The organism is Paraburkholderia sp. A3BS-1L, assembly GCF_051125215.1.
GTDB lineage: Bacteria > Pseudomonadota > Gammaproteobacteria > Burkholderiales > Burkholderiaceae > Paraburkholderia.
Map to the genome: position 1 here is coordinate 1940674 of NZ_CP120443.1, position 55712 is coordinate 1996385.

Below are 55712 nucleotides of genomic sequence, written 5' to 3' on the forward strand. Positions count from 1 at the left end.
GCGAGCAGCCCCTCGGCCTGCTCCGGCCCCAGCGGCTCCAGCCGGAGCTGGCTGCTGTCCCACGCCGGCTGGTACTCCGGCCGGTAGTTCACGAGCAGCAGGACACGGGTGCCCGGCACGCGCTCGACCAGGTATGCGAGGAACGCCTCGGTCTCCCGGTCCAGCCATTGCAGGTCCTCGAAGAGCAGCTCGATCGGCTGGCTTTGGCTCTCGCGCGTCAGAATCTGCGTGATCGCGTCGAAGGTCCGGTCGCGCCGAACCTTTGGATCCATGTCCGCGAGCGCGGAAGCGGATTCACCCGTGCCAAGCAGATAGAGCAGATAAGGCACCAGATCCTCGAAGCTGCGCTCGAGCGTCAACACCTTGCCGACGACTTTCTCGCGGCGGCGTCGCTCATCGTCTTGCGCGTTGATCTGAAAATAGCTCTTCATGAGCTCGATCAGCGGCAAATTGGCAAACGCCTTGCCGTGTGAAACAGAAAACGTTTCCAGCACCAGACACCCTCGCCGCGAACGTTCCTTGAATTCATGGAAAAGGCGCGACTTCCCGACGCCCGCCTCGCCGACCACGGCGACGACCTGTCCACGCCCTGCCCGCGCCATTGCCAGCGCCCGGTCGAGATGGGCCATTTCAGCCTCGCGCCCGACGAAGCGCGCGAGACCGCGATGGGCCGCCAGTTGCAAGCGCGTGCGCAGCGCACCCGGACCCAGCACCTCGTACACGGGCAGCGGCTCGGGAATGCCTTTGACCTGGGCTGCGCCCAGCGGCTTGAACTCGAAATAGCCCTCGGCCAGTTTGTGGGTCGACTCGCTCACGAGGATCGACGTGGGCGTGGCGATGCCCTCCATGCGCGAGGCGATGTGGATCGTGTGGCCGACCGGATCGTAATCGGTGTGCAGATCGTCGGTGCGGATCGAGCGCACGACGACCTCGCCGGTGTGAATACCCACGCGAATCTGCAGCGGAATGCCTTTCTCCAGACGAATGCGATCGCCATGCCAGCGCATTGCCTGCTGCATGCGCAGCGCGGCGAACAGCGCGCGTTGCGGATGGTCTTCGTGGGCGATCGGCGCGCCAAACAGCGCGAGGATGCCGTCGCCCAGGGACTTCGCGACGTAGCCCTCGTAATAGTGGACGGCCTCCATCATCAGCGCCACGACGGGTTCGATCAGGTGATGGGCTTCTTCCGGGTCGAGACCATGAATCAAGGCCGTGGAGCCGGCCATGTCCGCGAACAGCGCGGTGATCGTCTTGCGTTCGCCTGAGGTCTCGTTTCTTGCTTCCATGGCGACGTGCTCAGCACGAATACGCTCAGCAAGATGATGCGGCGTGTAATGAATCGGCGCGGGCGGCGACTCCTGTGCCGGTGGCGCCAGCTCCGGCGCCTCAGTGAGTTGCGTGAGCTGTGTGAGCTGCGCCCCGCATTCACTGCAGAATCGGGCGGCCGCCGCGGCCACGTACCCGCAACGGGGGCACGCGCGCGCGAGCAGCGTCCCGCACGCTTCGCAGAATCTCGCCTTGGCGGGATTCTCGAATCCGCAGTTTGTGCAGCGCATACGACCTCGTCGCAACCGGGAATCATCATGGGCCAATTATGCGCTGCATTCCCAGACGGAACAGCCCCAATCGATGAGCCGGAAAACGGCGGCCGGCCGCCGCCCCCTTCAGAGCACCACGTTGCATCGGCGGGCGGCTCGCCCGACAGCACGCCGAAGCCAATGCCGCTGATCCACCCTTCGTCGAGCGCGCGCACAAGCGCATCCTCATCGACGAGCCCACCGCGCGCCGTATTGATGATGAGCGGCTTGCGCTTCATCGCGCGAAACTCGGGCAGCGCGAGCATGCCGCGCGTCTGCGGCGTCAACGGGCTGTGTATCGTGATGACGTCGCTGCTTGCCAGCATTTCGTCCCACGGTGTGTAAAGCGGCCCGAGCCCTTCGCGGCCCTTGTGCGCCGCGAAGAGCACACGCATGCCGAAGGCCTTCGCAATCTCGGCCACGCGCTGCCCCAGCACGCCCTCGCCGATAATGCCCAGCGTCATGCCGCCCAGGTCGCGTATCGCGTGGTTGAAGAAACAGAACGGGCCGGACTTCTGCCATTCGCCGTTGAGCACGTCGTCGCGGTAAGCAATCAGATTGCGCCGCAATGCCAGCATCAACGCGAAGGTATGCTCAGGCACCGTGTTCACCGCGTAGCCGCGAATATTCGACACGCGAATGCCCTGCCGCTCGCAGGCGGCCTTGTCGATGCAGTCGGTGCCGGTCGCCGCAACGGCGATCAGCTTCAACGATGGCAGCTGCGCGAGCACTGCGGCCGTCAGCGGCACCTTGTTGGTGATCGCGATAGTCGCACCCGCCAGGCGCGCGGCGACCTGCCCGGCTGAAGTATGGTCGTACTCGATGAATAATTGGGGAACTTGGGGGAAAAGCGCCGCGTCCTGGGCAAGACGCGGCGCGGTGCGTCAATGCAGGAAGCCGTTGGAAATCCAGGGTACGGCGGCCACGACGATCAAGCCGATCACGAGCGCGACCATATAGCCGATGATCGGCTTCATGCCTTCGTCGGGATGGATGCGGCTCACGGCGCACGCCGAGTAGTAGCCGACCCCGAACGGCGGCGCGAACAGGCCCCCTATACCCTCAACCTGCTGAAATCGCGCGCGGATCTGCCGAAGCTCAAGCGCTTTCAGGACTGGCTGTTCGACGAACTCGGGGCGGGCTGAAGTCGCCTTTGCAAACACCATTGGGAGATCGGGTGCTTGGCGTCAGGCTCGTCCAATGGAATTTGACATTCCGGCTTTTCGCTTCGTATATCCACTCAACCGGCGCCGCGCCGTCAAATCAGAACGGGATGACCGCCTTCGCCCATACGGCCTCTCCAGCCGGCCGGTTGTGCACGAAGAATTCCTTCACGACGCGCGCTTCCAGGCTGATCTTGCTGAACTGATAGCGAACCCCCGGCCCGATCGCAAACGTCTGTCCGCGAAAGCCGTCGCCGTTGACCGGCTGCCCGTTCTGCATGTCGTTCGTCGTCTGCTCGACGAAGTAGCCCGATAACCCGACGCGCACCTTCGGCGTGACCGCATAACTCGCCGAATAGTCGAAGTGAAATAGATTGCCCGAGTGGTAATGCGTGTCGTCGTTCGGGGAATTGAAGCTATATGTGAACTTCGCAGACACCTCGACCTTGTCGTTCGGCAACCATGAGGCGGCAAACACTGGCCGCGCGGTGTAGTAGTTCTTGCCCGTGTTCAGCGCCGCATGCGGGTCGTACTGGCCGGTCGGAAACACGAATTCGATCGCGGCCACCGTGCGCAGCGCGCCCGAGCCCCACGCGATCAGCGCGGGGCTGACGATCAGGTCGCCGAGGTTGGTACGGTCGAACGACGCGCCGCCCGCGTCCAGCGCCAGATGCTCCATCGGCAGCACCGCATACGCGCCGTAGCGTCCGCCAAGCACCGACAGGTTCGACATCCAGACGACGCGCGGAATCAGCACGTCCGCATCGAGCTTGAAACCCGGCACCGAGTTGTTGCCCTGCGAATCGTTGAAACGCGACGCATGGTAATGCGTGTAATAAAGCAGGCCGTACAGCCCGGCCGGCGGCAGCGCGCCCGCGAAGAACGCTTCGGCGCCCTCGCCGATCGTATCACTGCCGCCCTCCGTCGCCGATGCGCCGGTGCTCAACATGATGCCCGCGCAGGCCGCGAGCGAGATCAATCCGAATGCCGCCTTCCGATTCATCCTTGTCTCCATGATTCGTTATGCTTACTGTTTTTCTTATGTTGGTTCAGGCTAACCTTCCCGCGCTGCCGCCACGCATCGTGTCTTCCGATACCTGGCGGCAATGCGTCCTGCCGATGCACTACTCGTTGAAATGGTCAACGACGAGACGGTTGAAACGCGCCGCGTGCTCGATCTGCGTCCAGTGCCCGCACTGGCCGAACACGTGCAGTTGCGCATTCGGCAGCAATTCGAGCAGCTTCAGCGAGCTTGCTAGCGGAATGACGCGGTCCTCGCGCCCGTGCACGATCAGCGTGTCGTGCGTCAATGCACGCAGCTTCGCTTCGTCGCTCGCGAGCGCATCGACCCAGCGCTGCCGCGGCGCCGGAAACATGTTCGCGAACGCCTCCTGGTAGCCGGGCCGCACGCTGGCTTCGTAGCGCAGCTTCGCGAGCTCGTCGTTCACGAGCGCGCGGTCATACGCGAACACGTCGAGCAGCGCGCGCATGTTCGCGATCGACGGCGTATAGCCCCACACCGCGTCGAGCCCTTCGGTCAGTGTGAAGCGCGTGCCCGCCGCGCCCATCAGCACGAGCCGGCCTACGCGCGCCGGCGCGCGGATGGCGAGCGCGAGCGCCAGTGCGCCGCCGAACGAATTGCCGATCACGTGCGCACGCTCGACGCCGAGCGCATCGAGCAGGCCGAGCGCATGGTCGACCCAGTTGTCCATCGAATACTGGTAGCCGGCCGGGCGTTCGGTCTCGCCGAAACCCGCCATGTCCGGCGCGATCACGCGGAACTGCTGCGCGAGCGCGGGCATCGTGAGGCGCCAGTTCGCCCAGGCCGTCACGCCTGGCCCCGATCCATGGATCAGCAGCACGGGCGGACCGTCGCCAACGTCGTGATAGTTCGTGTCGATGCCGCCGGCGACGATCCGGCGGCCAAATTCAGGATTGCTTGACATGACGTTCCCCAATCGATTGTCGGATGCGGCGCGCATCAGCGCCCGCGCTGTTTCGCGCTCTGCCCGCCGATCCCGAAATGCCCCTTCGGCATCTCGGTGATGATCACGCGCACCGATTCGACCGGTGCATCGAGCGAGCGATGAATGGCCTGCGTGACCTCGGCGATCAGGCGTTCCTTCTTGTCGTCGTCGCGGCCTTCGAGGATGTAGAGATGCGCTACCGGCACGATGGCCTCCTTGTTTCGTTCAGATGAAGCGCAGGCCGATCGAGCCGATGTCCTGCACGCGCAGCGTCACGCTGTCGCCAGCCGCGACAGCCACCGCCTCGGTGATGCCGCCCGACAAAATCAGGCTGCCGGCCGGAATCGATTCGCCACGCGCGCCGAGATGGTTCGCGAGCATCGCGATCGCGGCGGCCGGATGCCCGAGCACCGCCGCGCCCGCGCCGAACGCGACCGGCAGCCCGTTCTTCTCGAGCACGACGCCGAGCGTGCGCAGATCCACGCCGCCCACGGCGAGCGGCCGGCCGCCCGCGACGAAGCGCGCGGCGGAGGTGTTGTCGGCCACCACGCTTTTCAGGTCGAACTTGAAGTCGCGGTAGCGGCTGTCGATCACCTCGATGCCGGCCACGACGAAGTCGGTCGCGGCCAGCACCGCGCCGATATGGCAGCCCGGCCCCTTGAGCTCGGCCTTCGTGACGAATGCGATCTCCGGCTCCACCTTCGGGTGGATCAGCGCGGACGTATCGCACTCGCCGCCTTCGGGCAGGTCGTAGATATCGGTCAGGAATCCGAACACCGGCGTGCTCACGCCCATCTGGCGCATCTTCGCGTGCGACGTCAGGCCGGCCTTGTAGCCGACGATCCGCGCGCCGCGCCCGAGCTGCCGGCGGCGGATCGCATCCTGCACCGCATACGCGTCGTCCCAGTCCATTTCCGGATGACGGTCGGTGATCTTCGTGGTGTCGCGCGCTTCGCGCATGCAGTCGTCGAGATGCGCGGCGAGCGATTCGACGATATCGGTCGACAGGTTCATGCGGCCTCCCGCTTTGCTTGCGCCGCGCGCGCCTTCGCGAGCGTCAGCGCGGTGTCCTCGATCATGTCCTCCTGGCCGCCGACCATGCCGCGCCGCCCCAGCTCGACGAGGATGTCGCGTGCCGGAATGCCGTACTTGTCGCCGGCGCGCTTCGCGAACAGCAGGAACGATCCGTACACGCCCGCATAGCCGAGCGTGAGCGCGTCGCGATCGATGCGGATCGGGAAGTCCATCATCGGCACGACGAGATCCTCGGCGACGTCCTGGATCTTCCAGACGTCGACGCCGGTCTCGATGCCCATGCGCTCGCATACCGCGACGAACACTTCGAGCGGCGTATTGCCCGCGCCCGCGCCGAGCCCCGCCGATGCGCCGTCGATCCGGTTGGCGCCGGCCTCGATCGCGGCGATCGAGTTCGCGACGCCCATCGCGAGGTTGTGGTGGCCGTGAAAGCCCAGCTCGGTCTCAGGCTGCAGCGCGTCGCGCACCGCGCCCAGCCGCGCCTTCACGTCGTCGGGCAGCATGTAGCCCGCGGAATCGGTGATGTAGATGCAGTTCGCGCCGTAGGCCTCCATCAGCTTCGCCTGCTTCACGAGCCCTTCCGGACTGTTCATGTGGCTCATCATCAGGAAGCCGACGGTATCCATGTCGAGCTTGCGCGCCATCGCGATGTGCTGCTCCGACACGTCGGCCTCGGTGCAGTGGGTCGCGACGCGGATCGTGTGCACGCCAAGCGCGTGCGCCTCCTTCAGATGATCGACGGTGCCGATGCCCGGCAGCAGCAGCGCCGACACCTTCGCGCGCTTGAGCAGCGGGATCACGGCGCCGAGGTATTGCGCGTCGGTGTGCGCGGGAAAGCCATAGTTGACCGACGAGCCGCCGAGGCCGTCGCCGTGCGTGACCTCGATCAGCGGCACGCCCGCTTCGTCGAGCCCGGTCGCGATCGAGCGCATCTGTTCGAGCGTCATCTGGTGACGCTTCGGGTGCATGCCGTCACGCAGCGTCATGTCGTGGACGGTGATTCGCTTGCCTTTGAGATTCATTGCCGTTCCTTGTTCGTCCGTTGATTCGTCATGCGCGGGTGCGCCATGGCGCGCATCACGCGGTTTCCGGCGCGGCCGGCGCGAGTGGCGCGAGCGCGAGACGGCCTGCCAGCAACTCCTCGGCGAACATTTCGGCGGTGCGCGCGGCGGCGGCCGTCATGATGTCGAGGTTGCCCGCGTATTTCGGCAGGTAGTCGCCGAGGCCTTCGACCTCGAGATACACCGACACGCGCTTGCCGTCGAACACCGGCCCGTTCACGAGCCGGTAGCCCGGCACGTAGCGCTGCACGTCGGCGATCATCGCGTGCACCGATTCGACGATGCGCGCCTCGTCGGGCGTGTCCTCGGTCAGGCAGTGCACGGTGTCGCGCATGATCAGCGGCGGCTCGGCGGGGTTGATCACGATGATCGCCTTGCCGTCCTTCGCGCCGCCGACCTGCGCGACGGCCGCCGCCGTGGTGCGCGTGAATTCGTCGATATTCTTGCGCGTGCCGGGTCCGACCGAGCGCGACGAGACGGTCGCGACGATCTCGCCGTATGCGACCGGCTGCACGCGCGAGACCGCGCGCACCATCGGGATCGTCGCCTGGCCGCCGCACGTGACCATGTTCACGTTCATCTCGCCCGAGCCGATGTGGTCCTTCAGGTTCACGGGCGGCACGCAGTACGGGCCGATTGCGGCCGGCGTCAGGTCGATCATCAGCACGCCGAGCGCGTTGAGCTTGCGGCTGTTTTCCGCGTGCACGTAGGCGCTTGTCGCGTCGAATGCGATCTGCACGCCGTCGGCCTGCACGTGCGGCAGCAGGCCGTCGACGCCATCGGCGGTGGTCTTCAGGCCGAGTTCGCGCGCGCGCTTCAGGCCATCGGAGTCGGGATCGATGCCGACCATCCAGACGGGTTCGAGCACGGGGCTGCGCATGAGCTTGGCGAGCAGGTCGGTGCCGATATTGCCGGGGCCGATCAGCGCGCAACGGATTTTCCGGGTCATGAGGAATCCTTGTTTTGCAATAAATGAGCAGTGAATGAGAACCGCGCCGCTCACGCGAAGCGCACCGAACACGCACCGATCCCACCGATCGACACGCGGAAGTTGTCGCCCGGGCTGACCGGCGCCATCGCGGCGAGCGCGCCGGACAGGATCACTTCGCCAGCCTTCAGCGCAATGCCGTGGCGGCCGAGCGTGTTGGCAAGCCAGGCGACGGCGTTGACCGGCGAGCCGAGCGCGGCCGCGCCCGCGCCGGTGCCGATCACGTCGCCGTTCTTCTCGAGCACCATCCCGCAGGTCGCGAGATCGACGCTGCGCGTGCTCACCGCCTTGTCGCCGAGCACGAACACGCCGCACGATGCGTTGTCCGCGACCGTGTCGCCGATGCGGATCTTCCAGTCGCGGATCCGCGAATCGACGATCTCGAAGCACGGCATCACGCATTCGGTCGCGGCCAGCACCATCGCGTTCGTCACGCCGGGGCCGAGCAGGTCGCGCTTGAGCACGAAGGCGATCTCGCCTTCGGCCTTCGGCTGGATCAGCGTGTCGAGCGCGATGCATTCGCCCTCGCCGTACACCATCCCCGACAGCAGGTAGCCGAAATCGGGCTGGTACACGCCGAGCATGTCCATCACCGCCTTCGACGTAACGCCGATCTTCTTGCCGATGACGCTCTCGCCCGCATCCAGGCGGCGCTGCACGAAGCGCTGCTGGATCCGGTAGGCGTCGTCGACCGACAGGTCCTCGTGCTGCGAGCTAAGCGGCGCGATGGGCATGCGCGAGGTCATCGCGTCGTACAGCCGGTCGCCCAGCGTGGAGATCAATGTGGAATCCATATGAATCGTCCAGTCAGTAGGTCAGTAGAAACGGCATCAGAGCTTGATGCAGACGTTGCGCAGTTCCGTGTAGAACTCGAGCGAATGCACGCCGCCTTCGCGGCCGATGCCCGATTGCTTCGCACCGCCGAACGCGGTGCGCAGGTCGCGCAGGAACCACGAATTGACCCACGCAATGCCGACGTCGATCGACGCCGCCACGCGATGCGCGCGCGACAGGTTGGTGGTCCAGATCGCGGTCGCCAGCCCGTACACGTTCGCATTCGCGCGGCCGATCACCTCGGCCTCGGAGTCGAACGGCATCACGAGCGCGCACGGCCCGAAGATCTCCTCGCGCCCGATCGGCGAATCGTCGCCCAGGCCCGTCCAGATCGTCGGCTGCACCCATGCGCCGTCACGCAGTTCGTCCGGCATGTCGGGCACGCCGCCGCCCGTGACGATCGTCGCGCCGAGCTCGGCCGCCTTGCGGTAGTACGACAGCACCTTGTTGCGGTGTTCCTGGCTGATGAGCGGCCCGATGCCGGTCGTGTCCGCTTCCGGCCGGCCCGGCTGCAGCCGCTCGGCGCCGGCCTTCAGCGCGGCGACGAAGCGCTCGAACAGCGGCCGCTCGACATACACGCGCTCGGTGCCGAGGCAGACCTGCCCCGCGTTCGAGAAGCACGAGCGCAACGTGCCCTCGACGGCCGCGTCGAAGTCGCAGTCCGCGAACACGATCGCCGCGTTCTTGCCGCCCATCTCGAGGCTGACGGGCCGCGCGCCGTCGGCCGCCGCCTTCATGATCGCCGCGCCGGTGCGCGTCTCGCCGGTGAAGGTGATCGCGTTCACGCCCGGATGGGTCGTCAGGAATTCGCCGGCCGAATCGGGCCCGAAGCCGTGCACGACGTTGTAGACGCCGCGCGGCACGCCCGCCGCGTTCATCACCTCGCCGAGCAGCGCCGCGGTCTGCGGCGTTTCTTCGGATGGCTTGACAACGACCGTGTTGCCGCATGCGAGCGCGGGGCCGACCTTCCACGTCATCAGCAGCAGCGGCAGGTTCCACGGGCAGATCACGCCGACCACGCCGACCGGCCGGCGGATCGCGTAGTTGAGCGCGCCCGCGCCATCGGGCGTCGCCATTTCGAAAGTTTCGCCGGGCACGTTCTTCACGACGTCGGCGAATACCTTGAAGTTCGCCGCGCCGCGCGGGATGTCGATATGGCTCGCGAGACTCACCGGCTTGCCGGTGTCGGCCACTTCGGCTTCGAGAAAATCGTCGAAGCGGCGCGTGATGCCGTCGGCGACCGCGTACAGTATTTCGACGCGCTGTGCGACGGTGAGACCGCCCCACGGCCCCGCCAGCGCCGCGCGCGCCGCCTGCACTGCCGCGTCGACATCGGCGCGGCTCGCTTCGGCGACGCGCGCGATCAGCGCGTTGTCGAGCGGCGAGCGCTTGTCGAACCAGCGTTCGCCCGCACGATAGTCGCCGTCGATGAAGTTGCGGACCAGCCGCGGTTCCGGCTGCCCGCCGGCGGGGCCGCGTGTCGCGGCTTTGGGTTCCGTGTCGTACATGATGTGTGTGCCGATAGTCGTGAATCCGTGAGCGGATTCGTTCCTTAAATAATGTGCGCGTGGCGGCCCGTCGCCCGTCACGCGCCGCCGAGGCCGACCGCGTCGAGGCCGACCGCGTCGAAGCCGACCGCGTCGAGGCCCGCGCGCGCGCAGCTTTCGTCCTGCGCCTCGCTGCCGCCCGACACGCCGATGCCGCCAATCAGCACGCCGTCCTCGACGATCGGCAGCCCGCCGCCGAACGCGACGAAGCGCGCACGCAGCACGAGCCCCTGCCGCACGGCCTCCGAATGCGCGGCCAGCGCGTCGTGCCACGCACCGGTCGGCAAGCCGAAGCTCGCGGCCGTGTACGCCTTGTCGATCGCGATGTCGATCGAATGCAGCGGCGCGCCTGGCATCCGCACGAATGCCGCGAGCAAGCCGCCCGCATCGACGACGGCGACGTTCACGCGCACGCCGAGCCGCTCGGCGGCCTGCGCCGCCGCCTGCGCGGCGCGCGACGCGGCGGGCCAGTCGATCACGCGCGTGCCGACGCTGTGGGTCGAATCATTGCGAGCCATGACGCTGTGCTCCTGTGAAGGTGGTCAGGTGTAGACGGTCGTGAACGCTTCGTTCAGCTCGCCGGAGTGGAAGAAGATCCCGCGCCCGAGTTCGTCCTCGGTCCACGTCGTGACCGGGCGATCGGGCTGCGCGAGATAGCCCAGGCCCGCGAAGGTCTCGTTGCGGTTGCCGCTCGGATCGAAGAAGTAGATGGTGGTGCCGCGCGTGATCCCGTGGCGCGTCGGCGCGACGTCGATCTTCACCTTGTTCTTCGCCATCACGTCCGCCGACTTCAGCACGTCGGCCCAGTCGTCGAGGAAGAACGCGATGTGATGCAGCCCATTACTTGGGCCGCCGACGAACGCGATGTCGTGCGGCGTCGTGCTGCGGAACATCCACGTCGCGGCCTGGATCGTGTTGCCGGGGCCGACCATCACTTGCTCGGCGAGGTGGAAGTCGAGGCATTCGGCCATGAAGCGCGTGTTCTCCTCGACGCGGTTCACGCCGGCCTCCGGGTTCATCTCGCACATCAGCAGGCAGTGGTCGAGCCAGTGCACGGCGGAGCCCGGAATGTCGTCGGGCCACGGATCGGGGTTCAGCGAACCGACCGCGGTGCCAACGAATTCTTTCTTCGCGAACAGGCGCAGCTCGTGCCCACTCGGCAGCAGGAAGCGCAACTGGCGGCCCACGCCCGGCAGCGCGCCTTCCGGCAGCATCTCGGTCGCGATTCCGTATGCTTCGATGCGCTGCTCGAGCGCGTCGAGGTCCGCGTCATGCTCGACCTTGTACGCGGCATGCTTGAGCCCCGCCTGGTCCGACGGCGAGAGGATCAGCGAATACTTGTCCCATTCGTCCCAGCATTTCAGATAGACGTTGCCGGCCGCGTCGCGCATCGTCTCCTGCATGCCGAGCACGCGTATGTAATGCCGCAGCGCCGCTTCCATGTCCATCACCTTCAGATTGACATGACCAATACGCATCACACCCATGATGTGTCTCCTCCAGATTACTTTTTGATAACCGGCGCCCCGGCACAGGCCGAGCCGCAAAAGAAAGGCTTCTTCAACCGGCCGGCCACTTCCAGCTCCACGTCGCCGTCCGGCGCCACGCGGCACGCGAGCGCATAACCGTCGTCCTCCTCCTCGGCGCTCACGTGCGCGCGGCTGATCGGCCCGAGCTTGCGCACCGCGCCGCGCAGCACGCGCACCTTGCACACGCCGCAGCCGCCGTTCAGGCAGCCGACCGGAATGCCGCGCCGGCCGAGCTTCGCCATGCCGGCGAGCAGCGATTCGCCGCTCGCGCATGCGTAGCGCTCGTCGGTCTGCGCGATCGTCACCGTCCCGCACACACGGCTCGCGTCCATGTCACACCCGGCGGAACAGCGGGCTGCGCGTCTGCTGCGCGTCGGCCGCCGAGATGAACTTCTCGTGATAGATGTCGCGCTCGAACAGGCGCCCCTGCATCAGCGCGGTGATGCATGCGTCGATCATCGCGGGCGGGCCGCACAGATACGCCTGGTGGCCCGAGAAGTCGCCGTCGAAGTGCGCCTTCGCGACGTCGTGCACGAACCCTTGCGCGACGCCATCGCCGGCATCCGCCGCGCCTTCGGACAGCGCCGGCACGTAGGTGAAGTTCGGGTAACGTTCGGCGAGCGCGCGGAACTCGTCGTGGTAGTAGAGCTCCTTCGCGTTGCGCTGCCCGTAGACCAGCGTGATCGGCGCGGTCACGCCGCTGGCGAGCAAATCGGCGATCATCGAGCGCGGACTCGACAAGCCCGAGCCGCCAGCCATGAAGATCATCGGCAGTGCAGCCGAGCGGCGCACGAAGAAGCGGCCATATGGGCCGGACAGGCGCACGCGCTCGCCGGTCGCGAGCTTTTCGTGCAGGTAGCCCGTGCCGAGACCGCCCGGCACCTGCCGCACGTTCAGCTCGATCTCGCCGGTCGCCTCGACGTCGGCGGGTGCATTCGCGATCGAGAACGCGCGGCTCTGCCCAAGGCCGGGAATCTCGAGCTGCACGTACTGGCCCGCCTGAAAATGGATCGGCTGCGAGAGCTTCAGCCGGATCGACTTGATGGTCGGCGTCAACTGCTCGATGCGCGTGACGTCGGCGGCGAAGTCCTTGACCGGGATGATTTCCGCGTCCGGGTCCTCATCGACGTCGGCCTCGATCACGGTATCGGCCTGCAGCGTCGCGCAGCATGCGAGCGCCTTGCCCTCCTCGCGCTCGAAGTCCATCAGCGCGAACGGGTTCGCGTCGCCGAGATCGGTTTCGCCGTCCAGCACCGCGACCTTGCAAGTGCCGCACAGCCCGTGACAGCACGCGTGCGGAATGTAGATGCCCTGGCGCAGCGCGGCGTCGAGCATCGTCTGTCCTTCCTCGACCTCGATCGTGACGCCCAGCGGCTCGATGGTAAGTTGATGGCTCATGATGGTTCGCCCGTCTACGTGACGATCAGAAACTCGCGCCGGCGAGGCCATCGAGGCCCGGCGTGCGGAAGCTGATCAGATCCTTGTGCCCGAGGCCGTTGCCGGCCAGGCTCTTCGACGCGTCCGGCGTCCACGGCTTGCCGGAGCGGAACCACTCCACGCGGTCCCAGTCGATCTTCGCGAAGTCCGGGTGGTAGCCGTAGACGGGCGGCAGCACATCGCTGGCCAGCGCGCCGAACGGCAGGTCCGGCGGCAGCGGCAGGCAGAATGGCGCCGGGAACATCAGGTGGTCTTCCCAGCACACGTACAAGAGCGGCGCCGGAAACTTACCGACCGCGTCCTTGATCGGGAAGTCGTAGGGTTTGAGCGCGATGACGGTCATGCTTGTCTCCTGTCGGCCGGCGTTCGCGCGTGCGCGCGTGCGCCGGTCTCGTTCGAGGTTGCGTATTGGCTACGCTTTGATTGCGTATCGGTTGGGTATCGGTTAGGTATTGGTTGCGTATCGATCAGTTGCTGGTGGCCTGGCCGCGCCATGCCGCGAAGTTCTTCTGATCTTCCGAGCCTTCGAAATCGAGGTTGTCGCGGCCCATGCCCACCTCGTAGTAATCGAGCACCGCGGCGAGCGGATCGAAGCCTTCGGCACCCGGATCCGCATCGGGCGGGAAGCAGTTGCCCTGGTAGATCTGGTGCACGGGCAGCCACGCCTGCACGTATTTCTGCGGCTCGTGGTCGAAGATTTCCTTGCAGTGGTCGCTGCAGAAATGGAACTTGTTGCCGAGGTAGTCCGATTCGCGCGCGCCGATCTTCGTCGGGTTGCCGGGCTCGGTGAACAGCATCGGGATCTGGCAGGTCTGGCACAGCATCGGCAGCGTTTTCATGTAGAAGCGCTTGCCTTCCTTCGCCTGCTCGCCCCAGTATTCGAAACGCGGCCGGTAATAGCGGTCGAACGAGTCCGGATACTTCGCCGACAGCCATGCCATCTCGTCTTCGGTCGGCACCCAGGTGTGGAATGCGGAAGCCGCGTTGAACCCGTAGAACGTCGACCATGCCTGGTGGCTGATGTGGTCCTTGCCTTCGCACGCGTCCTGCCAGCCCTTCGGCTCGCGAATGCCGTAGCGCGCGAGATCCTTGAACAGCGCGCCGCCGTTCTGCTCCGCGTACATCTCCCACGATTCGCGCCAGCTCATCACGCGCTTGGGCTGCATGTAGTCCATCATCATCGCGACGAGCGTGAGCAGCCGGTAGCCGCGCCAGAACCACTTGTCGATCCAGCGCTGCACGATCGGCACGTTGCCCGGGTCCTGTTCGAGCATGAACTTGATGCACTCGATGCCGAGCGTCATGTGGCGCGACTCGTCCGACTGCGCGGAGAAGCCGAACGTCACGGTCGACATGTCGCCGTTGTACGCGGCGCCCGACATGAACGGCACGAACAGCAGGTTCGTCAGCACGTACTCGAACGAGAAGCTGACTGCGGTGAGGAACTCGAACGGTCCGGCCGAGTACGCATCCTCGAAGAACGACTTCGGCACCGACAGGTACCACACGCGATCGAACCAGTGGTTCGAGTGATGGAAGCCGTTGAAGAACTTGTTGTAGGTCGACATCGCGTGCGTTTCGGTCTGGTAGTGCCGCAACTCGTCGATCGACTGCATCTGGCACGCGATGCGCGCGCCCTCGCCCGTAAAGTGCCGGCCGACGTGCGCGAAGCCGCGGTGGGCGAGATATTCGAGCGGCGTCACGCCCTGGATGAACAGCTTCAGCGCGTTGATGTAGCGCGCGTCGGTCACGCCGAGGAACGCGTTGTTCTGCGTGAACGCGTCGATTACCGCGTAGAGCTTCTTTTCCTTCTCGCCCTGATATTTCCAGTACGCGTCCATCGTCAGGCGGAACGGATCGACCCACTTGTCCCAATCGTGAATCTTGATGCCCTCGTAGCGGTCGTACGGAAAGACCTTGTCCATCGGCTGGTAGGTCGTCTCCCAGCCGAGGCCGCGCGTCATCGCCGCGTAACGGTCTTTCAGGCCGAGCTTTTTCTTGAGCGTTGGCGTGTCCATTCGTGTCTCCGGTGTTATCGGCGCGCGTGGCGCGCTGTTCGTTTCAGTGCGACCAGCTCAACGTGAACTGGTCGTCGTCTTCGTCGATGTGGCCCGACAGCGTGATCAGGTTCACCTGGATCTGCTGCAGGTCGAAGCGCGCGCCGGTCAGTTCCTCGATCGTGTCGCGGCGGATCGTCAAGCGGTCCGGCGAATCGATCTTCACCATGCCGGGCGATTCGACGACGACCGCGCTCGGGTTATCCGCGACGATCGCCTCGACGATTGATCTGGATTCCTCATTAGCCTGAAAGGCGATGAATACGTTTGACATGCGTGTTTCCTCAAGTGAAGTCGTGGCGCCGGGTCAGTGCGCGATGCCGAGTTTCCCGATGCGGGCGCGGAACTGCTCGCCCGCCTCTTCGAGCGCCGCGCCGCCTGCGTCGCGCAGCGCCCGCTGCGCCACCGGCGCCAGCGCCTCGGTCGCCCGCGCGGCCCAGTCGCGCGTCCAGCGCGCGAGCAAGGCACGGTTGTCGTCGGATTCGGCCGCCATCGTCTTCACAACCGCATCGACCCAGCGGTTCGATTCCGTGTGCCATTCGGGCATGAACGCGGTCAGCATCGCGACCGCGGAGCCGCCGGCGAGCGCGATCCGTTCATCGACGAAACGGTCATAGACGAGCGGATACAGCAGGCCGTCGAGCGCAAGGTTCTGAGCGATGAACAGCTCGACCGGGTCGGCGACGACGAACGTGTCCTCGACATAGCGGCGCAGCGGCTGCCATGCGGCATCCGTCTGCCAGGCGGCCTTCGCCGCGTCGAGCGCATCGGGCCCGTCCATCGACAGCGCGAGGCGCGTCAGGTACTGCGCGACGCCCAGGTTGTCCATCGCATGAAACATCGCAGCCGCGGTGAACACGGTGCCGTAGCCGAGCGCGCAGATCTGCGCGTTGTTCATGTTCGCGCCCCACGCCGCATGGCGCAGCGGCACGAGAATGTCGAGCGCTTGCGCGGCAACCTCGTCGGGCATCAGGTCGATCATCCGGCGCGACTCGACGAACTCGAAGTTCGATTCCATCGTGTCCTGCTGGCGCGCGCGCGCGGTCGCCCACGATGCGTAGTAGAACTGGCGGGGATCCTTCAGCGCATACCAGTTCTCCATGCGGATCGCGGTGCGCGACGCATCGAAGATCTCGTGATCGGGATCCCAGGTCGGGCGGTAATGGAAGTTCGCCTGGGGCTGCGCGCCCATCATTCCTTCCTGGTAGCGCGTCGCCGTCTTGTCGCCGCCGATATGCCGCGCCACGTGCGCGAAGGTGTGGCGAAGCGGCTTGATGTCGACTGTCTTCAGCTCGATGGTCACTTCCTGCTCCTCAAGGTCTTGGGTTCGCTTCGTGGTCCAGCCGCGTCACGTGCTGCTCGGCGCAGAACGCGTCGAACGCGGCAGGAGGCAACGTCAGCTCGACGACGAGCTCCGGTGCGCCGCCAATCGAAAGCTCGAATTCGACGAAGCCGCGGCTGTTGGTGCCGGTCACCCGGACGTACTTGCAGCCCGGGTCGAACGGGGGTTGATCGGTTGTCGTTGGATCCATGATCGGTGTCGCCTCCATGCCGCACTTCAATGCAGCATCCGTGCCACCTTCGTCCGTCCCCGCAAAAAATCTCGATAATTCAGGGAAAGCCCTGAAACAAAATTCGTATTCGCGAAGCACAATGCCGGTTAACCAGAATGGAAATCTGCTTCGGGCCGCCGCCCCAAACCCCAACAAAACGGCCATTCTCATCATTTGAGCAACCCGGAAAGACACGTTTGCTCAAATGATCAAATCCGCACCGGGTGGTGCGAGCGGCAGCGAAATTCCAGAAAATCACGAGATATTTAGACGGAGACGACATGACGCGGTCCAGCCTGCCCCCTTTGCCGCCCGACGCCGACCTGCGCAAGCTGATCCACTTTTCAGCAAGCGACGGCCGCATCTGGCTCGCCGGCCAGCGCATGGTGCTGCTGCATACCGGCGCGCTGGCCACGCTGCGGCAGGAACTGATGGAAAGCGTCGGGCCGGCGCAAACGCGGCGCTTCTTCACGCGCGTGGGCTTCGCGGCCGGCGAGCGCGACGCGGCGCTCGCGCGCGAGATCCGCAGCGGCGCGTCGCTGTTCGACACGTTCCACGTCGGCCCGCAGCTGCACATGCTCGAAGGCGCGGTGCAGGTCACGCCGGTGCGCTTCGACGCCGATCCGGCGACAGGCACGTTCCACTTCGAATACCGCTGGGAACATTCGTGGGAAGCGGACGTGCACCGCCGCACGTTCGGCCCGCAGCCCGAACCCGTGTGCTGGATGCTGATCGGCTATGCCACGGGGTACACGAGTGCGTTCTTCGGCCGCCAGATCCTGTTCAAGGAAACGGCCTGCGTCGGCATGCACGCGCCGCATTGCGCGATCGTCGGCAAGCCGGCCGAGGCGTGGCCGGATGCGGAGGAAATCTCGTCCTGGTTCAAGGCCGACTCGCTGATCAAGACGATCCGCGACCTGCAAACCGAAGTCGAATCGCTGCGCCTCGAGATCGCGCCCGACGACGACCGGACCCGGCTCGTCGGCCGCTCCGAAGCATTCCGCGCGGCCTACGCGCTGCTGGAAACGGCCGCGCCGACCAAGGTCGCCGTGCTGCTGACGGGCGAAACGGGCGTCGGCAAGGAGCGCTTCGCGCGCGCGCTGCACGGCCTCAGCCCGCGGGCCGCGAAGCCGTTCGTCGCGATCAACTGCGCGGCGATCCCGCATGCGCTGATCGAATCCGAGCTGTTCGGCGCGGAGAACGGCGCGTTTACCGGCTCGCAGGCCGCGCGTGCCGGACGCTTCGAACGCGCGGACGGCGGCACGCTATTCCTGGACGAGATCGGCGAACTGCCGCTCGACGTGCAGGCAAAACTGTTGCGCGTGCTGCAGGAAGGCGAGGTCGAACGGCTCGGCGCGACGCAAAGCCGGAAGGTCGACGTGCGGGTCGTCGCGGCGACCAACCGCGATCTCGAACAGGCGGTGCGCGACGGGAGCTTCCGCGCCGATCTCTACTACCGGATCAACGTCTACCCGGTGCTGATCCCGCCGCTGCGCGAGCGCCAGGACGACATCGCGCTGCTCGCGGATGCGATGCTCGCGCGCTTCGCGTCGCTGCACGGCAAGCCGGCGCCGACGCTGACCGACTACGCGTATCACGCGCTGTGCGGCTATCGCTGGCCGGGCAACGTGCGCGAGCTGGAGAACCTGATCGAGCGCGCGGTGATCCTGTCGCGGCCCAACCTCGCGGTCGACGCAAAGGACCTGTTCCCGGGCATCGGCCTGCCGGGCGGCGCCACTGTCGACCACGCGGGGCAGATCCGGCCGCCGTCCGCGATGACGATCGATTGCGCGGGCCTGCTCGACCAGTTGCAAGGCGGCGGCCTCGAAGGACTCGAACGGGCGCTGCTGCATGAAGCGGTCGACCGCGCGAAGGGCAACCTGTCGGCCGCCGCGCGCCTGCTTGGGCTGACGCGCGCGCAACTCAGCTATCGCCTCAACCGCAATCAGGACCAGGAGGACGTGTGACATGAACACCATCCTGCCCCCGCATGCGTCAGTCGCCCCGTTGAGCGGCGACGCGCTGCCCGCGACCGACCCGGCCGCCGACGATGCGATCGAACCGCATGCACGCACCCTCAGCGAGCACGCCTACCACCAGCTTCGGCAACACATCATCGAAGGGCACTACCCGCCGGGCGCGAAACTGCGCGTCGAGCATCTGAAGACGGTGTACGGCGTGGGAGCCGCCACGTTGCGCGAGGCCCTGACGCGGCTCGTCAGCGATGCGCTCGTGGTCGCCGAAGGACAGCGGGGATTTCGCGTCACGCCGATGTCGGTCGCGGATCTGGAGGCGATCACGCGGCTGCGCATTCACATCGAAGTCGACGCGCTGCGCGAATCCGTGCGATATGGGGACGCCGCGTGGGAGCAGCGCGTGCGACAAAGCTTCGAGATGCTCTCGGCGTGGGAGCAACCGGTGTCGATCGAGCACCGGGCGGCGTGGGAAGCCTGTAACCGGCGCTTTCACGAAGCACTGATCTCGGCGGCCGCGTCGTCGTGGACCTATCTGATCTTGCGCATGCTGTCGCAGCAGAGCGAGCGCTACCGGCGCGTGTGCATCGGGCTCGGTGATTCGAAGCGCGACGTGCATGCGGAGCACACGTGCCTGTTCGAGGCCGCGATGCGGCGCGCGGATGCGCGCGCCGCACTCGCGCTCGAAGACCATATCGGCACGACGCTCACGGTGGTGCGCAATGCGCCGCCAGGCGCCTTGCCGTTTTAGGACAACGCCGTGATCACGCCACGGGCGCCGGGCGATAGCCGTTCGAATCCTGGCCTCGGAACCGCGCCAGTAGCTTCATAAAGATTCGGGTAACGAACTTTCCTCCGGCCGCCAGCATCAGGGCGAGTCCGCTGCGTGGGGCGGCACGCATGCGTAAGCGACAATCTCGACCGGCACTTCCTCGCGCGCGAGCCCGGCAACGACGAAGGACGCGCGATTCGGAAATGGCGGCAGGCGACTCTAGATGAGTCAATAAATATTGCTACAACTCGACTTAGCGAGTTAATATACAAGCTCAATATGAGTCTAAATCGAGCCCAAAGGGAGGTTGCGCCGTGAGCAAACAGGACGCGTCAAGTCGTCGGTATAGAAGCGGTGAAGCGGCGAAGTTGGCTCGCATGCCCGCCGCGACGTTGCGCATCTGGGAGCAGCGCTACGGCGTCATCTGCCCGCCCACGAGCGAATCCGGCCAGCGGCTCTATTCCGATGACGATGTGCACCGGCTGCGCCTGCTCAAGGCGCTGGTTGGCCGCGGCCATGCGATCGGGTCAATCGCACGTCTGGAAGGTAGCGCGCTTGAAGCGTTGGCCACCAGCAAGGCGAAAGACAAACCTCTTGCGGCGCACGGGTCCTCCGCTGCTGCCATAACGATCATTGCGGTCGGCCTGGGCGAGCTGGAGCCCAACGAGTGCATTTCGGCAAGCTTTGGGTCGCTCGACGCGTTGCTGCGGAGCAGCGCCGCCACGCGCGCGAGCGGCCTGATCGCGCGCGTGGCGGCGCTCCACCCGGAGACAGTCGACCAGCTTGCCGAAGCGGCGACGCGCATCGGTGCGAGCGAGGTAACCGTGGTGTTCCCGTTCGGTACTCAGGAGGCCATACAACTCGCGGCACTGCAGGGCATGACGCTCAGAAAGCGCCCGGACGGCCTGCTACGCGCGGACGAGCTGCTCGCTGAGTTCACGACTGCTCTGCGGCAGCGCAATCCGGGCGAATCCTCCGGTCGGGGCCTGTGGCTGCGTTCGGCGCGACGCTTCGACGATGCCACGCTCGCGCGACTGGTCCGTCTGTCTACCACGATTGCCTGCGAATGCCCGAAGCATCTGGCGGAACTCATCATGCAGCTGTCCGCGTTCGAGGGCTACAGCGACCAATGTCTGTCACGCTCGCCGGCTGACGCGCTGCTGCACCGGCACCTGGGCGACACCGCCAACCGGGCGGTCCGCATGTTCGAGGACGCGCTCGCTGAAGTCGCGCAGCAGGAAGGCTGGGACGTGATGGAACCGCCCTCGCTGGCCACCTGAGCGGCAAACCGATCATCTCTAACACCCCTCCAACAGGAAGACACAATGGGTGCCGTCATCGACTCACAGGCCGTCATGGACAGCAAGACCGTTGAAGGCGCGCCTCTGTCACAAATCATCCGTCAACGTCTGCGCCGGGCGGGCCAACGTTTTCACGCCAACGACAACATCGCCGCCCATTTGCGCGAAGGCGAACTGGATGTCCTGCAGCAGGAAGTCGCTGGCCACCTCGAAAATGCGCTGCGCGCGCTCGTGATCGACGTCGACGCAGACCACAACACCCGCGATACGGCAAAGCGAGTGGCAAAGATGTTCGTACAGGAGGTGTTCTCGGGCCGTTATGAGGCGCCGCCGCCAATCACCGAATTTCCGAATATCGGGCAACTGAACGAGCTCATGGTGGTCGGGCCGCTGCGTGTGCGCAGCGCCTGCTCGCACCACCTTTGCCCGATCATGGGACACGCCTGGATCGGGGTGCTGCCCAATGCGCAGTCGAATCTCCCGGGACTATCCAAGTACTCGCGCCTCCTGAACTGGGTCATGGCACGGCCGCAGATCCAGGAAGAGGCTGTCAAGCAGATCGCCGATCTGCTCGAGCGCCGCATCGGGCCCGACGGGCTGGCGGTCGTTATCGAAGCCGATCACTACTGCATGCACTGGCGCGGCACCAAGGACGATGGCGCAAAGATGACCAGCAGCGTCATGCGCGGACGCTTCCTCGACGACGCCGCCTTGCGCCGCGAGTTCCTGTGCCTGCTGGCCACAAAGGGAAAATGATAGGGCCATCCGCGGCCGCGCCCGGCTTTGCAGATAACGGGCTCGCTCAACCCAGAGTCTGGCCGGCGCCTTGATCGCGGTGTCATGCCGTGACGCATGCACCCGCAGTCACCGTTGCTGCGCAGTGCGGTGAAGCAGCGACGTATCGTAACCGAGCGCGGCGGCCCGTTCGTAGAGCATGTCGCTCAGCGCTGCGCAAGGACGCGCTTCGCGCGTCAAGATCCAGAGAAAGCGGCCCGATGGTTCGCCGACGATGGACCACGAGTAGTCTTCGGCGTGATCGAGAACCCAGTAATCGCCGACGAAAAACGGGCCCCAGAACGAGACCTTCAGCTTCGCACCACCACTTTGCGACACGACCTTGGCCCGGCCCAGCGACTCGCGTGCGTGCCCATCCGGTCTGCCTTCCCGGCAGGTGTTCCGAACGCCGATGTAGCCATCATCGCGCCTCCAGTACTCGGCCGTCACGCCTTCGCAGCCACGCTCGAAGCGGTTGTCGTAACGGGCGAGCTCGTACCAGCGTCCAAGATAGCGATCAAGCTCGACCTCTTTGGCGGGCGCGGGCACATGCCCGTTGCCTTCAGGTCCGCCGGTGATCGCAGCGCATGCCGCCAATGCCGCGACCGCGGCGATCAGCATGGCCCAGGTCACGGAGGAGCGAAGCAATCCTGTTTGCATTGTTTGCCCAATTTGAGGTTTTCGAATTCGTCATCGCTGGCTGGTCCGCCCCGGCACCTGAAGCCACTGCATCGATCAATGCCGATCGTGCGCGAGAGCCGCCAGCATCGCCGTGCCCAGGGCCCGGCCGCTCAGCCACGCGCCTTCCACGCGCCCTGAGCTGCACCAGTCACCGCACAGACCCACGCGCTCGGACGCCCGCCAGACATAGCCGCGTGATGCCGGGCTGGACTCGATCACCGCCTCGGCATCGCGCCACAGACACGCTGCCGCGGCGTCGGGTAATCCGGCGCCGAACGCAGCGAACGCAGGCATCAATGCCTCTGCAATCGCTTCGGGATGCAAAACCAGATGCCGGGCGCTCCACTCGGGGCTTGCGTGCAGAACCCAGACAGCAGCGCCGCAACGACCGGGCTTCGCGCTGTCGTTCGCCATCCAGCGTAGCGGGCCGCCATGCACGAACGCCGCGTCGAAGCCCAAGGCCGGAGGCGTCTGATAGCGCAGCATCAACGCCCAGCATGGGCGCATGCGTGCCCGGTTGGCCACGACCGAGAGCGCGGGTGATGCCCGGTGCAGCAAGCCGAAAGCGTCGGCCGGCGGCACAGCCAGCACGACCGCGTCGAACAGATCGCGAAAGCGGCCGATTTCTCGCGTCGTCAGCTCCCATTTGCCGTCGGCTTTCACGAGCGCGCACACCGTCTGCCCGGTTTCGACACACTGACTCGCAGCCGCCGTTGAAAGCACCGTGTCCATATAGGGAGTGCAGACATAACGTCCAGCGTCGTCGATGCGTTGGGCGACGCCGGCGGCGTCGAACGACACAAACCGACCCCGCCACTGCGCAGCCATCCCGGCCTCGCACCAGCCCTGCACCGTTCGCGCGAAATCCGCGTCTCGCACCGTGAAGAATTGCGCACCGTGGTCGCACTGCCACCCTTCACCGTGCCAGGTGCACATGCGCCCGCCCACGACCGCATTGCGCTCGAGGATCACGACGTCATGCCCGGCATCTGCCAGGACCTGGGCGCACGTCACACCGGCCATGCCCGCCCCGACTACGGCCACACGAGAAGTCATGCGCGCTCCTGCAAGCCTGGCGAATCGCTCTTCAACGCGGCCGTCGCCGTCCTTATCCAGTCTGAACATTGATTCATTTAGAGTCACCATGCAGACTCAATATCGTTATGATAGCCTAAAAAAATGGCGCTGCCCCCCTCAACAGACAGTTATCGAATGCAATTTTTGACTCATGGAGAACGGAGACGCTCCCAAACGTCGCCGCGCGGCACGACGGCCTTCCCCTGTACAAAAGGAGTGGTTCGAATGAGCGGGACAAACGGCTTCAAGGGCAACAAGGCCGGTCTGCTTTGCAAGACCTGCGCCGTGTGCGGCCGGCCAATGACGTGGCGGCGGGCGTGGGCGAGGAACTGGGCCGACGTGCGCTACTGTTCGAACGGCTGCCGCCGGCGCCGGACTCAGGTGCGCGCATGACACGCCGCCTCGTTCTTGCGCTGGGCGCTCAGCTCGATCCTGACGCGAGCGCGTTCGACGGCTTCGAACCGGCCCGGGACGCAGTCCGGATGGCTGAAGTGGCACGTTCGAGCTCACGCCGCAGGCTGCGATGGCGTGCTTGCGGGCCATCCGTTCCGCGCACTGCGCCGATGACCTTGCCTGAACCCACGGGTTCCCATGGAGCAGCAGTCATGCCCATCACCGTTCTCATCACCGGCGCCACGGGCTTCATCGGCCGGAACCTGGTCGCCTCCCTGTCGGCCGACGGCTGTCGTGTCATTGCGCTTTCGCGACGCGCCCGGGACGCGCGCGCCATGCTTGGCCCACATGTGCGAGTCATTGGAGACCTCAGGGAGGTGACGAACGACGAAGCCATTGATGCCTGCGTGCACCTGGCCGGTGCCCGCGTGCTGGGTCTGCCGTGGAGCGCGACACGACGACAGACGCTGATCAACAGTCGCACCCGCATCACAGACGCGTTGCTTGGGTTGATAAGTCGACTCGCGCGGCCCCCTCGCGTATTGGTCAGTGCTTCTGCAGTGGGCTGGTATGGCCGCGCGGACGGCGACCTTGCGATGCCTTGCGACGAATCCTCGGCGTGCCAGCCGGGTCAGTTCCAGTCCAATCTGTGTACCGTTGTCGAGCGCACCGCCATGCATGCCGAAGCGCTTGGCACGCGCGTGGCGCGCATGCGGTTTGGCATCGTGCTCGGTATAGACGGCGGTGCCTGGCCGATGCAGGCTGCGACGGCACGCCTGGGCCTTGCAACCATTCTCGGTTCCGGTCACCAATACTTTCCGTGGGTTCACATCGCAGACGCAGTGGGACTTGTCCGTTTTGCAATCGCCAATGAACTGATCGGCGGACCGGTCAACGTTGTTGCGCCCGAAGTCAGCACGCAGGCGGAATTTGCGGAAGAGCTGGCAAGGTCCTTCGGACAACGCGTGCGGCTTCGACTACCCGAGGCACCTGTCAGGCTATGTCTCGGAGAAATGGCGGACCTGCTTCTCGACGGCCGTCCCGTCGTTCCGCGCGTTGCGTTGACATACGGGTACGAGTTCGCATGGCCGAGGCTGCATCGCGCGCTGGCCGATCTGGCCGATCTGGCCGATCTGGCCGATCTGGCCGGGCGCCACGCTCGCTGACCTTGAACCTGGTTCCGATGCTGCACCTTCTGAGCACCGCCCCTTCCTCGATTTCAACCGGAAACGGAAAACGATGTGCCGCAGCTTCCGCTACGTCCTGCCATCAAGTTTGCGGGCAGCCCCCAGCCGGATGACGCGGACCGCCTGCATCCGCAACCCAATTTCTAGCGTATCTGGGACATAAGAGGAGCGATCGTTTCGTGACGCACCTTACCGGCCTTACTACCGCCTACTTCACTTTACTGTCATGCTATATTCCGGGCCACATCCCTTGCAAAGCACAAGCTACCCCACGCCCGGCATGCAAGACACGCCCGACATGAGCACGAGCCACGATGCCGATGAGGTCCGCCGCGCTCATCTCAATCTCGTATTGCGCCGCGTCTGTGAAGGAGACCAGCAAGCTTTTACGGACTTCTACAAGCTCACCTCCTCACGTGTTTTTGCGATTGTCGTCCGGATGATCCACGATCGCGGCGAAGCCGAAGACGTGCTCCAGAACGTCTACACGAATGTGTGGCGCCGCGCGGACACGTTCGACCCGGAGCGCGGCAGCGCCATGACGTGGCTCGTTACGCTCGCGCGCAATGCCACGATCGACCGCATGCGCCAGCATCGCGAAGCCACGCTTGATGAGGAACAGGCGGCCGAAATCGCCGACGACGCTCCCAGGCCCGAGGATGTCGCCCAGTTCACCGAGGAACGGCGCCGGCTCGAACGCTGTCTCGGCGCGCTCGAGCCCACGCAGCGCAGCGCTGTGCGCGAGGCGTTCTTCAGCGGCTCGACCTATAGCGAACTGGCGCAACGTCTGCACGTGCCGCTCGGCACCATGAAGAGCTGGATCCGGCGCAGCCTGATCCAGTTGAAGCTGTGTCTCGAACGATGAATACGCCTGCCCCCTCCGACGACGAACTGCGTTGCGCCGAATATGCGCTCGGCGTGCTTGACAGCGACTCGCGCCGCGCGCTCGAGCGCGAGGTGCTGCGCAATGCGGCGCTGCGTGCGAGGCTGGATACCTGGCTCACGCGTTTCGCGCCGCTTGCAGCAGATCTGCCCGTCATCGATCCGCCGCCCCGTGTCTGGACCCGCATCCAGCGCGATCTGGGCTTCCTGCCCATTTCGACCACGCCTCGCGCGCGCGGCGGATGGTGGAACGACGTCGGCTTGTGGCGTTGGCTCGGCATCGGGGCGAGTGCCGCCGCGCTCGTGCTGCTCGCCGTCAACCTCGTGACGCTGCGTGAGGTGCAGCGTCCTGCTGCCGTGGTGGCGCAGAACGGCTACATGGTGGCGACGATCGCACGCAGCGACGGCGTCGCGCACTGGACTGCGACAGTCGACGTGCGGCGAGCCCGCATGGTGATCGTGCCCGCTGTCCATCCGCAGGTCGCCTCCGGCCGCTCCACCGAGCTGTGGCTGATACCGCCCGGCGAGAAGCCCATTGCGCTCGGCATTTTCCCGAGCGACGCACCGGCGTCGATGCCGTTGCCTGCACATATCCTCGCGCAAATGAGCACGCGCGCGGTGCTTGCCGTTTCCGTCGAACCACAGGGCGGATCGCCTACAGGGCAACCGACTGGACCGGTGATCGCGACCGGCGCGATGCATATCGCTTGAGCGGCGCACATCGTCGCAATCCGCACCGAACGCTCGGGCCGCCATTGGCGGCCTTTTTTTTGCTCTCCCGGCTTGCCAATCCCGTTGTGGATGCATCCATTCCGCCGCCCGGTACGTATAAGCGGATGGAATCCACAACCGGAGATCCTCGCCGATGCTCCCGATCGCCATCATTTCCGCAGCCGCAGCTGGACTGGCGCTGGCGTTTTCCATCGTCTGGCTATGGCAATTGCGCACCAACAACGCCGGCATGATCGACCCGGTATGGGCCGGCGCGCTTGGCGCCGTCGCCGTGCTCGCGGGCGTCGCCAGCAACGGCGCGACATTGAACCGGGTGCTCGTCGCGGCGGGTGGCGGCGCCTGGGGCATGCGGCTCGCACTCCACTTGTGGCGTCGCAACCATGGCAAGCCCGAGGATGCGCGTTATCGCCAGTTCCGTGAGCAGTGGGCGAGCGCTGCGCCGCGCAACTTCTTCTGGTTCTTTCAGTTGCAGGCGCTGGTCGCCCTGCTGCTTGCCGTCGCTTTCTTCGTGCCCGCCACGAGCCCCCAGACCGTGCCGATCGCAAGCGCGGCTGCCGCAGTCGCTGTCTGGCTGGTCTCCGTATCCGGCGAGGCGCTCGCCGACCGGCAGCTCGAGCGCTTCATCTCCGACGAGCGGCACCGCAACCAGGTCTGTCGCGCGGGTCTTTGGCGCTACTCACGCCATCCGAACTATTTCTTCGAGTGCCTTCATTGGCTTGCCTACACGGTGTTGTCGATCCGGCTGCCCTGGGGTTGGCTGACCATCGCGCCGCCGCTGCTGATGGCGTGGCTGCTGATGAAGGTGTCGGGCGTCCCGCTGCTCGAAGCGCGCCTCGCCAGGACGCGGGCGGGGTACGACGAATACATCCGGACCACCAGCGCCCTGATTCCCTGGCCGCCCGCGCGGGATCGCCATCCGCAGCCATGACGCCGACCCCATCCACACACCGACGAGGAGCCGCACGATGAGCACGACCCTGACCCACTCACGCGACGACAAGGCCATCGACGATCACTGGATCATCCGCTGCTGCGAGCGAGGCTGGCTTCCCGATGCGCTGGTTCGCTCAGGCATGCGGCGCCTGCTTGGAGCGCGCCTGCGCGACGAGGGCGCTCGCGACAGCGAGCGCAGCGCCGAAGCCCTCCAGCGCCTGCTTGCCGAGCTGCGCAGCAGCCCCATCGCCATCGAGGCGCCGGCCGCGAACGCACAGCATTATGAAGTGCCGGCTGCATTCTTCGAAGCGCATCTCGGCCCGCGCATGAAGTACTCGTGCGGCTACTATCCGCGCGGCGACGAAACCCTTGCGCAAGCCGAAGAGGCGATGCTCGCCTGCTACCTCGAACGTGCCGGGCTTGCCGACGGGCAGCGCATCCTCGATCTCGGATGCGGCTGGGGATCGCTCTCGCTTTGGCTCGCGCCGCGTCTTGTGCATGCGGACATCGTTGCGCTGTCGAACTCGCACGGGCAGCGCCGATTCATCGAGGCGCAGGCAACCCGCCTGCGCCTGCACAACCTGCGGGTCGTGACCGGCAATATCGCCGACTTCGAATTCCCCGCCAGCGAGCCCGGATTCGACCGCATCGTCTCGGTCGAGATGTTCGAGCACATGAAAAACTACGGACTCCTGCTCGCAAAAATCGCGCGCTGGCTGCGCGACGATGGCCGCCTCTTCGTGCATCTCTTCGCGCACCGCACGCTCGCTTATCAGTTTGCCTCGCGCGATACCGCAGACTGGATGTCGCGCCACTTTTTCACAGGCGGCACGATGCCCTCCGCGGCACTGCTGCTCAACTTCCAGGACGATCTTCGCGTCACACGGCAATGGTGGCTGGACGGCCGCCACTACGCCCGCACGGCACAGCACTGGCTCGAGGCACTCGACAGCGCGCGCGACCGCGTCCTTGCGATTTTCGCCGACGTCTACGGCGAGGACGCCGCACTCTGGCTGCAGCGCTGGCGCATGTTCTATATGGCGGTCGCGGAGTTGTTCGGGTATGCGCAGGGTAGCGAATGGGGCGTCGCGCACTACCTGCTCGAGAAACGCGAAGCGCAGGCGCACGCATGATGCTCGCGAGGACATCGAGCGTCGCCTGGGTGCGCCTGCTCGCGGCAGCGCTTTTCGCCTCTGGCGCATTGGCACCCTTGTCGGGTTGCACCGGCGAACGCTCCAACCCGAACCCGCGCGCCGCGCTGCCGCTGCACACCGTGGCGGTAGACCTGCCGCGCTATATGGGGCGCTGGTACGTGATCGCCAACATCCCGTACTTTGCCGAACGCGGCTTCGTTGCGAGCCGCGCCGAATGGACTCTTCGTCCCGATGGCCGCATTGACGACGCTTTCATTGGCCGCAAGGGCGGATTCGATCGGCCCGAGCGCCGTTATCAGTTCCTCGATACGGTGAAGCCCGGCAGCGGCGGCGGCGAGTGGAGCGTGCGCCTCTTCTGGCCGGTCTATGTGACGCAGCTGACCCTGTATGTCGACCCGGACTATCGCTACACCATCGTCGGGTACCCGGGCAAGACGCTCGGCTGGATCTTCGCGCGGCAGCCGCAGATCAGCGAGGACGCGTATCGCGCGCTGCTGGCGCGGCTCGACGCGATGGGCTACGACACCTCGCGGTTCAGGCGCGTGCCCCAGTTGCCCGGCCCGGCTGGCCAGCCGGGCTTCGCAAAACCGGACGACGGCTGAGCGGCCCTGCATCCGACTCTTTGCCTCGTCCGTACCTACGCCGGAACAACCCATGCCATGCGAAGCGGAGATTGACCTCCATGCATCCAGTACCGACTCAGGCCCGGCCCAATCAGCGCATCGCCGTCGTGGGCGCCGGCATTGCCGGCCTCGCCAGCGCTTACCTGCTCTCGCGCCGCCACCGCGTCACGCTTTTCGAGGCTGCGGACTATCTGGGTGGCCACACACACACAGTCGACGTCGAACTCGACGGCCTGTGCTGCCCTGTCGATACCGGTTTCCTCGTCTTCAACGATCGCACCTATCCGAACCTCGTTGCACTCTTCGACGAACTCGGCGTGCGAGCCCATCGTACCGACATGTCGTTTTCAGTGTCGCTGGACAATGGCCGCCTCGAGTGGGCCGGAACCAACCTCAACACGGTCTTCGCGCAGCGGCGCAACCTGTTCTCTCCCAGCTTCCTCGGCATGCTGCGCGACATCCTGCGCTTCAACGCGTCGGCCGAGCAGCATCTCGCCAGCGCGAGCCGCAATCGCTGTTCAGTTGGCGAACTGCTTCTCGAGGGCCGCTACGGAGCGCCATTCCAGCGTCAATACCTGCTGCCCATGGCCGCCGCTATCTGGTCCAGTGCGGCAAATGACATCCTGCGCTTTCCCGCCGCCACCTTCCTGCGCTTCTGTCTGAACCACGCCCTGCTGCAGGTGAACAGCCGGCCGCCCTGGAAGACGGTGGCCGGGGGCGGCCGCGAGTACGTGCGGCGCATCGCCGCCGTGCTCGACGACGTGCGCACCAACACGCCCGTGCGAGCAGTCCGGCGCGATGCCAGCAGCGTCACGGTCGTCACCGACGATGCCGGGCACGAGCGCTTCGACGCTATCGTGCTGGCAAGCCACGCGCCGACGAGCCTGCGACTGCTCGCCGACGCCGACGAGGCCGAACGCGGCGTGCTCGGCGCCGTGCGCTACCAGCGCAACGTCGCGACGCTGCACACCGACACGCGACTGTTGCCGCGCCGCCGCCGCGTGTGGTCCGCCTGGAACTACCTCGGCGGCCGCGCGCTGCATGAGCGAGACAACGGCCAGCCCACCTGCGTGAGTTATCTGCTCAACCAGTTGCAGCATCTGCCCTTGCGCACGCCGGTGGTCGTGACGCTGAACCCGGTTACGGAGCCCGCTCCCGGGCACGAGATCGGCCGCTACCGCTACGAACATCCGCTGCTCGATCTGGCCTGTGTCGACGCCCAGCAGCGCCTGCCCGCCTTGCAGGGACGCCGCCGCACATGGTACGCAGGCGCGTGGACCGGTTACGGCTTTCACGAGGACGGCCTGAAGTCGGCGCTGCGCGTCGCGCGTGCATTCGACTCGATGCCGGCGTGGGCGGTACTGTGAAAGTGAAAGCGCATCCGGACACCTGCCACGCTCATGCGGCCAGCCTGCTCACCGGTCGCGTGACGCATGCACGCCTGCGCCCCGCCACGCATCGCTTTGCCTACTCCGTGTTCTACGTGCGCTGTGATCTGGGACGGCTCGCGCAGGTCGAGCGCTGGTGGTTGCGCATAGACCGCTGGGCGCCGCTGGGCCTTGCTACGCGCGACTATGGTCCGCGCGACGGCCGCCCGCTCGAAGCATGGATGCGCGAACGACTGGCCGAAGCAGACATTCCCGCCGATGGCCCGATCTGGCTGCAGACCATGCCACGCTTATTCGGCTACGCATTCAACCCCGTGAGCTTCTGGTTCTGTCATGACCGTACCGGAGCATTGCGCGCGCTTTATGCCGACGTGCGCAATACGTTTGGCGGACACCACGGCTATCTGCTGAGCGCACCCGGCCACGGCCCCATCGGCGACGACACCTTGCTCATATGCCGCAAGACATTCCATGTTTCGCCGTTCTGCGACGTCAAGGGCAGGTACGAGTTTCGGGTGCGCCAGGGCGGCGAGCGCATCGCGATCGACTACGCCGATGCCGACGGACCGCTCTTGCGCACTGCCCTCAGGCTACGCGCAAAGCCGCTCACAGGCGTAGGCGTGTTGAGCGCGCTAATCCGTCTACCGCTAGCCATCGTTGCCGTCATCCCGCGAATCCACTGGCAAGCACTGCGGCTGTGGCTCAAGTGCGTGCCGTTTTACGGCTCGCGGCCGCCCTCGTGCGAGTCGGGCACTTCCACTTCTCACTCCATCACGCATTCCCCGCGTCACGATGAGGACACCTGCTCATGACCCTGCTGCATTCGCTCTCCACTCCGGTCGCACTGCCGTTTCATGCGCGGCTTTTTCTCGGCGTGCTGCGACGCATCCGTGTCGGCCATCTTGAGCTTTCGACACCGGGGGGCGCCCATTATGTCTTCGGCGACCCGCATCAGCAGCCGGGCGCGGTGCTGCGCGTGCTCGACTGGCGAGCCTGCCGCGCCATCCTGCGCGCAGGCGACATCGGTCTCGCCGACGCGTACCGTGCCCAATGGATCGATTCCCCCGATTTCCCCGCCCTGCTGCGACTCGCGATCCGCAACGAAGCGGCGGTCGCGCGCACGGTACACGGCGGCCGGATTCCCCAGTTCTGGTACAACCTGCGCCACCGGCTTCGCATGAACACGCGTGCGGGCAGCCGGCGCAACATTCACGCTCATTACGACATCGGCAACGCGTTCTACGCACAGTGGCTCGACCAAACATGGACCTACTCCAGCGCGTGGTTCGACGGCGACATGTCGCGCACGCTCGAGGCAGCCCAGAGCGCGAAGTATCAGCGCATCGTCGATACGCTCGGCCTGCGGCCCGGCATGCGCGTACTGGAGATCGGTTGCGGCTGGGGCGGCTTCGCGCGGCATGCCGCGCGCCTTGGGATCGCCGTGCACGGCGTGACGATCTCTGCGAGCCAGCACGCGTTCGCCGTCGAACGCATTCGCAACGAGGGACTCGAGCGCCACGCCCATATCGAACTGCGCGACTACCGCGACGTGCGCGGCCAATACGACGCGGTCGTGTCGATCGAAATGTTCGAAGCCGTCGGCGAAACCTGGTGGTCCACATGGTTCCGCACATTGCGCGAGTGCCTCGCACCCCGTGCGTGTGCGCTTGTGCAGACCATCACGATCGACGAAACCCGCTTCGCGGCCTATCGCGCGGCCAGCGACTTCATCCGCGAATTCGTTTTCCCGGGCGGTATGTTGCCCAGCCCCCAGCGATTCGCGCGCGCCGCCGCGAAAGCGGGACTTGTCGCACAGCCATCGCTTTCGTTCGGGCTCGATTACGCGCATACGTTGAATCTCTGGCGGCATGCGTTTGAATCGCGCCTCGATGCCATCTGCGCACTCGGCCTGGACGAGACCTTTGTGCGCACCTGGCGCCTCTACCTCGCGTACTGCGAAGCAGCCTTTGCCGAGCGCCGCACTGACGTGATGCAGTTCGTTGTGACGAAGGGACACTGACATGCAATCGAGACTGGCCCGTGTGGGCCAACTCTGGGAGGAACACCCGCTGGGCGGATTCGACGAGCCGTTTGCTCTCCTTATCACCTACCGCAGAACCATAAAGGCGCAACACGCGACCCTACTCGCGAGCGCATTTTTCCCGGCGATATACGTGCGGCGAGTCAACCCATCCGTTTCGCACGGGGAGGCGAGCCGCCCGGGGCTCGTCGCGACCGACTGGCAGGCCAATCGCCGAGAGAAGGCATCGTGCCTGAGCGAAACCGCTTTGCGGATAGCGCTCGAAAATTCGGTTGAACGCCTCGACGAGTGGACGGGCACGCTCCGGCACGGGCGCGTCAGGCCCCAGCATCAAGGCGGTTTGTCCAAACTTGACCGGTCCAGCCTTTATCAAGGCTCGCAGCCCGGAATTCGGGCTGCCGCGCCCGAACAACTCCACGCCGTATATGCGGATCATGGCGCGCACGATCGCTTCCGCAGCAGGCGTAAGCGGCGGCATGGCCTCGACCAGGCGCAGATGCGGTGAGCGCACATCCGGCGTGGTGAAACGTCCGATACCGTCGATATCGGCTTCCAGACGCTGCACCGGCAGATCAGCGCTAAAGAGCAGGAGCCGGATGCGTTCATAAAGCGCGTCGTGGTCAGGATTGGTGACTGTGATGTCTGTCATTCTCTTTTCCTCGAAGTGGCTTGAGCCCAAATGGTTCCGGAGGCGCAACGAACCGGAATCGGATCGACCGTCGAATCCACAGGTGTTCGCGCCCATCCGGCAATCACTGACTGGAAGCTAAGTCCGTCGAACATACCGGTCCGAAACGACTGAGCGTTGCTGGATCCATGCGACGGCAAGCTCCAAAGCTTCATCGCGCGCTTCCTGGGCGTTGGCGAAATCTCCATCGACACCGAGCGTGCGTATTTCGCCCGCCCGGTCGGTGACAATGGCTGCGGCTGTGTAACGGCCGCTCACCGTGACGGTTACCACCGGCCGGACCTCGCAGCCGTGATACTCAATAACTTTGCCCGTTTGCATATGACACCTCCGCCAGAGCGTGTCCGAAACATGTCCAGACACGCGGAATTCGCGTCCAGTCCGCGCAGCCCGTCATTCCTCGTCCCGCACGCCCGGGTTGCCCTCCATGAGGCAGGACGCTGCTGCGCCCGGGTGGAGTGCGTCGAGGAACGTTCTGCCCTTCCCGGTCAGGTAGGCGCGGCGTGCGCCCTCCGCGCAATGCTCCAGCATGACCAGTTGGCGCTCTAGCAGCGCGTCGAGTTCGGCGCGGTTCATGTCGAGTTGGTCCGGCGCTTGACGAACCAGCATCAGGGTCGCAAATTCGTGTGGACTGAGCATTTTCCTCTCCCGGAAAGCAGGGTCCCGAAAGCGGGAGCCCCCGCGGAAAAATGAAACGAAGCGCAAGCCCGGCAGGGGCCGCGCTACCGTGCGACGCCGCGCTGTCATGCGAGGCATCGCGCCGGCGAACCCGAGACGTCGAAATCGGGGCTGAGCGCGAAGGCGCGCCAGATGTGCGGGTGGCGCACCTCGCCAAGCTGCGGGCGCAGCCCGCGTGGAATCTGCCGATGTCGACGGGGGGGAAAGGGTTCGCTGCGCGTGGCGCGCAGGCTTGCGGGAATGCCCGCGAAGACGCTGGCCATCTGCCGTTGCAGGCGCTCGAATTCGCCCAGCGGATCGGCGCTGAAGAAAAGATCGCTCATGACTGGCTCCCTGAAACCGGGGCCGCCCACGAAAGACGAATGGAACCACGCGCTCCAGTCCGCCTGCCCGTGGGAAACCCCGCCGACAAACAAATCGAAACACGCAGCGCTTATCGCAGCTGCCTGAGCGATGCATAAAATAGCGCAAGGAACGGAAATTTCAAGGGGCCCTGCAACATGTCAACGGGGCATCCTGCTGCCGCACTGAAACAATTTGTTGCAAAGAGCCGTCTTTGCGCCCCCTTGAAGGGCGCAATGGCCGTCTTTATTTTGCTTTCCGCCATAGCGCTTTGCATGCTCGCCTTAACCGATATCGATCGTGCGGCTCGTAGACGGCGCCGGCTCCGTTTTCGGCACGGTCAACGTCAGTATGCCGTTGTCGAACTTTGCCAGCGCGCGGCCGGGATCGGCATATTCAGGCATCGGGATCGTGCGCACGAAGCGTCCGTGGGCACGCTCCAGGCGATAGCAGCCGTTTTCCTCACTGCGCATATCCTGCTTTTTCTCACCGCGCAGTACGATCGCGCCGTCCTCGACGCTCACCTTCACGTCTTCGCGCTCCATCCCGGGCAGTTCTGCGGTTACGCGCAGCACCGGTCCCTCATCGACGACGTCGATGCGCGGCTCGAATCGCGATGAACTGAAGTCGCCGAACCATCGTTCGAGCGCGCCACGGCCCGCAAACGGGTCGTGAAAAAACTCCTCCACGGCGCGCCATGGTTCGCGCGAGAACAGTCGCGCGATGTCGGGCAAGGAGGCGCGCCATTGTTCATTTTCGTTCGCCGGCGGCCTCTCCGGGCTGTCCGCGTCGGACTTGCGCACAGCCCCGCGAAGGAACTTGAAGGGATTCCACTTTTTCGGATCGGGGTTCATCGTTTCCTCCTCTGGTATCTCTCAGGAGAACCGTATTCCGGTCGTGGCGCCTGCGCCCTGCTTTTTTCCGCTTCGCGTCGCGCTGCGCCTGCAGCGGTCAGCCACCGCTGTGCACTGTGCATGTCGGTGCAGATGCCAGCCGGCCATCGCATTCAATCCCGGCGATGTACCTGGCTGTCGGGAACGGCTGGCTTACCCGCGTCTGCGCTGCCGGCGGGCGGCGGGCAGGCAGCGGCCAGGCAGCCGCCACCCGGACGCTTCCCGCCGTTGCGGCCCGCGCGTCGGCTTCAGCCGGTGCGCACTTCGATCCGCCGCGGGCGCGCCTCGTCGCGGCGCGGGATCGTGAGCTTCAGTACGCCGTCCTGCAGACTCGCCTCGATCTTCGACGTATCGAAGTCCGGAGAGAGCGTGAACGTGCGCGCAAAGCGCGGCTCACGGACCTCCGCATGCTGCAGCCGCAGATTTGCCGGTGTCGGCACAACCGCCTCAGCCTCGATGACGAGACTGCTGTCATGGACCCGCACATCGAGCTTGTCGCGGGTGACGCCCGGCAGGTCGGCCCACAACGTGACGCCCTGGCTGCCCTCGTAGATATCGACAGCGGGCGTAATCGTCATCCGCCGCGCGGCGGCCCCGCTTTCGCTGCGCGTGAGCGCTGACTGATCGCGCTTGCTCAGTTCGGTGGTATCGCTCATTTTCGGCCTCCCGGATTACTGGACGGTGATCGCACGCGGCTTCGACGATTCGCGCTTGCCGATGGCGATCGACAGGCAACCATTCTCGTAGCGCGCCTGAACCTTGTCGGGGTCTGCGTTTTCCGGCAGTTCGATGACCCGACGGAATGCGCCAGTGAAGCGCTCCTGCGCATAAACTCGTGCGTCCTCGCCGGCATCCAGTTGAGTCGGCTTGCGCTCACCGCTGATGGTCAGCAGCCCCTTGTCGATCGATACGTCGAGTTCCGCCGCACTAACGCCGGGTGCAAACGCGACGATCTGAATCGAGTCGTCGGTGGCGCCAATGTTGACGGGCGGAAATGCGCCGAGGCGGCTCGCCCGAAGACTGGAGGGAAAAGTACCGAAGAGGTTCGCCATCTGCCGCTGCAGCCGGTCGAATTCGCTGAAGAGGTCAGTTCCGAAATAGAGATCGCTCATGATGCTGTTCTCCTCATTGATGCATGGAGGCGAACGGGCCTACGCGCTCCAGTTCGCCCGCCATCTGGCAAAACAAATCGAAACACGCAGCGCACGGGACGTCGGGTCCCGCGCGTCTGCCTGAGCGAAATCCAAGATAGGAATTGCTACGAAAATTTCAAGAACAGAAAACGGCGACTTGCCCTTGAAAATGATGGACGGCTTGCTGGCGTCCGCAGCGAAACCATGAGGTCACGATCGGGGACGACCGTCGCCAAGGACAAGGTTTGTGCGCCGCAACTCGAAACATTTATCGCGGGCGTGCCGGGCTGCCGCCGGGCCACCAACTGGACGACACGCTATTTCGTATCACACCTGCTCGCGTTTGCTCGAAGCCACCGCGACGGTAGTCGGCGAGTCGGCGAGCGACACAAAGCGCCGTGTCGCGCCGTCAAGGGCGTCGATCCTGCCCATTTCGATGTCGTAGACCCAACCATGCAGGTTCATGCGTCCCTGTTCGAGCGCAAGCGCTACCGACGGATGGGTGCGCAAGTTTGCCAACTGCGCGATCACGTTTTCACGTACCAGCCCGTCGAGCTTGGCGCGGGGTGTATCGAACTGATGCGCTGCATTGATTACCTTTGCGGCGTCGGAATGACGTAGCCAGTTCGCGACCGCCGGCATGTGATCCAGGCACGTGCAACGAGAGATCGCGCCCATAGCGCCACAGTCAGAGTGGCCGCAAATCACGATGTCCCGCACGCCCAGTACGGCGACCGCATACTCAACGGTAGCTGATACACCACCTGGTTCTGGACCATATGATGGCACGATGTTACCCGCGTTGCGGATCACGAAAAGTTCGCCCGGCTCGCGCTGTGTTAGCAGCTCCGGCACAACGCGGCTGTCCGAGCAAGTGACGAACAGCGCCTTCGGATTTTGCGTCGTTGCGAGCTGCCGGAAAAGCTCAACGCGCTCCGGATAGACCTCGCGTTGAAAGCGCAGAAAACCGTCGATGATGTCACGCATGGCGTCCTCCTGGTTTGAATGCAAATGCTGGCACGACCGTTCGATGCACTGTCGCGCTGGTGCGACGTATTTTATCGTTGATTTCGAGTGTCGACCGAGCGAGAAGATTCATCCCGAGACGTCATGCGGAGGATGGAGCCAAGCACGATTTTTTATTCTGCCCTATCGGACAAGAACCGAGACGTGCTTTCCATTTCACACCAAGTTGCTCTACCGCGTGACAGGCTTCATGCTTGACATGGCGTTGCGGATTGAGGTCCCGGTGGGGACACTGGGGTATCTTGCCCCACCGGGCGCAAAGCATCATGGAGCCGAAGAGGCAACGACCGTGCGGTGTTCGCGCTTGCCGGCATGGTGCCGGAAGGTCTGCCAGTGCGCGCCAGACGCTGAGGCGCTCCGGTGCGATACGAATCGCACGTTGACGCGAGACGAACGCGCGAGCCTCAAATGGCGATGATCCAGCCGCGCGTCTGCGTACCAGTGCGGCGTGACGACCGGCGTTTCGTCGCCGTTCAGCCAGCGGCGTATCGTGACAAGGTCCGCCGAGCGCCCCCACGATGTTTGCGAGCCGAGCAGCGCGATCGTCACCTGACCGCCGGGCATGTTGGCATCGACCACGATGCAGCGTCCCGCCTCGCGGATATAGCCGGTCTTGGCAACCAGCACGTCCCAATCGGCCGAGCGGACAATCGGGTCGGTGTTGTGATAGAACCGCGTCCTCATGCCGATCTGCTCTTTGTAACGGGGAAGCGTCGTATATTCGCTGATCAATGGATAGTGCGACGCAGCGGTGGCCAACTTCACGACATCGCGTGCCGTCGAAAGATTGCCCGGCGAGAGCCCGCTTGGATCGTCGAAGTGCGTATCTGCCATATGCAGCGCGCGCGCCTTTTCGTTCATCTTCTGGATGAACGCTGGCTGGCCGCCCGGAAACGCACGCGACAACGCAGACGCCGCGCGATTCTCGGACGCCATGAGCGCCAGCCGCAGCATCTCTGCGCGCTCCAGCGACACACCAATCGGAAGGCGCGACCCGGAATGCTTGAGCCGGTCGATGTCGTTGTCGTCGACGGTCACCGTGTCGCCCAGCGGCTGGGCGCTGTCCAACACCACCATTGCGGTCATCAGCTTGGTAAGCGAGGCAATCGGCTGGGCGTCGTCGGCGTTCTTTTCCAGCAGGACCTTACCGCTCGCGACGTCGTAGACGATCGCGCTATGCGAATAGAGGAAAGGCGTTTGTGCCCACGCGGCGAAAGGCGCAGACGCGAGCACTAGCGCGCCGAGGAAGTGTTTCATGGCATTCACACCCTGGGACGGCAATCAAGCGATGGCAGGTCCAACGTGCAGGACGATTCCCAACAACTAAACTGTAGTGGCTGGTTGCCGAAATGAGTGTGTGAAAGAGGACAGAATTTTGCAGCGCGCGGCGCAAACCGGGTGGTCACCAAACAATTCGGGTGTTGGGCAACGCCGTTTTGAGGTCATCGGCATTTGTGACCTTGGTACCGTAGAGAACGAGTTCCCGCAACCCGGTCAGCCCTTTCAGTACGTCGACGTCCTTGACCGGCGCGTTGGCGAGATAGAGCTCTCGCAGGCCCTTCAGCCCCTTCAGCGCATCGATGTCCTGAACCTTGGTGCGAAACAGATTGAGCGTTCGAAGGCCCTTGAGATTGCTCAGAGCATCGATGTTTTCGACGCTGGTGTCGGAGAGATTGAGTCTTTGCAGGCTCGTCAGGCCCTTTAGCGCGTCGATATTCGTGACTTGCGTGCGGGCAAGAACAAGGGTGTCCAGCTGGAGCAATCCCCGCAACGGGTCGATATTCTCGACCCTGGAGCCGTCGAGCACGAGTGTCTTCAGGTCGGGCATGTCCGTCAGCACATCGATGTCGCTGACGGGAGTATTCGCGAGATAGAGCGCCTGCAGGTCGTGCAGATTCTTCAGGGGATCGAGGCGCTCGACTTGTGTCTCATTCAAATCGAGTATTTTCAACGTGGTCAACTGACCGAGCGGCTTGATATTCCTGACGTTCCTCGCACCACCCAGTTTCAGTGCTTCCAGGCGAGGCAGCTTCGTCAGCGTATCGAGGTCCCGAACCTGCGTATCGCGGAGATCGAGTTGCCGCAGGTCGGTCAGGTCCTTCAGCGCGTCGAGATTCGCCACGCGGGTATCCCAGAGATTGAGCGTTTGCAGACTCGTCAGTTCTTTAACCGCATCGATGTTCTGGACCTGGGTGCGGTGTATCACGAGGCTCTTCAGAGAGCGCATGTCCTTTAGCGCGTCGATGTTCCAGACTGGCGTTCCCGTGAGATCGAGCAACTCCACATCATCGAGGTCTTTCAGCGATTCGATGCTGTCGACCGCGGTGTCCGCCAGACTCAACTCGAGTTTGCGATGAAGCCTGGCCAAATGCGGAACCGCGGCAGCGAGCTGAGACGTGGTCAATGTCGACTTGGCCCGCAATGCCAGGCATCCGGATTCGCGGGTCAGCGCTGAATCGCCGGAGTCATCGCACGCGCCCGCGAAAAATCCCAGGTCGCTCAAGGCCCGTTCATCCAGCTTTTCCCGAAAAGGGCTGAACACCACCAACAGGCTCGCGAGCAAAAGGCCAATGCCCCCGCAGATGACCCAAAGCCTCGCACGACGCGAGACCGACGTGCGTGCGCCTTCCGCAGTGGATTCGTTGTTGGAAGGTGGGAATTCGGCCACTGTGGTCTCCGTTTGTCCTGGATCGCCTCATTAATACACGCGTCGATTACTCACTGGCATCGAGCCTCCGCCATCCTGCCGCAACGATCACATGGCCGGCCCCGCCTCACCCCTTGGGGTGCTTCATGTTCTCCGAGTCGACGGCCGCGTGCCATTCCTCGCTCGCCTCTAACGGTTCCATTGCCTCGTCAATGGAAGCTTTGGCACGCTCGGCGGTCGCCCGCGCGTCGTCTGCCTCGAGTTCCGAATCCTCGTCGACAACCTCAGGGGGCCGGATCATCTCCCTGATCATCGCACGCAATTCGGGGGTATCCCATGGCAGGTGATGCTGCGTTTTCACCTTGATGTAGTGCCTCACTTCCGCATCCTGTTCAGGACTCAGAGGCAATCCCCTGAACGTGCTTTCCGGGCCGACGTCAGTCATGGTTTCCTCCTGTCACCGCGATCCGAACAATCACTCCAGTGTAACGCCGGTGTCGTGACGCCGCCTTGCCCTCTGCGAGGATTCGCGGTTGGCCCCGCCATACTGGGCGATGCTGCCCTCGCACCTGGCAAGAGCTGGCGCGTTGATGAGACCTGCGTCAAGGTCAAAGGCCAATGGAGCAGTTGTGTGAAGATCGCGTCGTCTCGGCTGCAGCCGAACAATTCTACGCTCTCGTTCTGCAAGCGATCCTCTTCATTTAGGGAACCTAATCGCCTATTCGCCCATAACGCGACACAACCTGATTTCGCGTTGGTGGCAGACCAGCGGTCCCGGACGCTATTCGACAGGAGCCGGCTGAACGTTAATTTCCGGTTGGGGTTCGCTGGGCACTTGCGCCGCGGGCGCGACGTCTTCCTCCGGCGTCGGCTGTTCGCTTTGAACGGCGGGAGGCGGGACGCTTTTGATCACAACAGGCGCCTCTGTGGCGGGTGCCGGTGCTCTGGGCTGCGCGGTATGGGCGGCGGTCATGCCCGTGCCGACGTTCGAGCTCGTGGTGTTCGCGCTCTTGAGGAATCCGTGCGAATCGAACAGAAACACGGCCGCTGACGAGTGTGTGTCGGCGCCAGCGACGAGCGAACCGATGAACGGGATATAGCTTTCCGGGTGTGGACGCGATGTCACGTAGGTGTAAACGAGCAGCATCGAACCGTCGTCCAGCGCGGTCTCCACGGACGCCGGGCCGAGCGCCGTTATCACGTCTTGCAGTGTCGTCACGCCGTGCCGGAAGTTCGCCATCTGTTCTGGCCTCACCTCGACACCGGCTGACACGCAACCGGCGAGTAGTGCGCCGCACAGTAGCCCAGTGACCACTTCGCGATTCATGTCTCCTTGCCCCCTCGTATTGATTCTAGGGCGATTCCAGGGCGAATGCGGCAGGCCGGCATGAAACGATCAGCGTCTGCACGCGCACGATCGCTCTTGCGTCGATTGGGATACGCCCGCCGATTTCCTGGGAGGGCGGGCGAATTCCATGCTGGAAAATGGTGATTTCCAGTAAGCAGATGCAGAACAGCGTCAGTGTGTCGTAACGCTGACAGCCACAATTTCGTATCCGGGCGTCGGCGTTTTCGCTCGGTGCCTTTTCCGCTGCCCCATACGCGGTAATCACGCTAGACCCAAACCCGTGTGCCCGTTGCCACTGAAGATGAAGAGTTCCTCACTGGGCGCGATCTGCGACTGCAAGTGAGGTCATTGAACAGACACGGGCAATAGGTGACATGGGAGTCCTCGTTAATCGACATCATCAGCCAGTGCGGCACCTACCCGATGCCATGAGCCCGGATTTTTTGACCAGCGAGAAGTTGAAGCCTGGCTTCATTTCGCTGGCCAGTCTATGACGAAAAGTTAGCGCCTGGCGGCTGTGCCAGGAATGCAATGCTTTCCTGATTGAATCTCTCCGGCTGTTCATACTGTGCCCAGTGGTCACAGCCCTTGATTTCCACGAGCTGCGCGTTCGGTGCAGTCCCGGCGATCGCTTGGGCGTTGCTGAGAAACATATTGGGCGCATCCACGGCAGCGATTACCTGGACAGGCAGGGTCAGGCTGCGCCACTGTTCCTCGCTGAGGGCCTGGCCGCCTAGTGAGAAGGCCAGAAGTCGAGGCATGGCGGCCTTCATGCGCGGGTCGCGGTATATTTCAAGGCGCACGGCAACCAGTTCGTCGGACAGTGCCTCCGGATCGCGAAGCAGCGCTTTCAGGGCTGCGGAAACAGTTTCCCAGGTCGGTTCGGCCGCAGCGGAAGAACGGCTCTTGCGCACACCCTCGGCAAAGCGCCGCTCCTCTTCCGGATCGATGATGATGCCCGCGGGGGCCACCAGGACCAGCTTGTCGACACGAGCCGGATGGGCCAATGCCAGGGCCGCGCCCACCCAGGCGCCCAGAGACACGCCGACAACCGCGGCTCTCGCGATACCCATGGCGTCCATGAAGCCGCGCACATGCTCCGCATAGTCCTTGATCAGGTAGTCGTGGTCGGGCTTGTCGGTCCAGCCGCAGCCCAGCATGTCCAGACCGATGACGCGGAAATGGCCGGCATAGGCCGCATAATTCGCACCGAAATTCTCCAGGCTGCCCGCGGTACCATGCAGCAGAATCACCACCGGCGCGTCGGCCGGACCGGCCTCCAGATAGCGCGTAGCGACGCCAGCGACGTCGACCCACGCCAGCTTGTGGGGCGTCTTGAACAGATGTTGCCAGATACTGGTGTGCTTCATCATTGTGCAGGCCTCGCCGTCAGATCCACCGACAGGAAGCCGGTGACATTGCTGTTGAATTCTTCCATCTTCTCGTATGGCACCCACAGCCCGCAGTTGCCATGGATATGGACTCGCGCCCTGGGAATCCGGGTCAACATGAACAGGGCATTGTCGTAGTGGATCGTCTGATTGTTGCGTCCCCATATGACGAGCGTCTCAGCCCGAATCTTGTGCAGGTCCTGCCACAAGGGCTCCAGTGTCTGGCCCGGCTTGCCGCCGTGACCTTCCGGCGCCTGATTCATGAACTCAGGCTCGATACTGGCCTCATAACGCTCGCGGATCACCTCTTCGGTGAGGATCGTCGGGTCGTAGACCAGCCGCTCAAGGTTGGCACGCATGCGCTCCATGCTAGGGCCTTCGCCGCCGTAGTAATTGTGCGTATCCGGTTTGGGCGGCATGGGCTGGAAAAGCGACAGCCCGCCGGGCGCACTGATCACCACCAGGCGATCGATCAGCTCTGGATAGTCGATCGCCATTTTCAAGGCTGCCGAGCCGCCCGTCGCCAGACCCAGTAGATGCGCCCTGCCAACGCCCAGCGCCTCAAGCATGTCGCGGAAGGTGCGCGCATAGAAACTGGTGCGTGGCCCGTCGATCTGCGGCTTGTCGGATTTGCCGTAGCCCGGGAGGTCGACGATGAGGGTGCGGAAATGGCGCGACAGCGCCGCCAGGTTGCGGCCGAAATTTCCCCAGCCGAAAGCACCTGGTGCGCCACCGTGAATGCACAGCAGGACTGGCCCCGTGCCGGCCTCGTGATAATGCAACTTGACGGCGCCGGCCTGCACGAATTTCGAAGTGTTGTCTCTTGTCAGCATCATTGAAGTGTCATCCCAATCGTTATTCGCCCGCGGCTTTCACCGCCGGGTAGCGCCCAAGCAGCAGGATCGCGACAGCGCCGATCACGCACGCAACCAGCGAGACTTCGTGCACCACCGTATATGAGCCCAAACGGTCGAATGCCAGGCCGTACAGAAACGGACCGACCGAGCCGCCCAGCGTCGCCGCGCCAAACAAGCACCCATAAATCGAGCCGAACGCGCGATTGCCGAAATACTTGCGCGCGAGGAACGGAATCAGATCCCCTTCCGAACCCGTTGAGATGCCGAGCAGCAACGCCGCCAGAATGATCATGGAGGGCACATGCACCGCGCCAGTGAGGAAAATCGCAAAACCCACCGCACCAACACAGAAGGCGAGACATGCCACGAATGGGGCAAACACGCGGTCGAGCACCGCGCCCAGCCCGACGCGCGCAATCGCGAGACCCGCACCGACGAAGCCCGCCGCCTGCGCGCCGACATCGTGTCCAAGCCCTCGATCGCTAACGAACGGAGCAAGGTGCACGAAGCCACCAAGAATCGAGCTCGAAATAAGGAACATGACGATCGCGAGCAGCCAGAAGCGATAGCCACGCACCGCTTCGCCGAGCGTGAGCCCCGCCTCGACCGAGACTGCCGCCGTTACATCCGCGGCAAAGTCCTTCTGGGCTGGCAGATTGCGGAACATCAGCCAATGCGCCACGAAGCCAAGCGCCAGCACGACCAGCGCGCACGCGCCAAACCAATGGCGCCAATCCATCATCATGCCCAGCCGGTTGGCGGCGATGGGTGCGAAGAAACCGCCCAGACCGGTACCGATCATCGCGAACCCGAGCGCCATGCCCAGGCGCTTGTCGAAGACGCGCGGCAGTACACCGAGGTAGCCCGCCGGCGTCGTGCCCGAGCCGAGAAAGCCGATCAGGAAACCGACCGCGGCGAAATAGGCGTGATTAGCCGGCGCAACGGCAAGCGCACCCAGCGCAACTGCGAGAAGCGCGATCGACCCTGCGATGACCTTGCTCCAGCCCAGACGATCGGCAAGCAAGCCGACCGCGGGCGCCCCCAGCGTCGTCCCTATCAGCGAGAACATCGGCAGCACTGCTACGTCGGAGCGGCCCCAGCCAAAGGTCGCCGCCATGGGCTTCAGGAACACGCCCGCGACACTGAAAAACAGTGGCCCGAAGCCGAACATCAGGCCGATCGCGGCACCGCAAACGATCCACAGGCCCGCGGATCGGGTCACTTTCGACGATGCTTCAAGCGAGGGCATCATCTTCGTACTAACCGGACTGCTCATGATGTTCTCTCCTCCTTAAAACATGTGACGGATGCCGATTTGCACAATCGTCTGCGTCCGCGTCGACGATGCGCCCACGACGTTGGTCCTGTGGCCGCCCTGGTTGCTGGTGTAGCTGAGGCCGTCGTCGATGATCCCGTAAAGCGAGACACTGCTTTGCGCCTGCGCGGCGCCTGCAAACATCGCAGCAAAATCCGTCAATACTCGATACTTCACCGCTGTCTCCTGATTGGCAGTCGCGCTGCCGTTTTTAATTTGCATTACTGGTTATGTGAATGCCTGCCTGATCCGTCAGGCCGATCCAAGCCGCCCCGGTATCAGCCGGCCATCAGTTGCCTGGCCTGCTTCGCCCATTCGTCCTGCATCATGAAGGTCGGATTGGCGCGCACCGCGCGCTCCACCCCGGCGAGGACTTCCTCGTCGGGCTGGGTCAGGTCCAGCGGCAGGACCTGGATCGAGCACGTAGATGCTCAGCGAGTTGCCGTGACTCTTGACCTGGGTAATCTTGCGATCTTCGTCCTGCACGATCTGATGGTGTTCGGTGCGGTCCGAGCTCACGAATATGCCTTTGCCAACAGGCCCACTGCCCTCGTCCGTCTTCACCAGGCCAAACCACCGTTGGTAAAACTCCACCAATTTATCGACATCGATGACATGGATGCCGACATGTTTGAATCTGGCCTTGAGTGCCTGTGACATGCTGAAGTCTCCTGTTATATGCGCCTTCATTACATTCGCGTCGACAGCGCCAGCGACGTTCGTCCGTGTCCCCGCACGATCAAAACCCTGCCGACGTAACCAAGCACGCCGCACACGCCGATGGTCCAGCCCATGCCGGCCGGCGAGCTCCCCGGAAACAGTCCGACGACGAAGCTCGCCAGCGCGCCGAAAGCGAGCTGCGTCGCGCCGAACAGCGCCGCTGCCGCGCCGGCATTGCCTGGATAGCGGGACATCAGATCGGTCGCACAATTTGCGGAAAGCAGTCCCACCACGCCGATGACGCAGCACAGTCCGACAACCATCGACCACAACCCGCCCCACCCGGTCAGGCATGCGAACGCAACGAATAGCGCTGCGCCGGACGAGAAAGTCGATGCGGCGCAAATCATCCGCAAGACGCCGAACCGGCCGACACAGCGCGTATTCAAAAAGTTGCCGGCCATGATGCCGAGGACATTCAGTGCGAAGAACAGGCCATAGTGCTGCGGCGAGATATGGAAATACTGGATGTACACGAACGGCGTCTCCGTGATGTAGGTGAACATCGCAGCAAACACCATCCCGCCGCACAGCAGATGCCCCCAGACTGCCGGATCGCGCAGCAGCCGCCCGTACGCGGCGAATGACTGCAACACGGCCGAGTTAGCGCGCTTTTCGCGCGGCCAGGTTTCCGGCACGCGCAGCCAGGCGGCCGCCGTACAGAACGCGCCGAACAGCGTCAGTGCGATGAATACCGTGCGCCAGTTGCCGAGCAGCAGCAGTTGCCCCCCGATCAACGGCGCGAGCAGCGGTCCAACCGAGGTGACGAGCGCCACCATCGACAGCACTTGCGCTGCTTCGTCGGGCTCGTGCGCATCACGCGCGATGGTTCGCGCGAGCACCGACGCGGCGCCCGCCCCAAGCGCCTGCAAAAAGCGCATCAACAAGAGCTGGCCAATCGAGCCCGCGAGCCAGCATGCCACGCTAGCGACAACGAACAGGCCGAGACCGGCGAGCAGCACTGGACGTCGCCCGCGGGCATCGGACATGGGACCGTACAGCACCATGCCGATCGAGAACCCGGCGACAAAAGCCGTCAGCGTTGCCGCCGCAGCGGCGTCCGGGACGCCGAACGATGCAGCAATCGACGGCAGGCTCGGCAAATAGATATCGGTGCTGAGCGGACCACAGGCGGCAAGCGCGCCGAGCAACAGAATCAGTTGCCGATCAGGCCGGCGTCGGGTCAGGTGGGACATCGCAATTCCGTTCGAAGCAGTTCGGTTTCCTGATCACCGGAAAATCCGGTAGGCGCACTCTCTGCACGCCATCAGATGGCGGTATCGCGGCTCACGAATCCGCCATCGCCGTTGATTTCAACCGGTGCAAGCACGCCCCTGCTGGCCGCCAGCGCGTTCTGCGCGCGCAGCTTGAGCTGGTTTTCAGGCGTTTCCCAGCTACGCTCGTGCCCCCACAGGCTCATGCACCAGAGTTCCTCGGGCTGCCAGCTTTCACGATCGATCAGCCTGCCACCCCAACCCGTTTCAATGAGAAATCCGCCGGGCGTCTTCGAATAGAAAGACAGCATGTGGTCATTCCCGTGTCGGCCGAGACTCGTCTGGATCATGCCAGGCATGGTCAACGCCTTGTCGTATAGCCGGCCGACATCGTCCATGAACTTGTATTCGACCATGATGTGATGCAGGAATTTGGCAGGGGTCTTGACCAGTGCCAGCGAGTGATGCCGCTCATTGGCGTGGATAAAGCGCACCTGGATATCCCCCTCCATATAGTCGGTCAGGCCGAACCCGAGCACCTTCATGTAAAAATGTTCCATCTCCTCCAGAAGCGGAGTGCCGATGACAACGTGGCCAAATCCCAGCGAACCGGTACGGAAGCCACCGATCGGGCGGCCCGGCTTGAAGGGGCTTGCGTCGATACTTCGGCTAACGAAGAATTCGACACGATTCCCATCCGGGTCCGATACCCACAACATATGCTGCACGCTGCGTTCGGACCGCTCCGCATCGTTGCTTTCGTGCACCAGAATACCCGCCGCGGTCATTTCGCCACGCACCGCCTCCAGGGCTTCCGGGCTGTCCACCTTCATGCCGATGAACGCGACGCCGTTGCGCTGCGCCGGACGCACGAACAGGCGCCAGGCATAGTCATCCATGCGCAGGCCCAGACACGCGTGATCCAGCGAACGAACTTCGAATCCGATGTAATCCGTCGCGAACGCACGCCACTCGTCCATGTTGGTGGCGTCGATGCCCAGATATCCAATTTCTTCGATCTTCAATTTGAATCCTCCGTCAATTGGGTCGGCCGCCGTGCTCGCGCGACAGCCCTTGCGTCATCGCGTATTCGCCGTTGCTGAACGTCAGGGGTTTGCCGTCGAAGTGCGCGTACTGCTTGACCTCGCCAATCAGGATCAGGTGATCGCCGGCTTCCTGGACGGAAACGCGCTGGCATTCCAGCTGCGCAACTGTGCCGTGGATCAGCGGCGCACCGCCAAGCCCCTCCTCCCACGACACCAGCTCGAACTTCTCCGGAGTGCTCATGCAGAACCACTGTGAGACCTGCACCTGGTCATGCGCGAGCATGTTCACCACGAAATAATCTGCCTTGCGGAAAGCCTCGACATTTCTCGACTCACGCCGGATCGACCAGAGAATCAACGGTGGATCAAGGGAAACCGAAGTGAAGGAATTCACCGTCATGCCGACCGGACCGGCGTCATGGGTGGCCGTAATCACCGTCACCCCGGTCGGATACTGACCAAGACAGCGGCGGAATGCGCGGCTGTTATCGAGCGGACGCCCACGCTCCAGCAGCGACCACTGCTGCTTTTCCACGACGAATTGCTGTTCCAGCATCATTTTGTTTCGCTCCGTGATGGCTGCGGGATTAGCGCCAGTAGGCAGCGGTGGCAAAGTCGTTGACCTTGAATTCCGGTGCCGGCAGACCCAGAAGCGCCCGCGAATACGCGGAGGCCGCGAGTTCCTTGCCACCCGTGCCGTGTGTGCGCGCCGCCATCAGGTTGCGGAAGATCAGTTGCATGGGATTGGCGCTCTGCGAAGCCACTGCGCCGACCATCGGCCAGATGTCATGCAGAAGATCGAAGCAGGCGGCGAACGAATCGGCCGATTCGAAACGCACACGCAGACGCTCCAGATGCGAAATCGGTTCGCCCTTGCAGGCCTGATCGAAGATATGGCGCCAGTTGTTCAGGGTCCGCGTGCGAATGCCGTTGATACGGGTCAATGCGTCCGCGAGCTTGAGATGAAGGATGGGGTTTTCGGCCAGGCGTGCTCCGGTGCCCATCTTGGTATAGCGGTTGCGCGACTGTTCAATGAACAGGTTCACGCCTTCCAGCGCAGTGCCAATCACGGTGTTGGCAGCCGTCGCGTAGAACACCGTCATCCACGACACGCCGCGGTACAGCGGTGTCTGGATCGCCTCGTAGCCGGGATTGATGTCGTTGACGACATCGACCATCGCGTGGATACGGTGATTCGGCACGAACACCTTGTTCGCCGTGACCGCCTTGCTCCCCGTTCCGCGCAGACCCTGCACGTCCCAGCTGTCATGGTCGATTACCAGATCGCTGATCGGCACCAGAAAGTTGCGCTCGCCACCACCGAGCACGACATAGTGCGCAAAATCGACGCCGCTGGAGAAGGTCCATTTGCCATCGAGGATATAGCCGCCCTCGGTCGGCTCGGTCTTGCCGAGCGGCGCGTAAGAGCTGGAGGCGCGGGCATCCGGACCGTAGACGCCCCAGAAGTCCTCGTGCATCTGCGGGTCCATCGCTGCGATTTCCAGGTTGTGGCAGACAATCTGGCCGGCGATCCACGCCGCGGAACTGTCGCACTGAGCAATGCGCATCAGGCCATCGTAGAAGTCCGCCGGAGACAGTTCCAGGCCGCCGTATTGCAGCGGCGTGAGGCTGCGGAACACGCCTGCTTCAAGCATGGCCTCGACGCTGGCATCCGGAACGCGACACTCGCGCTCGGACTGCTCGCGGCCTGCACGCAGCACCGGAAGGATGGCGTCGACCGCCTTCAGGAAGGCCTCGCCCGCTTTCAGCGCGCGCTGGCGGTACGCTTCGCCCTCAGTGGCCGTGAAGGGCTGGGTTTCAATCACTGCGCTCATGTTGTCTCTGCGTGTGTAGTTCGAGTGAGCACAGTGTAGGTGGGGAAAGTACCCGATCTAAAACGATTCCTTCTGCATTAGAATGAGTTAAACTCATGCAAGATCGTCTGCAATGAAGCGCCTTCCCTCCCTGACCGCCGTCAGGTATTTCGAGGTCGCCGCCCGCCTGCAAAGCTTTACCGCGGCGGCCGCCGAGCTGCATGTGACCCAGGGCGCGATCAGCCGCATGGTCCAGACGCTCGAGGAACAACTCGAGGTTCGCCTGTTCGAGCGCAATGGCCGCTGGATTGCCCTGACACCCGTCGGCAGGACCTATCACGAACAGATCACGGCGGGCCTGAACCAGATTGCCGAGGCGGGCAGCCGGCTAAAAGAGAGCACGGACCAGTCGACGCTGATCCTTTCCGTCAACGTTGGCTTCACCCTCTGGCTGGTCCAGAACATCAGCGAGTTCCGCGCCAAGTACCCCGATATCCAGGTGGACGTCCTGGCCGAGGAACTCAAGGAACTGGATTTCAACGCGCCCGTCCATGCCCGCATCCGTTATGGCTCGCCGCCCTGGCCCGGCTTCGATTCGATCTGCCTGCTCGACACGACCGAGGCGGGCGTGGTGTGCTCGCCGCGCATGAAGCAACAGGCCAACGTGCATGAACCCGCCGACTTGCTCACGGCCCCCTTGTTGAGCGTTGCCGGCGCGCGCGAAGAACCCTGGCAGAACTATTTCGAACACTATGGGCTTCAGATGCCGAGCCTCGGCAAATCTCCGCGCTTTCTGCAGATGCTGATGATGCGCGAAGCCGCCATGTCAGGCCTCGGCTTTGGATTGGTGCCCTTGTTCCTGTTTCAGCACGATTTCCGGGACGGGCGGCTGGTGCAGGCCATCCCGCACACATGCACCATCCACCACGGGTATCACCTCCTTTACCGCAAGGAGGAGGACCTCAACCCGAGACTCAAAATTTTCAGGAAATGGCTGGTGGCGCGGCTTCAAGCGTCGATATGAGGGCTTGGCCAGGAACACTACGCACGGCATTCAAGTCAGCGGCTAGAGGCTGGCCGCGTTGACAGCGGCTCCCTTCCAAGGGGTGTAAAGGCGCGCTTCAAACCGCGCTTGAACTCCAGTCGTCCATATCGTGCCTGACGGTGTGTCGGTTGGCGATAAGCGTCTCAACGCCCGGTTCGTTGTTCATGGCGCGTTGAACGGCAAGTTTGGTTGCCTCGTAGTTCGTGCGGTACATGTCCCGTTTATCGAGATTGGCCTCCGTGGCGCAGCGCGGATCGATCCACACGAGGCTGATGATGCATAGCTCGTTGGCCTGGTCTTTAGGCAAGATCCCTTCGATCAGGCAATCGACAATGGCATCCGACGTAGCCGACTGCACGACGCCACCAAACAACTCGATAGTGGCCATGTCTTTGAGCGTCACCTTTGGGACGATCATCGTGGCAGGGCGAACCATCTGATTGCAGGCGCGAATCGCGAACATGGCCGTGTGTCCTTTGCTCTGCGCCATCATATTGGCGAACGCGTGACCGACCGGTCCGTCGACGCGGCCTATCAGGACTTCGGGCATCGCGTCGGTCACCTGGCCGGGCGCCGCGAATACGGTGGCTTCGCCTGCGCGGAACGTCAAATCGAGACTCATCGTTACTTCCTCCCTTCGATAGTTGGACATGGGAGGTTGGCTGCATGCAAGGACAGTGCCACTCGAGTCAACGCCCTTGAGCAGCCATGGCGTTGCGCAACGTGTATCGCTTTCGTGACACGGTGACAAACCGGCATCACCTCTGCAGCACCTGACTGCGACGACACCTGCACGTTGCAGGCATGCCCCGGGCGGATCCGAATTGCGCGTGGATTGACGTAGCGATACCGTTGCGTAGCGCTGCCCGGTGCTCAACGCCTGTCGCACAGCGCCCCATTTCAGCAAGGAGATGACGAGCATGACTGAAAATGGCGGGAGCATCGCACGAAGTGCGTCGCCAGCTCGCACCTTCAATGTCGACCTCAACGCTTCCGGGCAGGTTCACACCGGCGTACAGGCATGGTTCAAGATCCTCCACGACAATTACTTCCCGCTCGACGTGAAGATTGGCCGCGACTTTCGCTCGGGCCTGCTCACGCGCGTCGATATCGGAAACATACGCGCATGCACGCTGAAGACCGATCCAATGCTGACCGAGCGCCGCGCGTCGCGCGCCATGCCGGACGGGCGCGACTTCTACGTGGTGGAAATACCTCGGGAGGCGTCAGTACGGGTCGCGCAGCGCGGCCGCGAGGCCATCGTTCGCCCGGGCGGCTTCACGGTCGTCAACGGCGCGGAGGGCTACACGTTCGAGACTGCGCAACATAACGAGGTCCGCACCTTGCGCATTCCATGCCGCTCGCTCCGCGCACGCCTGCCGAGCCTCGACGACTGGGTCGCAACAACATGCGACTCGAGCCAGCCACTGGTGGCGCTCTTTCTCGATTTCGCGGCCTCCTATGGCCAGCATGGCCCTGCACTGCTGCCGGCGCACCACGAGCGGCTGGAGCAGCAACTGCTCGATTTGCTGGCAATGGCACTCCTTGGCGCCGACGCCATCAGCAGCGAAACGTCCGTGCGCAGCGCACACCGGCAGCGCGCCTTGCGTGCGATTGAGCAGCACTTCTGCGACCCGGCGCTCGATCCGTCCGGCATCGCGCGCGCGGTCGGCGTGTCCGAGCGCTATCTGCAGAAGATTTTTTCGGAGCGGCAGGAAACCATCTCGGCAACCATCCGCGAACGCCGCATTCTCGAGGCAAAGCGCCTTCTCGCAAACCGCGCGCAGCTACGCCTGAGCGTCACGCAAATCGCGTATGCCGTAGGCTTCTCCGATCCCGCCTGGTTCAGCCGCGTGTTCCGCCAGGCCACCGGCGTTTCGCCTGCCCGGTACGAAGGCGACACCCCGTAAGCCTCGGCTCAGGCAGCCCCGCGCGGCCGGCATTCTCCTGACAAAATCCTTACCAGCCCTGCATCCCGATCGCCCACCATCCGGGCGCTCCAGTCCAGGCTTTTGTGCGCCACTGTGCAAGTGGGCGGCTTTTCCGCTTTGTAGAGTGCGAATCAACGGGTTCCGTCGTGCCGGATGGCGCGCGGGCCCGCAGCACCCAGGACAAAAGGAGAGATGCCGTGTATATGACCATGCCCGATACGTCCCGGTCGCTCGTGCAGCGCATCGTCGATCACTTCCGCACGCTGATTGAAGACGGCAAGCTCCAATCCGGCATGAAGATTCCGTCGATCCGCAGCTTCGCGGAATCGCACGGCGTCAGCGTGTCGACTGTCGTGGACGCCTATGACCGGCTGGTCGCCGACGGCCTGCTGGTGCCGCGCCAGAACGCCGGATTCTTCGTGCGCAGTTTTCAGCGCGGCGGTCGGCGCGATTACGACGCACGTAGCGACGAAGCCGCGGGCTTCGATTCGCTGTGGATGCCAAACCGCATCTGGCAAAACCATAACGTCGAAATCAACCCGGGCTGCGGCTGGATTGCGCCGCGCTGGCTGGACGAAGAAGGCCTGCGACGCGCAATGCGCAACATGTCGCTCCATACGAACGGCTCGATGGCCGGCTACGGCACGCCCAAGGGCTATCTGCCGCTGCGTTGGAAGATCTCCGACTGGCTCAATCAGCAAGAGGTCTTCTGCCCGCCCGAGCAGTTGCTGATGACGACTGGCGCCGCGCACGCGCTCGGGCTTCTGATCCATCTGCTCATCAAGCCCGCGGACACGGTGTTTGTCGATTCGCCCGGGTACAGCCTGCTGTTCCTCCATCTGAAGCGGCTCGGCGTGAATATCGTCGGCGTGCCGTGGACGCCGCTTGGCCCGGACATCGCGGTCCTCGAGCAGTTGCTGCGCGAACACAAGCCGCGCGCCTGGTTCACGAATCCGCGGCTGCACAATCCAACGGGCGCGTCGTGCTCGACTGCCACCGCACACCGGATGCTCCAGCTTGCCACGCAACACGACTTCCTGATCGTAGAAGACGACGTATGCGCCGACCTCGACAGCGCGGCCCGCCGCCCTCTTGCGAGCATGGACCAGCTCGAGCGCGTGATCTATGTGGGCAGCTTTTCGAAAACGGCTTCTCCGGCCCTGCGCGCCGGCTATATCGCCGCGCATCCGGACCTCGTCGAGGACCTCACGCAGTTCAAGATGATTACCGGCCTCACGAGTTCAGAGATCAGTGAGCGCTTCGTCTATCAACTTCTCACCGATGGCCGCTATCGCAAGCATCTCAAGGGGCTGCGCGATAACCTGTCGCGCGCGCAGGACGAAACGCGGCGCAAGCTCGTCCAGGCGGGTATGGTGTTGTTCAACGACGCACACGATGGACTGTTCGTGTGGGCACGCCATCCGTCCCACAACGACTCGCGCGCGCTCTCTAACCGCGCACTCGACATGGACATCTATCTCGCGCCCGGTCATCTGTTCATGCACGACGAGGCAACCACGCCCTGGCTGCGCTTCAATGTCGGCTATTGCGATCACGATGCGCTGTTCGAGTTTCTGGCTCTCGCGTAGCGCAGCGCAAAAGCAGCGCAAGCCGGCGAATGCCGCTTGCGCCATCTTTATGCCTATCCTGCGCCCGTTAGAACTGATGCGTCACGCCAAGCCTCGCCGCGACCTGCCTGCTCGTGCTCGACGGATTGAAGCCCGCAATCTGGGCCACGGGCGCGTCGCCTGAGGCGTTCTGGAAGGCGCCCATCGCATAGAGGAACGTGCGTTTGGAAAGCGCGTACTGCGCGATCAGGTTGGCCTGCTGATACTTCGGCGTGGTGTCGCTCACGTGCGCGTGCCCGATCGTATAGGTGAAACCCGCGCCAAGAAGCAATGCGCTCGTGACCGAGTACGTTCCGGAGATTTCATAATTCTGGAACGTCATGTCGCCGCCGCCAACCGCCGAGCGAAACGCGGTGTCCGAAAAATCCGCTGACATTTTCAGCGAGCCCCACACGTACGACGCGCCCATTGCGAGCACGCTCTGGCTGCGGGCACGTGCAAGCGCGTCGCCATAAATGGCGTTGGTGAAGCCGCCACCCGACGCGTAACCCGCTACAGCCGTCAGCGGATCGCCAACGTGGAGATAGCCAACACCCGCGCTAATTGCGCCGCCGGCGTATGCGAGCGCCGCGCTCCAGGTCGAATCGGTCGAAAACGCGCCCGCGTGGCCGCCAGGCGAGTAATGGCCTTCGAAAGTGATACCCGCAATCGCTGGGCTCACGTACTTGATCGCGTTCGGCACCGAAAAGCCGTTGTCGAGATTGTCCATATCGTTCGGATGTGCGAAGTACCATCCTCCGTATTGCCCATTCAGCGTGAACGGTTCCAGCAGATCGACGTTTGCATCCCATTGCCGGCCAAGCGTGAGCGTGCCGTAGCTCACGGACTGAATGCCGACATAAGCGTTGCGTGAAAACGCAAGGCCGCCACCCGCCTGACCATTTGCGGCGTCAAAGCCGCTTTCGAGCCGGAAAATCGCGCTCAAGCCCCCGCCCAGATCCTCTGTACCCTTGACGCCCCAGCGGCTGCCGAGCGGCACGCCGCTCTGAATCTGAACGAGCCGGCCGCCGCTGCCCGCCACCGCCTGGCCGTTGCTCGCGTTCACCACGTTGTTCGCGTAGTCGATGCCAAGGTCGACCACGCCATATAGCGTGACCGAGCTCTGCGCCTGCGCACCGCCTGCAAGCAGCAGGAGCGGCAGTCCTGCGCTCACGAATTTTTTCATTGTCTCTTCCATGTTGATTTGATGTTGAATGGGTGTCCGCGGCACGGGGGCGTGCTCACCTCGCCATGCACCGCGCGAAACTGCTTAGAGCACCACGTCGCGCACGAACGTCCCCTTGCCAGCGAGCGTCAGGGCCGCGCGATAGACAAGCGCCGCGCTCACGGCCGCCGCG

At 64.1% G+C, this 55712-nt stretch carries 61 protein-coding genes and 2 pseudogenes (2 of these 63 only partly in view); 17 read left to right on the plus strand and 46 right to left on the minus strand.

The genetic code is table 11. The features are described 5' to 3' along the window. From P5W99_RS23845 to P5W99_RS23940, 20 genes and pseudogenes are all read right to left on the minus strand, one after another. A protein-coding gene (locus tag P5W99_RS23845) for an adenylate/guanylate cyclase domain-containing protein (RefSeq protein ID WP_434663309.1) crosses the window boundary here: on the minus strand, positions 1-1556 show its start. Its footprint begins 1921 nt before the window's first position; the window shows 1556 of its 3477 coding nt (coding positions 1-1556); its start codon is at positions 1554-1556; its stop codon lies beyond the left edge, outside the window. A 128-nt stretch (positions 1557-1684) separates the two neighbouring features. Continuing rightward, positions 1685-2401, minus strand: a pseudogene (locus P5W99_RS23850) (NAD(P)-dependent oxidoreductase); the annotation flags it as partial. Positions 2402-2461: 60 nt separating this feature from the next. Continuing rightward, positions 2462-2632, minus strand: a pseudogene (locus P5W99_RS23855) (TRAP transporter large permease subunit); the annotation flags it as partial. Between the two features lie 208 nt (positions 2633-2840). After that, positions 2841-3743: a SphA family protein gene (locus tag P5W99_RS23860; protein WP_421025845.1), complete on the minus strand. Its 903-nt coding sequence runs from the start codon at positions 3741-3743 to the stop codon at positions 2841-2843. Positions 3744-3864: 121 nt separating this feature from the next. Beyond that, on the minus strand, positions 3865-4686 hold the full coding sequence (locus tag P5W99_RS23865; RefSeq protein ID WP_421025846.1) for an alpha/beta fold hydrolase: 822 nt from the start codon (positions 4684-4686) through the stop codon (positions 3865-3867). Positions 4687-4721: 35 nt separating this feature from the next. Further along, positions 4722-4913 carry a 2-hydroxymuconate tautomerase gene (locus P5W99_RS23870; RefSeq protein ID WP_421025847.1) on the minus strand — a complete coding sequence of 64 codons (192 nt, stop codon included), beginning with the start codon at positions 4911-4913 and terminating at the stop codon, positions 4722-4724. Between the two features lie 19 nt (positions 4914-4932). Beyond that, the gene (gene dmpH / locus P5W99_RS23875) at positions 4933-5721 is read right to left on the minus strand and encodes a 2-oxo-3-hexenedioate decarboxylase (protein ID WP_434663314.1); all 789 of its coding nucleotides are present in this window, start codon (positions 5719-5721) and stop codon (positions 4933-4935) included. Next, a complete protein-coding gene (gene dmpG, locus P5W99_RS23880) occupies positions 5718-6764 on the minus strand; it encodes a 4-hydroxy-2-oxovalerate aldolase (RefSeq protein ID WP_421025849.1) in 1047 nt (348 codons plus the stop codon). The genes dmpH and dmpG overlap by 4 nt, the downstream gene beginning before the upstream one ends. Before the next feature lie 55 nt (positions 6765-6819). Further along, complete coding sequence (locus P5W99_RS23885) at positions 6820-7752, minus strand: acetaldehyde dehydrogenase (acetylating) (protein ID WP_434663317.1); 933 nt, start codon at positions 7750-7752, stop codon at positions 6820-6822. A 50-nt stretch (positions 7753-7802) separates the two neighbouring features. Next, positions 7803-8585, minus strand: coding sequence for a 2-oxopent-4-enoate hydratase (gene dmpE, locus P5W99_RS23890; protein ID WP_421025851.1), 783 nt, complete (start codon positions 8583-8585; stop codon positions 7803-7805). Positions 8586-8621: 36 nt separating this feature from the next. Then, positions 8622-10133: a 2-hydroxymuconic semialdehyde dehydrogenase gene (locus P5W99_RS23895; protein WP_421025852.1), complete on the minus strand. Its 1512-nt coding sequence runs from the start codon at positions 10131-10133 to the stop codon at positions 8622-8624. Between the two features lie 77 nt (positions 10134-10210). Further along, complete coding sequence (locus P5W99_RS23900) at positions 10211-10690, minus strand: GlcG/HbpS family heme-binding protein (RefSeq protein WP_421025853.1); 480 nt, start codon at positions 10688-10690, stop codon at positions 10211-10213. A 24-nt stretch (positions 10691-10714) separates the two neighbouring features. Then, positions 10715-11659 carry a catechol 2,3-dioxygenase gene (locus tag P5W99_RS23905; RefSeq protein ID WP_421025854.1) on the minus strand — a complete coding sequence of 315 codons (945 nt, stop codon included), beginning with the start codon at positions 11657-11659 and terminating at the stop codon, positions 10715-10717. Positions 11660-11676: 17 nt separating this feature from the next. Beyond that, on the minus strand, positions 11677-12033 hold the full coding sequence (locus P5W99_RS23910) for a 2Fe-2S iron-sulfur cluster-binding protein (RefSeq protein WP_421025855.1): 357 nt from the start codon (positions 12031-12033) through the stop codon (positions 11677-11679). Position 12034: 1 nt separating this feature from the next. Next, positions 12035-13099, minus strand: a complete 1065-nt coding sequence (locus P5W99_RS23915) for an NADH:ubiquinone reductase (Na(+)-transporting) subunit F (protein WP_421025856.1) — start codon at positions 13097-13099, stop codon at positions 12035-12037. Positions 13100-13124: 25 nt separating this feature from the next. Then, positions 13125-13481 carry a phenol hydroxylase subunit P4 gene (locus tag P5W99_RS23920; RefSeq protein ID WP_421025857.1) on the minus strand — a complete coding sequence of 119 codons (357 nt, stop codon included), beginning with the start codon at positions 13479-13481 and terminating at the stop codon, positions 13125-13127. A 124-nt stretch (positions 13482-13605) separates the two neighbouring features. Continuing rightward, positions 13606-15156: an aromatic/alkene/methane monooxygenase hydroxylase/oxygenase subunit alpha gene (locus tag P5W99_RS23925; protein ID WP_421047745.1), complete on the minus strand. Its 1551-nt coding sequence runs from the start codon at positions 15154-15156 to the stop codon at positions 13606-13608. A 43-nt stretch (positions 15157-15199) separates the two neighbouring features. Continuing rightward, positions 15200-15469, minus strand: a complete 270-nt coding sequence (locus tag P5W99_RS23930) for an MmoB/DmpM family protein (RefSeq protein ID WP_434663324.1) — start codon at positions 15467-15469, stop codon at positions 15200-15202. Between the two features lie 33 nt (positions 15470-15502). Continuing rightward, complete coding sequence (locus tag P5W99_RS23935; RefSeq protein ID WP_421025860.1) at positions 15503-16498, minus strand: phenol hydroxylase; 996 nt, start codon at positions 16496-16498, stop codon at positions 15503-15505. Positions 16499-16508: 10 nt separating this feature from the next. Next, positions 16509-16727, minus strand: a complete 219-nt coding sequence (locus tag P5W99_RS23940) for a phenol hydroxylase subunit (protein WP_421025861.1) — start codon at positions 16725-16727, stop codon at positions 16509-16511. 302 nt (positions 16728-17029) lie between these two features. On the opposite strand from P5W99_RS23940, the gene P5W99_RS23945 reads away from it, so the two are divergent. The 4 genes from P5W99_RS23945 (at position 17030) to folE (ending at position 21550) form a co-directional block, all read left to right on the plus strand. Next, positions 17030-18715 carry a sigma 54-interacting transcriptional regulator gene (locus tag P5W99_RS23945; RefSeq protein ID WP_434663327.1) on the plus strand — a complete coding sequence of 562 codons (1686 nt, stop codon included), beginning with the start codon at positions 17030-17032 and terminating at the stop codon, positions 18713-18715. A gap of 1 nt (position 18716) precedes the next feature. After that, a complete protein-coding gene (locus P5W99_RS23950; RefSeq protein ID WP_421025863.1) occupies positions 18717-19472 on the plus strand; it encodes a GntR family transcriptional regulator in 756 nt (251 codons plus the stop codon). Positions 19473-19807: 335 nt separating this feature from the next. Then, positions 19808-20773 (plus strand): MerR family transcriptional regulator, encoded by a 966-nt coding sequence (locus P5W99_RS23955; protein WP_421025864.1) that lies wholly within the window; start codon positions 19808-19810, stop codon positions 20771-20773. Between the two features lie 45 nt (positions 20774-20818). Continuing rightward, positions 20819-21550, plus strand: a complete 732-nt coding sequence (gene folE, locus P5W99_RS23960; RefSeq protein ID WP_421025865.1) for a GTP cyclohydrolase I — start codon at positions 20819-20821, stop codon at positions 21548-21550. A 108-nt stretch (positions 21551-21658) separates the two neighbouring features. Here folE and P5W99_RS23965 read toward each other — a convergent pair whose 3' ends face one another. Together P5W99_RS23965 and P5W99_RS23970 are read right to left on the minus strand one after the other, a co-directional pair. Further along, positions 21659-22189, minus strand: coding sequence for a lipocalin family protein (locus P5W99_RS23965; protein WP_421042720.1), 531 nt, complete (start codon positions 22187-22189; stop codon positions 21659-21661). 114 nt (positions 22190-22303) lie between these two features. Continuing rightward, positions 22304-23305 carry an NAD(P)/FAD-dependent oxidoreductase gene (locus P5W99_RS23970; RefSeq protein ID WP_421025867.1) on the minus strand — a complete coding sequence of 334 codons (1002 nt, stop codon included), beginning with the start codon at positions 23303-23305 and terminating at the stop codon, positions 22304-22306. A 246-nt stretch (positions 23306-23551) separates the two neighbouring features. Between P5W99_RS23970 and P5W99_RS23975 the strand changes: the two genes are divergently transcribed. The 10 genes from P5W99_RS23975 to P5W99_RS24020 all read left to right on the plus strand — a co-directional run bounded on the left by P5W99_RS23975 (position 23552) and on the right by P5W99_RS24020 (position 32638). Further along, the gene (locus tag P5W99_RS23975) at positions 23552-23719 is read left to right on the plus strand and encodes a DUF2256 domain-containing protein (protein WP_421025868.1); all 168 of its coding nucleotides are present in this window, start codon (positions 23552-23554) and stop codon (positions 23717-23719) included. Between the two features lie 212 nt (positions 23720-23931). After that, a complete protein-coding gene (locus tag P5W99_RS23980; RefSeq protein WP_434663333.1) occupies positions 23932-24885 on the plus strand; it encodes a TIGR01777 family oxidoreductase in 954 nt (317 codons plus the stop codon). A gap of 301 nt (positions 24886-25186) precedes the next feature. Then, positions 25187-25771: a sigma-70 family RNA polymerase sigma factor gene (locus P5W99_RS23985; RefSeq protein ID WP_421027031.1), complete on the plus strand. Its 585-nt coding sequence runs from the start codon at positions 25187-25189 to the stop codon at positions 25769-25771. Then, positions 25768-26499 carry an anti-sigma factor gene (locus tag P5W99_RS23990; RefSeq protein WP_421025870.1) on the plus strand — a complete coding sequence of 244 codons (732 nt, stop codon included), beginning with the start codon at positions 25768-25770 and terminating at the stop codon, positions 26497-26499. The genes P5W99_RS23985 and P5W99_RS23990 overlap by 4 nt, the downstream gene beginning before the upstream one ends. 154 nt (positions 26500-26653) lie before the next feature. Then, positions 26654-27448: a DUF1295 domain-containing protein gene (locus P5W99_RS23995; protein WP_421025871.1), complete on the plus strand. Its 795-nt coding sequence runs from the start codon at positions 26654-26656 to the stop codon at positions 27446-27448. A gap of 37 nt (positions 27449-27485) precedes the next feature. Next, on the plus strand, positions 27486-28586 hold the full coding sequence (locus P5W99_RS24000) for an SAM-dependent methyltransferase (RefSeq protein ID WP_421025872.1): 1101 nt from the start codon (positions 27486-27488) through the stop codon (positions 28584-28586). Next, a complete protein-coding gene (locus tag P5W99_RS24005) occupies positions 28583-29209 on the plus strand; it encodes a lipocalin family protein (RefSeq protein WP_421025873.1) in 627 nt (208 codons plus the stop codon). The genes P5W99_RS24000 and P5W99_RS24005 overlap by 4 nt, the downstream gene beginning before the upstream one ends. 80 nt (positions 29210-29289) lie before the next feature. Beyond that, positions 29290-30597, plus strand: coding sequence for an NAD(P)/FAD-dependent oxidoreductase (locus P5W99_RS24010; protein ID WP_434663337.1), 1308 nt, complete (start codon positions 29290-29292; stop codon positions 30595-30597). Continuing rightward, on the plus strand, positions 30594-31430 hold the full coding sequence (locus P5W99_RS24015; protein ID WP_434663339.1) for a DUF1365 domain-containing protein: 837 nt from the start codon (positions 30594-30596) through the stop codon (positions 31428-31430). Before P5W99_RS24010 ends, P5W99_RS24015 begins: the two co-directional genes overlap by 4 nt. Continuing rightward, positions 31427-32638 carry a class I SAM-dependent methyltransferase gene (locus P5W99_RS24020; protein ID WP_434663342.1) on the plus strand — a complete coding sequence of 404 codons (1212 nt, stop codon included), beginning with the start codon at positions 31427-31429 and terminating at the stop codon, positions 32636-32638. The genes P5W99_RS24015 and P5W99_RS24020 overlap by 4 nt, the downstream gene beginning before the upstream one ends. A gap of 121 nt (positions 32639-32759) precedes the next feature. Here P5W99_RS24020 and P5W99_RS24025 read toward each other — a convergent pair whose 3' ends face one another. The 21 genes from P5W99_RS24025 to P5W99_RS24125 form a co-directional block, all read right to left on the minus strand. Further along, positions 32760-33404, minus strand: coding sequence for a hypothetical protein (locus tag P5W99_RS24025; protein WP_421079601.1), 645 nt, complete (start codon positions 33402-33404; stop codon positions 32760-32762). A gap of 21 nt (positions 33405-33425) precedes the next feature. Beyond that, the gene (locus P5W99_RS24030; RefSeq protein ID WP_421025878.1) at positions 33426-33668 is read right to left on the minus strand and encodes a hypothetical protein; all 243 of its coding nucleotides are present in this window, start codon (positions 33666-33668) and stop codon (positions 33426-33428) included. Between the two features lie 72 nt (positions 33669-33740). Beyond that, positions 33741-33986 (minus strand): hypothetical protein, encoded by a 246-nt coding sequence (locus tag P5W99_RS24035; protein WP_421025879.1) that lies wholly within the window; start codon positions 33984-33986, stop codon positions 33741-33743. Between the two features lie 104 nt (positions 33987-34090). Continuing rightward, positions 34091-34348 (minus strand): hypothetical protein, encoded by a 258-nt coding sequence (locus P5W99_RS24040; protein WP_421025880.1) that lies wholly within the window; start codon positions 34346-34348, stop codon positions 34091-34093. Positions 34349-34651: 303 nt separating this feature from the next. Continuing rightward, positions 34652-35221 carry an Hsp20/alpha crystallin family protein gene (locus tag P5W99_RS24045; RefSeq protein ID WP_421025881.1) on the minus strand — a complete coding sequence of 190 codons (570 nt, stop codon included), beginning with the start codon at positions 35219-35221 and terminating at the stop codon, positions 34652-34654. 287 nt (positions 35222-35508) lie between these two features. After that, on the minus strand, positions 35509-35916 hold the full coding sequence (locus P5W99_RS24050; RefSeq protein WP_421025882.1) for an Hsp20/alpha crystallin family protein: 408 nt from the start codon (positions 35914-35916) through the stop codon (positions 35509-35511). Positions 35917-35931: 15 nt separating this feature from the next. Further along, positions 35932-36372, minus strand: coding sequence for an Hsp20/alpha crystallin family protein (locus P5W99_RS24055; protein ID WP_421025883.1), 441 nt, complete (start codon positions 36370-36372; stop codon positions 35932-35934). A 348-nt stretch (positions 36373-36720) separates the two neighbouring features. Next, positions 36721-37380, minus strand: coding sequence for a carbonic anhydrase (locus P5W99_RS24060; RefSeq protein WP_421025884.1), 660 nt, complete (start codon positions 37378-37380; stop codon positions 36721-36723). 303 nt (positions 37381-37683) lie between these two features. Beyond that, positions 37684-38676 carry a D-alanyl-D-alanine carboxypeptidase family protein gene (locus tag P5W99_RS24065; RefSeq protein WP_434663349.1) on the minus strand — a complete coding sequence of 331 codons (993 nt, stop codon included), beginning with the start codon at positions 38674-38676 and terminating at the stop codon, positions 37684-37686. 145 nt (positions 38677-38821) lie between these two features. After that, positions 38822-40087, minus strand: a complete 1266-nt coding sequence (locus tag P5W99_RS24070) for a leucine-rich repeat domain-containing protein (RefSeq protein WP_434663351.1) — start codon at positions 40085-40087, stop codon at positions 38822-38824. Between the two features lie 106 nt (positions 40088-40193). Further along, positions 40194-40511, minus strand: a complete 318-nt coding sequence (locus tag P5W99_RS24075; protein ID WP_421025887.1) for a hypothetical protein — start codon at positions 40509-40511, stop codon at positions 40194-40196. Positions 40512-40847: 336 nt separating this feature from the next. Further along, the gene (locus tag P5W99_RS24080; RefSeq protein WP_434663355.1) at positions 40848-41393 is read right to left on the minus strand and encodes a hypothetical protein; all 546 of its coding nucleotides are present in this window, start codon (positions 41391-41393) and stop codon (positions 40848-40850) included. A gap of 509 nt (positions 41394-41902) precedes the next feature. Next, on the minus strand, positions 41903-42787 hold the full coding sequence (locus P5W99_RS24085) for an alpha/beta fold hydrolase (protein ID WP_421025889.1): 885 nt from the start codon (positions 42785-42787) through the stop codon (positions 41903-41905). Then, complete coding sequence (locus tag P5W99_RS24090; RefSeq protein WP_421025890.1) at positions 42784-43641, minus strand: alpha/beta fold hydrolase; 858 nt, start codon at positions 43639-43641, stop codon at positions 42784-42786. Before P5W99_RS24090 ends, P5W99_RS24085 begins: the two co-directional genes overlap by 4 nt. Positions 43642-43660: 19 nt before the next feature. Then, on the minus strand, positions 43661-44938 hold the full coding sequence (locus P5W99_RS24095) for an MFS transporter (protein WP_421025891.1): 1278 nt from the start codon (positions 44936-44938) through the stop codon (positions 43661-43663). A gap of 15 nt (positions 44939-44953) precedes the next feature. Continuing rightward, positions 44954-45121 (minus strand): porin, encoded by a 168-nt coding sequence (locus tag P5W99_RS24100; RefSeq protein WP_421027032.1) that lies wholly within the window; start codon positions 45119-45121, stop codon positions 44954-44956. Between the two features lie 108 nt (positions 45122-45229). Beyond that, on the minus strand, positions 45230-45637 hold the full coding sequence (locus P5W99_RS24105; protein ID WP_421025892.1) for a hypothetical protein: 408 nt from the start codon (positions 45635-45637) through the stop codon (positions 45230-45232). Positions 45638-45666: 29 nt separating this feature from the next. Beyond that, complete coding sequence (locus P5W99_RS24110; protein ID WP_421025893.1) at positions 45667-46893, minus strand: Bcr/CflA family multidrug efflux MFS transporter; 1227 nt, start codon at positions 46891-46893, stop codon at positions 45667-45669. Between the two features lie 71 nt (positions 46894-46964). Continuing rightward, positions 46965-47936 (minus strand): VOC family protein, encoded by a 972-nt coding sequence (locus P5W99_RS24115; protein WP_421025894.1) that lies wholly within the window; start codon positions 47934-47936, stop codon positions 46965-46967. A gap of 13 nt (positions 47937-47949) precedes the next feature. Continuing rightward, positions 47950-48516 carry a flavin reductase family protein gene (locus tag P5W99_RS24120; protein WP_421025895.1) on the minus strand — a complete coding sequence of 189 codons (567 nt, stop codon included), beginning with the start codon at positions 48514-48516 and terminating at the stop codon, positions 47950-47952. Between the two features lie 28 nt (positions 48517-48544). Then, complete coding sequence (locus P5W99_RS24125) at positions 48545-49792, minus strand: acyl-CoA dehydrogenase (protein ID WP_421025896.1); 1248 nt, start codon at positions 49790-49792, stop codon at positions 48545-48547. Positions 49793-49904: 112 nt separating this feature from the next. On the opposite strand from P5W99_RS24125, the gene P5W99_RS24130 reads away from it, so the two are divergent. Then, on the plus strand, positions 49905-50795 hold the full coding sequence (locus tag P5W99_RS24130) for a LysR substrate-binding domain-containing protein (protein WP_421025897.1): 891 nt from the start codon (positions 49905-49907) through the stop codon (positions 50793-50795). Between the two features lie 97 nt (positions 50796-50892). Here P5W99_RS24130 and fae read toward each other — a convergent pair whose 3' ends face one another. Beyond that, a complete protein-coding gene (gene fae / locus P5W99_RS24135; RefSeq protein ID WP_421025898.1) occupies positions 50893-51438 on the minus strand; it encodes a formaldehyde-activating enzyme in 546 nt (181 codons plus the stop codon). Between the two features lie 298 nt (positions 51439-51736). Here fae and P5W99_RS24140 point away from each other — a divergent pair, with 298 nt between their 5' ends. Further along, a complete protein-coding gene (locus P5W99_RS24140) occupies positions 51737-52726 on the plus strand; it encodes a helix-turn-helix transcriptional regulator (protein ID WP_421025899.1) in 990 nt (329 codons plus the stop codon). Positions 52727-52950: 224 nt separating this feature from the next. Further along, positions 52951-54336 carry a PLP-dependent aminotransferase family protein gene (locus tag P5W99_RS24145; protein ID WP_434664481.1) on the plus strand — a complete coding sequence of 462 codons (1386 nt, stop codon included), beginning with the start codon at positions 52951-52953 and terminating at the stop codon, positions 54334-54336. Between the two features lie 67 nt (positions 54337-54403). Here P5W99_RS24145 and P5W99_RS24150 read toward each other — a convergent pair whose 3' ends face one another. Both P5W99_RS24150 and P5W99_RS24155 read right to left on the minus strand, forming a co-directional pair. Further along, the gene (locus P5W99_RS24150) at positions 54404-55540 is read right to left on the minus strand and encodes a porin (RefSeq protein ID WP_434663361.1); all 1137 of its coding nucleotides are present in this window, start codon (positions 55538-55540) and stop codon (positions 54404-54406) included. 84 nt (positions 55541-55624) lie between these two features. After that, positions 55625-55712 carry the final stretch of a purine-cytosine permease family protein gene (locus P5W99_RS24155; RefSeq protein ID WP_421025901.1) on the minus strand. It continues 1271 nt past the right edge of the window, so the window shows 88 of its 1359 coding nt (coding positions 1272-1359); its start codon lies beyond the right edge, outside the window; it ends in the stop codon at positions 55625-55627.

Coding starts and splice junctions, on each gene's coding strand:
- dmpH (WP_434663314.1), bottom strand. CDS start 5,721: ATGAACCTGTCGACCGATATCGTCGAATCGCTCGCCGCGCATCTCGAC.
- P5W99_RS24025 (WP_421079601.1), bottom strand. CDS start 33,404: ATGGGCGCGAACACCTGTGGATTCGACGGTCGATCCGATTCCGGTTCG.
- P5W99_RS24060 (WP_421025884.1), bottom strand. CDS start 37,380: ATGCGTGACATCATCGACGGTTTTCTGCGCTTTCAACGCGAGGTCTAT.
- P5W99_RS23940 (WP_421025861.1), bottom strand. CDS start 16,727: ATGGATCCAACGACAACCGATCAACCCCCGTTCGACCCGGGCTGCAAG.
- P5W99_RS24095 (WP_421025891.1), bottom strand. CDS start 44,938: ATGAGCAGTCCGGTTAGTACGAAGATGATGCCCTCGCTTGAAGCATCG.
- P5W99_RS24100 (WP_421027032.1), bottom strand. CDS start 45,121: ATGTTTGCAGGCGCCGCGCAGGCGCAAAGCAGTGTCTCGCTTTACGGG.
- P5W99_RS24120 (WP_421025895.1), bottom strand. CDS start 48,516: ATGATGCTGGAACAGCAATTCGTCGTGGAAAAGCAGCAGTGGTCGCTG.
- P5W99_RS24045 (WP_421025881.1), bottom strand. CDS start 35,221: ATGAACCCCGATCCGAAAAAGTGGAATCCCTTCAAGTTCCTTCGCGGG.
- P5W99_RS24050 (WP_421025882.1), bottom strand. CDS start 35,916: ATGAGCGATACCACCGAACTGAGCAAGCGCGATCAGTCAGCGCTCACG.
- folE (WP_421025865.1), top strand. CDS start 20,819: ATGGGTGCCGTCATCGACTCACAGGCCGTCATGGACAGCAAGACCGTT.
- P5W99_RS24105 (WP_421025892.1), bottom strand. CDS start 45,637: ATGTCACAGGCACTCAAGGCCAGATTCAAACATGTCGGCATCCATGTC.
- P5W99_RS23920 (WP_421025857.1), bottom strand. CDS start 13,481: ATGACCGTCATCGCGCTCAAACCCTACGACTTCCCGATCAAGGACGCG.
- P5W99_RS23860 (WP_421025845.1), bottom strand. CDS start 3,743: ATGAATCGGAAGGCGGCATTCGGATTGATCTCGCTCGCGGCCTGCGCG.
- P5W99_RS23915 (WP_421025856.1), bottom strand. CDS start 13,099: ATGAGCCATCAACTTACCATCGAGCCGCTGGGCGTCACGATCGAGGTC.
- P5W99_RS23970 (WP_421025867.1), bottom strand. CDS start 23,305: ATGACTTCTCGTGTGGCCGTAGTCGGGGCGGGCATGGCCGGTGTGACG.
- P5W99_RS23980 (WP_434663333.1), top strand. CDS start 23,932: ATGCCCATCACCGTTCTCATCACCGGCGCCACGGGCTTCATCGGCCGG.
- P5W99_RS24055 (WP_421025883.1), bottom strand. CDS start 36,372: ATGAGCGATCTCTATTTCGGAACTGACCTCTTCAGCGAATTCGACCGG.
- P5W99_RS24035 (WP_421025879.1), bottom strand. CDS start 33,986: ATGCTCAGTCCACACGAATTTGCGACCCTGATGCTGGTTCGTCAAGCG.
- P5W99_RS23995 (WP_421025871.1), top strand. CDS start 26,654: ATGCTCCCGATCGCCATCATTTCCGCAGCCGCAGCTGGACTGGCGCTG.
- P5W99_RS23985 (WP_421027031.1), top strand. CDS start 25,187: ATGCAAGACACGCCCGACATGAGCACGAGCCACGATGCCGATGAGGTC.
- P5W99_RS24150 (WP_434663361.1), bottom strand. CDS start 55,540: ATGAAAAAATTCGTGAGCGCAGGACTGCCGCTCCTGCTGCTTGCAGGC.
- P5W99_RS24065 (WP_434663349.1), bottom strand. CDS start 38,676: ATGAAACACTTCCTCGGCGCGCTAGTGCTCGCGTCTGCGCCTTTCGCC.
- P5W99_RS24040 (WP_421025880.1), bottom strand. CDS start 34,348: ATGAGCGATCTTTTCTTCAGCGCCGATCCGCTGGGCGAATTCGAGCGC.
- P5W99_RS23965 (WP_421042720.1), bottom strand. CDS start 22,189: ATGCTGATCGCCGCGGTCGCGGCATTGGCGGCATGCGCTGCGATCACC.
- P5W99_RS24110 (WP_421025893.1), bottom strand. CDS start 46,893: ATGTCCCACCTGACCCGACGCCGGCCTGATCGGCAACTGATTCTGTTG.
- P5W99_RS23895 (WP_421025852.1), bottom strand. CDS start 10,133: ATGTACGACACGGAACCCAAAGCCGCGACACGCGGCCCCGCCGGCGGG.
- P5W99_RS23950 (WP_421025863.1), top strand. CDS start 18,717: ATGAACACCATCCTGCCCCCGCATGCGTCAGTCGCCCCGTTGAGCGGC.
- P5W99_RS24075 (WP_421025887.1), bottom strand. CDS start 40,511: ATGACTGACGTCGGCCCGGAAAGCACGTTCAGGGGATTGCCTCTGAGT.
- P5W99_RS23900 (WP_421025853.1), bottom strand. CDS start 10,690: ATGGCTCGCAATGATTCGACCCACAGCGTCGGCACGCGCGTGATCGAC.
- P5W99_RS24145 (WP_434664481.1), top strand. CDS start 52,951: ATGACCATGCCCGATACGTCCCGGTCGCTCGTGCAGCGCATCGTCGAT.
- P5W99_RS23930 (WP_434663324.1), bottom strand. CDS start 15,469: ATGTCAAACGTATTCATCGCCTTTCAGGCTAATGAGGAATCCAGATCA.
- P5W99_RS24000 (WP_421025872.1), top strand. CDS start 27,486: ATGAGCACGACCCTGACCCACTCACGCGACGACAAGGCCATCGACGAT.
- P5W99_RS24020 (WP_434663342.1), top strand. CDS start 31,427: ATGACCCTGCTGCATTCGCTCTCCACTCCGGTCGCACTGCCGTTTCAT.
- P5W99_RS23885 (WP_434663317.1), bottom strand. CDS start 7,752: ATGACCCGGAAAATCCGTTGCGCGCTGATCGGCCCCGGCAATATCGGC.
- dmpE (WP_421025851.1), bottom strand. CDS start 8,585: ATGGATTCCACATTGATCTCCACGCTGGGCGACCGGCTGTACGACGCG.
- P5W99_RS24130 (WP_421025897.1), top strand. CDS start 49,905: ATGAAGCGCCTTCCCTCCCTGACCGCCGTCAGGTATTTCGAGGTCGCC.
- P5W99_RS24080 (WP_434663355.1), bottom strand. CDS start 41,393: ATGAATCGCGAAGTGGTCACTGGGCTACTGTGCGGCGCACTACTCGCC.
- P5W99_RS24140 (WP_421025899.1), top strand. CDS start 51,737: ATGACTGAAAATGGCGGGAGCATCGCACGAAGTGCGTCGCCAGCTCGC.
- P5W99_RS24005 (WP_421025873.1), top strand. CDS start 28,583: ATGATGCTCGCGAGGACATCGAGCGTCGCCTGGGTGCGCCTGCTCGCG.
- P5W99_RS23990 (WP_421025870.1), top strand. CDS start 25,768: ATGAATACGCCTGCCCCCTCCGACGACGAACTGCGTTGCGCCGAATAT.
- P5W99_RS23945 (WP_434663327.1), top strand. CDS start 17,030: ATGACGCGGTCCAGCCTGCCCCCTTTGCCGCCCGACGCCGACCTGCGC.
- P5W99_RS24030 (WP_421025878.1), bottom strand. CDS start 33,668: ATGCAAACGGGCAAAGTTATTGAGTATCACGGCTGCGAGGTCCGGCCG.
- P5W99_RS23905 (WP_421025854.1), bottom strand. CDS start 11,659: ATGGGTGTGATGCGTATTGGTCATGTCAATCTGAAGGTGATGGACATG.
- P5W99_RS23910 (WP_421025855.1), bottom strand. CDS start 12,033: ATGGACGCGAGCCGTGTGTGCGGGACGGTGACGATCGCGCAGACCGAC.
- dmpG (WP_421025849.1), bottom strand. CDS start 6,764: ATGAATCTCAAAGGCAAGCGAATCACCGTCCACGACATGACGCTGCGT.
- P5W99_RS23975 (WP_421025868.1), top strand. CDS start 23,552: ATGAGCGGGACAAACGGCTTCAAGGGCAACAAGGCCGGTCTGCTTTGC.
- P5W99_RS24090 (WP_421025890.1), bottom strand. CDS start 43,641: ATGATGCTGACAAGAGACAACACTTCGAAATTCGTGCAGGCCGGCGCC.
- P5W99_RS24085 (WP_421025889.1), bottom strand. CDS start 42,787: ATGATGAAGCACACCAGTATCTGGCAACATCTGTTCAAGACGCCCCAC.
- P5W99_RS23865 (WP_421025846.1), bottom strand. CDS start 4,686: ATGTCAAGCAATCCTGAATTTGGCCGCCGGATCGTCGCCGGCGGCATC.
- fae (WP_421025898.1), bottom strand. CDS start 51,438: ATGAGTCTCGATTTGACGTTCCGCGCAGGCGAAGCCACCGTATTCGCG.
- P5W99_RS24010 (WP_434663337.1), top strand. CDS start 29,290: ATGCATCCAGTACCGACTCAGGCCCGGCCCAATCAGCGCATCGCCGTC.
- P5W99_RS23925 (WP_421047745.1), bottom strand. CDS start 15,156: ATGGACACGCCAACGCTCAAGAAAAAGCTCGGCCTGAAAGACCGTTAC.
- P5W99_RS24125 (WP_421025896.1), bottom strand. CDS start 49,792: ATGAGCGCAGTGATTGAAACCCAGCCCTTCACGGCCACTGAGGGCGAA.